General features: G+C 56.6%; 47 protein-coding genes. 21 read left to right on the top strand and 26 right to left on the bottom strand.

The window, feature by feature from the left end; all coding sequences use genetic code 11:
- Positions 1–216: 216 nt before the first annotated feature.
- Positions 217–1,254 (bottom strand): AraC family transcriptional regulator, encoded by a 1,038-nt coding sequence (locus CR159_RS19220; protein ID WP_233208411.1) that lies wholly within the window; start codon positions 1,252–1,254, stop codon positions 217–219.
- Between the two features lie 123 nt (positions 1,255–1,377).
- Here CR159_RS19220 and CR159_RS19225 point away from each other — a divergent pair, with 123 nt between their 5' ends.
- From CR159_RS19225 to CR159_RS19235, 3 genes are read left to right on the top strand one after another with little or no spacing between them, the layout of a single operon-like run.
- Positions 1,378–2,982 (top strand): long-chain-fatty-acid--CoA ligase, encoded by a 1,605-nt coding sequence (locus CR159_RS19225; RefSeq protein ID WP_102075568.1) that lies wholly within the window; start codon positions 1,378–1,380, stop codon positions 2,980–2,982.
- Positions 2,983–3,023: 41 nt separating this feature from the next.
- A complete protein-coding gene (locus tag CR159_RS19230; RefSeq protein WP_102075569.1) occupies positions 3,024–3,815 on the top strand; it encodes a crotonase/enoyl-CoA hydratase family protein in 792 nt (263 codons plus the stop codon).
- 36 nt (positions 3,816–3,851) lie between these two features.
- Complete coding sequence (locus CR159_RS19235) at positions 3,852–5,123, top strand: ABC transporter substrate-binding protein (RefSeq protein ID WP_233208412.1); 1,272 nt, start codon at positions 3,852–3,854, stop codon at positions 5,121–5,123.
- Positions 5,124–5,180: 57 nt separating this feature from the next.
- Here CR159_RS19235 and CR159_RS19240 read toward each other — a convergent pair whose 3' ends face one another.
- A complete protein-coding gene (locus tag CR159_RS19240) occupies positions 5,181–5,717 on the bottom strand; it encodes a DUF2058 domain-containing protein (RefSeq protein ID WP_102075571.1) in 537 nt (178 codons plus the stop codon).
- A gap of 194 nt (positions 5,718–5,911) precedes the next feature.
- Here CR159_RS19240 and CR159_RS19245 point away from each other — a divergent pair, with 194 nt between their 5' ends.
- Complete coding sequence (locus CR159_RS19245) at positions 5,912–6,091, top strand: hypothetical protein (protein ID WP_143705485.1); 180 nt, start codon at positions 5,912–5,914, stop codon at positions 6,089–6,091.
- 51 nt (positions 6,092–6,142) lie between these two features.
- Here CR159_RS19245 and CR159_RS19250 read toward each other — a convergent pair whose 3' ends face one another.
- The 4 genes from CR159_RS19250 to nirK form a co-directional block, all read right to left on the bottom strand.
- Complete coding sequence (locus CR159_RS19250; RefSeq protein ID WP_102075573.1) at positions 6,143–7,063, bottom strand: DNA/RNA non-specific endonuclease; 921 nt, start codon at positions 7,061–7,063, stop codon at positions 6,143–6,145.
- A 41-nt stretch (positions 7,064–7,104) separates the two neighbouring features.
- Positions 7,105–7,566: a hypothetical protein gene (locus tag CR159_RS19255; RefSeq protein ID WP_102075574.1), complete on the bottom strand. Its 462-nt coding sequence runs from the start codon at positions 7,564–7,566 to the stop codon at positions 7,105–7,107.
- Between the two features lie 85 nt (positions 7,567–7,651).
- A complete protein-coding gene (locus tag CR159_RS19260; protein ID WP_102075575.1) occupies positions 7,652–8,182 on the bottom strand; it encodes a hypothetical protein in 531 nt (176 codons plus the stop codon).
- 124 nt (positions 8,183–8,306) lie between these two features.
- On the bottom strand, positions 8,307–9,695 hold the full coding sequence (gene nirK / locus CR159_RS19265) for a copper-containing nitrite reductase (protein ID WP_199173371.1): 1,389 nt from the start codon (positions 9,693–9,695) through the stop codon (positions 8,307–8,309).
- A 151-nt stretch (positions 9,696–9,846) separates the two neighbouring features.
- On the opposite strand from nirK, the gene CR159_RS19270 reads away from it, so the two are divergent.
- From CR159_RS19270 to CR159_RS19290, 6 genes are all read left to right on the top strand, one after another.
- Complete coding sequence (locus CR159_RS19270) at positions 9,847–11,850, top strand: OPT family oligopeptide transporter (RefSeq protein WP_102075576.1); 2,004 nt, start codon at positions 9,847–9,849, stop codon at positions 11,848–11,850.
- A gap of 173 nt (positions 11,851–12,023) precedes the next feature.
- Positions 12,024–12,149, top strand: coding sequence for a hypothetical protein (locus tag CR159_RS22135; protein ID WP_255398978.1), 126 nt, complete (start codon positions 12,024–12,026; stop codon positions 12,147–12,149).
- Positions 12,150–12,161: 12 nt separating this feature from the next.
- A complete protein-coding gene (locus CR159_RS19275; protein WP_102075577.1) occupies positions 12,162–13,031 on the top strand; it encodes a c-type cytochrome in 870 nt (289 codons plus the stop codon).
- Between the two features lie 45 nt (positions 13,032–13,076).
- A complete protein-coding gene (locus CR159_RS19280; RefSeq protein ID WP_102075578.1) occupies positions 13,077–14,459 on the top strand; it encodes a cbb3-type cytochrome c oxidase subunit I in 1,383 nt (460 codons plus the stop codon).
- A gap of 150 nt (positions 14,460–14,609) precedes the next feature.
- Positions 14,610–15,368: a CbbQ/NirQ/NorQ/GpvN family protein gene (locus CR159_RS19285; RefSeq protein ID WP_102075579.1), complete on the top strand. Its 759-nt coding sequence runs from the start codon at positions 14,610–14,612 to the stop codon at positions 15,366–15,368.
- A 21-nt stretch (positions 15,369–15,389) separates the two neighbouring features.
- Positions 15,390–17,423, top strand: coding sequence for a nitric oxide reductase activation protein NorD (locus tag CR159_RS19290; RefSeq protein WP_102075580.1), 2,034 nt, complete (start codon positions 15,390–15,392; stop codon positions 17,421–17,423).
- Positions 17,424–17,457: 34 nt separating this feature from the next.
- Here the strand turns inward: CR159_RS19290 and CR159_RS19295 are convergent, their stop codons facing one another.
- Positions 17,458–18,372, bottom strand: coding sequence for a LysR substrate-binding domain-containing protein (locus CR159_RS19295; RefSeq protein WP_102075581.1), 915 nt, complete (start codon positions 18,370–18,372; stop codon positions 17,458–17,460).
- Positions 18,373–18,493: 121 nt separating this feature from the next.
- Between CR159_RS19295 and CR159_RS19300 the strand changes: the two genes are divergently transcribed.
- Together CR159_RS19300 and dbpA are read left to right on the top strand one after the other, a co-directional pair.
- Positions 18,494–19,144: an FMN-dependent NADH-azoreductase gene (locus tag CR159_RS19300; RefSeq protein ID WP_102075582.1), complete on the top strand. Its 651-nt coding sequence runs from the start codon at positions 18,494–18,496 to the stop codon at positions 19,142–19,144.
- 143 nt (positions 19,145–19,287) lie between these two features.
- On the top strand, positions 19,288–20,676 hold the full coding sequence (dbpA, locus tag CR159_RS19305; RefSeq protein WP_102075611.1) for an ATP-dependent RNA helicase DbpA: 1,389 nt from the start codon (positions 19,288–19,290) through the stop codon (positions 20,674–20,676).
- Between the two features lie 22 nt (positions 20,677–20,698).
- On the opposite strand, the gene ribA is transcribed toward dbpA, so the two are convergent.
- Positions 20,699–21,373 carry a GTP cyclohydrolase II gene (gene ribA / locus CR159_RS19310; RefSeq protein ID WP_102075583.1) on the bottom strand — a complete coding sequence of 225 codons (675 nt, stop codon included), beginning with the start codon at positions 21,371–21,373 and terminating at the stop codon, positions 20,699–20,701.
- Positions 21,374–21,704: 331 nt separating this feature from the next.
- Here ribA and CR159_RS19315 point away from each other — a divergent pair, with 331 nt between their 5' ends.
- The 4 genes from CR159_RS19315 (at position 21,705) to CR159_RS19330 (ending at position 23,418) form a co-directional block, all read left to right on the top strand.
- Positions 21,705–22,070 (top strand): hypothetical protein, encoded by a 366-nt coding sequence (locus CR159_RS19315; protein ID WP_102075584.1) that lies wholly within the window; start codon positions 21,705–21,707, stop codon positions 22,068–22,070.
- Positions 22,071–22,116: 46 nt separating this feature from the next.
- Positions 22,117–22,458 (top strand): hypothetical protein, encoded by a 342-nt coding sequence (locus CR159_RS19320; RefSeq protein ID WP_102075585.1) that lies wholly within the window; start codon positions 22,117–22,119, stop codon positions 22,456–22,458.
- A gap of 33 nt (positions 22,459–22,491) precedes the next feature.
- Positions 22,492–22,692: a hypothetical protein gene (locus CR159_RS19325; protein ID WP_102075586.1), complete on the top strand. Its 201-nt coding sequence runs from the start codon at positions 22,492–22,494 to the stop codon at positions 22,690–22,692.
- Between the two features lie 216 nt (positions 22,693–22,908).
- Complete coding sequence (locus tag CR159_RS19330) at positions 22,909–23,418, top strand: hypothetical protein (RefSeq protein ID WP_102075587.1); 510 nt, start codon at positions 22,909–22,911, stop codon at positions 23,416–23,418.
- Positions 23,419–23,463: 45 nt separating this feature from the next.
- Here the strand turns inward: CR159_RS19330 and CR159_RS19335 are convergent, their stop codons facing one another.
- The 3 genes from CR159_RS19335 to CR159_RS19345 form a co-directional block, all read right to left on the bottom strand.
- Positions 23,464–24,759 (bottom strand): TRAP transporter large permease, encoded by a 1,296-nt coding sequence (locus tag CR159_RS19335; RefSeq protein WP_102075588.1) that lies wholly within the window; start codon positions 24,757–24,759, stop codon positions 23,464–23,466.
- Positions 24,756–25,217, bottom strand: a complete 462-nt coding sequence (locus tag CR159_RS19340; RefSeq protein WP_158238568.1) for a TRAP transporter small permease — start codon at positions 25,215–25,217, stop codon at positions 24,756–24,758. Before CR159_RS19340 ends, CR159_RS19335 begins: the two co-directional genes overlap by 4 nt.
- Positions 25,218–25,323: 106 nt before the next feature.
- A complete protein-coding gene (locus CR159_RS19345; RefSeq protein ID WP_102075590.1) occupies positions 25,324–26,325 on the bottom strand; it encodes a TRAP transporter substrate-binding protein in 1,002 nt (333 codons plus the stop codon).
- Positions 26,326–26,539: 214 nt separating this feature from the next.
- Here CR159_RS19345 and CR159_RS19350 point away from each other — a divergent pair, with 214 nt between their 5' ends.
- Genes CR159_RS19350 through CR159_RS19360 form a run of 3 tightly spaced genes read left to right on the top strand, consistent with a single transcriptional unit; the run spans position 26,540 to position 29,477 of the window.
- Complete coding sequence (locus CR159_RS19350; protein ID WP_102075591.1) at positions 26,540–27,619, top strand: LacI family DNA-binding transcriptional regulator; 1,080 nt, start codon at positions 26,540–26,542, stop codon at positions 27,617–27,619.
- Positions 27,619–28,602 carry a hydroxyacid dehydrogenase gene (locus CR159_RS19355; protein WP_102075592.1) on the top strand — a complete coding sequence of 328 codons (984 nt, stop codon included), beginning with the start codon at positions 27,619–27,621 and terminating at the stop codon, positions 28,600–28,602. Before CR159_RS19350 ends, CR159_RS19355 begins: the two co-directional genes overlap by 1 nt.
- Positions 28,603–28,646: 44 nt before the next feature.
- Positions 28,647–29,477: an amidohydrolase family protein gene (locus CR159_RS19360; RefSeq protein ID WP_102075593.1), complete on the top strand. Its 831-nt coding sequence runs from the start codon at positions 28,647–28,649 to the stop codon at positions 29,475–29,477.
- Between the two features lie 108 nt (positions 29,478–29,585).
- Here the strand turns inward: CR159_RS19360 and CR159_RS19365 are convergent, their stop codons facing one another.
- Positions 29,586–31,361 (bottom strand): YbhB/YbcL family Raf kinase inhibitor-like protein, encoded by a 1,776-nt coding sequence (locus tag CR159_RS19365; RefSeq protein ID WP_102075594.1) that lies wholly within the window; start codon positions 31,359–31,361, stop codon positions 29,586–29,588.
- 244 nt (positions 31,362–31,605) lie between these two features.
- Between CR159_RS19365 and CR159_RS19370 the strand changes: the two genes are divergently transcribed.
- Both CR159_RS19370 and CR159_RS19375 read left to right on the top strand, forming a co-directional pair.
- Positions 31,606–32,214 (top strand): exopolysaccharide biosynthesis protein, encoded by a 609-nt coding sequence (locus CR159_RS19370; RefSeq protein ID WP_102075595.1) that lies wholly within the window; start codon positions 31,606–31,608, stop codon positions 32,212–32,214.
- Positions 32,215–32,270: 56 nt separating this feature from the next.
- The gene (locus tag CR159_RS19375) at positions 32,271–33,254 is read left to right on the top strand and encodes an SDR family oxidoreductase (RefSeq protein WP_102075596.1); all 984 of its coding nucleotides are present in this window, start codon (positions 32,271–32,273) and stop codon (positions 33,252–33,254) included.
- Here CR159_RS19375 and CR159_RS19380 read toward each other — a convergent pair.
- From CR159_RS19380 to CR159_RS19445, 14 genes are all read right to left on the bottom strand, one after another.
- Positions 33,251–36,100 carry an adenosylcobalamin-dependent ribonucleoside-diphosphate reductase gene (locus CR159_RS19380; protein WP_102075597.1) on the bottom strand — a complete coding sequence of 950 codons (2,850 nt, stop codon included), beginning with the start codon at positions 36,098–36,100 and terminating at the stop codon, positions 33,251–33,253. The genes CR159_RS19375 and CR159_RS19380 overlap by 4 nt on opposite strands.
- A gap of 117 nt (positions 36,101–36,217) precedes the next feature.
- Positions 36,218–36,376, bottom strand: a complete 159-nt coding sequence (locus CR159_RS19385) for a DUF2474 family protein (protein WP_102075598.1) — start codon at positions 36,374–36,376, stop codon at positions 36,218–36,220.
- Positions 36,376–37,383, bottom strand: a complete 1,008-nt coding sequence (cydB, locus tag CR159_RS19390) for a cytochrome d ubiquinol oxidase subunit II (protein ID WP_102075599.1) — start codon at positions 37,381–37,383, stop codon at positions 36,376–36,378. Before cydB ends, CR159_RS19385 begins: the two co-directional genes overlap by 1 nt.
- Before the next feature lie 4 nt (positions 37,384–37,387).
- Positions 37,388–38,824 carry a cytochrome ubiquinol oxidase subunit I gene (locus tag CR159_RS19395; RefSeq protein ID WP_102075600.1) on the bottom strand — a complete coding sequence of 479 codons (1,437 nt, stop codon included), beginning with the start codon at positions 38,822–38,824 and terminating at the stop codon, positions 37,388–37,390.
- Positions 38,825–38,949: 125 nt separating this feature from the next.
- Positions 38,950–40,734, bottom strand: coding sequence for an IlvD/Edd family dehydratase (locus CR159_RS19400; RefSeq protein ID WP_102075601.1), 1,785 nt, complete (start codon positions 40,732–40,734; stop codon positions 38,950–38,952).
- Between the two features lie 43 nt (positions 40,735–40,777).
- Complete coding sequence (locus CR159_RS19405; RefSeq protein WP_439650583.1) at positions 40,778–41,815, bottom strand: TRAP transporter substrate-binding protein; 1,038 nt, start codon at positions 41,813–41,815, stop codon at positions 40,778–40,780.
- A 27-nt stretch (positions 41,816–41,842) separates the two neighbouring features.
- Complete coding sequence (locus CR159_RS19410) at positions 41,843–43,123, bottom strand: TRAP transporter large permease subunit (RefSeq protein ID WP_102075602.1); 1,281 nt, start codon at positions 43,121–43,123, stop codon at positions 41,843–41,845.
- A gap of 51 nt (positions 43,124–43,174) precedes the next feature.
- Positions 43,175–43,732 carry a TRAP transporter small permease gene (locus CR159_RS19415; protein WP_233208413.1) on the bottom strand — a complete coding sequence of 186 codons (558 nt, stop codon included), beginning with the start codon at positions 43,730–43,732 and terminating at the stop codon, positions 43,175–43,177.
- A gap of 88 nt (positions 43,733–43,820) precedes the next feature.
- Positions 43,821–44,576, bottom strand: a complete 756-nt coding sequence (locus CR159_RS19420; RefSeq protein WP_102075603.1) for an SDR family NAD(P)-dependent oxidoreductase — start codon at positions 44,574–44,576, stop codon at positions 43,821–43,823.
- Positions 44,569–46,080: a tripartite tricarboxylate transporter permease gene (locus CR159_RS19425; protein WP_102075604.1), complete on the bottom strand. Its 1,512-nt coding sequence runs from the start codon at positions 46,078–46,080 to the stop codon at positions 44,569–44,571. The genes CR159_RS19420 and CR159_RS19425 overlap by 8 nt, the downstream gene beginning before the upstream one ends.
- Positions 46,081–46,084: 4 nt before the next feature.
- Positions 46,085–46,558: a tripartite tricarboxylate transporter TctB family protein gene (locus CR159_RS19430; protein ID WP_102075605.1), complete on the bottom strand. Its 474-nt coding sequence runs from the start codon at positions 46,556–46,558 to the stop codon at positions 46,085–46,087.
- A gap of 77 nt (positions 46,559–46,635) precedes the next feature.
- The gene (locus tag CR159_RS19435) at positions 46,636–47,616 is read right to left on the bottom strand and encodes a tripartite tricarboxylate transporter substrate binding protein (RefSeq protein ID WP_102075606.1); all 981 of its coding nucleotides are present in this window, start codon (positions 47,614–47,616) and stop codon (positions 46,636–46,638) included.
- Between the two features lie 197 nt (positions 47,617–47,813).
- Positions 47,814–48,671, bottom strand: a complete 858-nt coding sequence (locus CR159_RS19440; protein WP_102075607.1) for a fumarylacetoacetate hydrolase family protein — start codon at positions 48,669–48,671, stop codon at positions 47,814–47,816.
- A 25-nt stretch (positions 48,672–48,696) separates the two neighbouring features.
- A complete protein-coding gene (locus CR159_RS19445) occupies positions 48,697–49,443 on the bottom strand; it encodes an SDR family oxidoreductase (protein ID WP_102075608.1) in 747 nt (248 codons plus the stop codon).
- Between the last annotated feature and the right edge of the window lie 508 nt (positions 49,444–49,951).

Raw genomic sequence — 49,951 nt, forward strand, 5'->3', positions numbered from 1 at the left:
AGATGTTCAGTGGTACGATTTGGCATAGGCAATCCCGTTTGGTTGTGGCGTCGAATACCAGTAACCATAAGCCTTTGGCACGGGATTGCCTACCCGTTTCTACAACAATAATGAAATTTCCGGGCTAAGCGACCCCATCCAGCCCAGAGGCGATGAACCGACAAATACCTGATGGTCCTGGATCAATGACGGATCTCATCATGGCGTAGCCGCTATTTAGTTAAAATTCCGGTACGCGCCCGGCGTACTGCCCGTCGAGATCTTGAATGCCCGGTGGAAGACGGACACCGACTTGAAACCCAAGCCATGGGCAATGTCATCCAAGCTTTTGTTGCTGATGGTGAGGTCCAGAATGGCCAAGTCGCGACGCAAGCCGTCTTTTATGTTCTGGAAAGACGTGTTTTCGGCAGCCAGCCTGCGAATCAGTGTGCGCGTCGACATATGCAATGAGTCCGCCACTTCCGTCAAGGAATGGTGCAGCCGCCCCCCACTATGTAGATACTCGCGCACCTTCAACTGAAAAGAGTGCTCTTTATATGTGGTGAAGATCCAATCCCTGGGCGCCCTCTGCAAAAACGGCAGCAATTCGGCATAAGACCGCCTGAACCCTAGTTTTCCGATGCCTTCCGGAAAAGAAATTGACGAACAGGACGCGTTAAACGTAACAGCAACAGGAAATAGAATCCGATAATCCTCTGCGTACACGGGACAATCGAACCCCAGCGTAATCCTATGCAGCGGAAGTTCGCGCCCCACCAGCCAGGATGCCACGCCATGAATCAATTTCAACATCAACGCGTGTCCGAATCGATTCAGTGCCACGTCAGGCCGGCGTGGCCGTACGGCAATGCAAGGGTAGGTATCTTTATCGCTGAAAACCAGTTCATAGTCGTCCAACAATAAATTCCAGAATTGGGTAAACCGATACATGGCGACCGACACAGAACTGGCGTCGAGCAGACCTTTGCAAAGCAGCTTGAGAGCCCCGCTTCGAATGCTGCGCGACCAGAGCCCCATCATTTCGTCTCCGGTACCGACCGCCGCCGCCTGATACAAGCGCACCAGCTGATTATGCGTGACGCGGGCATTGTCCTGCTTTGTCAATGCAGCGGGAATGCCGGCCTGGTTCAAAAACTCGTTGAACTGCCCTTGTGCGCAAATACCCTCAAGGCTGGACAACAAGTCTTGTAAAAAGCCGATGGATACCGTGAAAGCGACAACGCGCTCGGTTGTCTCCTTTCCCGCCAGCATCATCCCAGCTCCTGCAAATTGGCACTATTTGTGAGTCTGTCGTCACTAAGCGTCATAGCCACGCCCCAAGGGGTTCCATAAAATAAATCCATAAGATCAAGCATCGACCGCACACAGGAGACAACGATGACGACACTGGGCAACATGATGAGTCTCCCGCTACTCATATCATCAATACTCACGCATGCTGTAAATAACAACCCGAACCAGCAGATCGTGACGGCCCTGGACGACGGAACCACGCACGAATATACCTACACAAACTTCGCCGCCCGAACGAGAAAACTGGCAACTGCATTAAATACCAGAAATATCCAGCCCGGCGACCGGGTCGGAACACTTGCCTGGAACACCTACCGACATCTCGAGATTTATTACGCGACATCCGGGATAGGAGCCATATGCCACACCATCAATCCGCGGCTACATCTTGATCAAATAGCCTTCATCATCAACGATGCCCAGGACTCGATATTATTTTTCGATCATCACTTTACCGCGTTGGTCGAGAAGCTGGCTACCTTATGCCCAAGCGTCAGGGAATGGATACTATTGAATGAAGGCGAACACAATAGCCGGCAAAGCGACTCATGGTCATCTTATTCCGACTGGCTGACCACAAGCGACACCGACTTTGCCTGGCCCGTCTTTGACGAAAACACGGCTAGCGGCCTTTGCTACACCTCGGGCACGACAGGAAACCCGAAAGGCGCACTGTATTCGCATCGATCCACTGTCCTGCACGCCTATGCATCGTGCCACCCGGACGCCGTGGGCATTTCTTGCCGGGATGCGGTCATGCCGCTGGTCCCGATGTTTCATGTCAATGCATGGGGCCTGCCCTACTCCAGCCTTCTATCAGGTGCGAAAATCGTCATGCCGGGAGCCAACCTGAAAGGCGATGCCCTTTACCGCTTGTGCGAATCCGAAGGTGTCAGCATATCGGCGGGTGTTCCATCGGTATGGCAAGGCCTCCTGGACCATACGCAAGCAAATGGTCTTGTCTTCAGTACGCTGCGGCGCGCCGTTATTGGCGGCGCGGCCTGCTCGGCACATATGATCGTGGCGTTTGCCCGCATCAACGTTGCCGTCAGGCACGCCTGGGGCATGACCGAGGTTTCTCCGTTGGGTACAGTGTGCACGCTGACCTCCGAGCACCAAAATTTGTCGGCGCAGGAACAACAAACGGTCCTGTCCTCGCAAGGACGCCCCTTGTTCGGCGCCGAGTTCAAAATCATTAATGAAAACGGACAAAGGCTGCCCCACGATGGCGCAAGCACCGGCAACCTGATGGTCAAGGGTAACTGGGTCATAGATACGTATTACCGGGATACGAAATCGGCACTGATGGACGGCTGGTTTCATACCGGCGATGTGGCCACCATCGATAAGCTGGGCTACTTGCGGATCACCGACCGAAGCAAGGATGTCATCAAGTCCGGCGGAGAATGGATCTCTTCCATCGATATTGAAAATATCGCCATGGAGCACCCCGATGTGCTCGTTGCCGCCTGCATAGCCCAGAAACACGAGAAGTGGGGCGAAAGACCTTTGCTGGTCGTGGTAAAGAAACCGTCGGCCACGGTGGGTGCAGCCGACATCCTGAATATGTTCATCAACCGCATCACGAAATGGTCAATTCCCGATGAGGTGAAATTCATCGACGACATGCCAATGACAGCGACGGGAAAGCTGCAAAAAAACGCATTGCGAAACTTATTTGAAAACTGAATTCAACAAGCTTGTCTTAAGAAAAGCCATCTGGAGTTTATATGTCAACGCCGTACCTTAAAACACATGAAATCGACCAAATAGGCGTTGTAACGCTTAACAGGGAAAGCAAGCGCAATGCCCTGGATGAAAGCGCGATTGCAGAAATCGACCAATATTTTTCCACTATCCCGTCGCATATCCGGGTCATCGTCATGGCAGCGAAAGGCGACCATTTCTGTGCCGGGCTTGATCTGAAGGAACACCACGACCAGGAGCGCAGCGCCGTGGACTTTATGCGCGTCTGCCAAAGCTGGCACCGTGCCTTCGATAAGATCCAGCACGGTGGTATTCCGGTCATCGCTTGCCTTCAGGGTGCGGTGGTGGGCGGCGGGCTGGAACTGGCAAGCGCCGCCCATATACGGGTTGCCGACATAAGCACCTATTTTTCCTTGCCGGAAGGAACGCGGGGCATCTTTACCGGCGGAGGTGCCACGGTCAGGACAGCCAAAATCATCACCCCGAACCGGATGGTGGAAATGATGCTGACCGGACGGGTAATGGATATCCAGGAAGGCTTGCGTTTGGGCCTGGCCCATTACGTATGCAACAGTCCGGAAAACCCCGTATCCGCTTACGATTTCGCCTTGTCGTTGGCGGAAAAAATAGCGGGCAATGCCCCCCTTTCAAACTATGCGATTGTCAGTTCAATCAACAAAATATCCGACATGTCGGCGACAGACGGTTTATTTGCAGAGGGATTAATGGCAGCAGTGGTACAGACCGGCAACGATGTCCAGAGCCGGCTTAATGATTTCGTCAACAAAAGGGCTCACAAAGTAAAACCAGGCTGATAGTCGGCAACCCTAACACCCGCAGGAGACATGAACATGAATAGAAAAAATCATTCAACAATACCCTTGAGCGGCGCGGCCGTGGATACTCGCATGGCACGTATCGTCACGTTATTGCTGGGATGCACCTTGGCACTATCAATGTCGTCCGCACAGGCTGAGACAAGCCTCAAGCCTCGGATCGGCGTGTTGACCGACATGTCCGGGACGTATTCCGATATCTCCGGAAAAGGGTCTGTTGTTGCCGCCCAGATGGCAGTCGAGGATTTTGCCGCCCAACACCCTGAGGTCAAGGCTGATGTTGTCTCTGCCGACCATCAAAATAAAACGGACGTTGGCCTGTCCATCGCGCGCGGCTGGCTCGACAACGAGCATGTGGACGTCATTGCCGAACTGACCACATCATCGGTCGCACTGGCGACACAACGATTGGTCACGGAAAAGAACAAGCTTATGCTGATTACCGGCGCCGGGTCGTCGGACATGACAGGCAAAGGTTGTACGCCAAACAGCATCAGCTGGGTGTACGACACCTACGGAATGGCAAATGGTACCGGGCGCGCCTTGGTGCGGGAAGGCGGCAAAAGCTGGTTCATGATTACCGTTGATTATGCGTTTGGCGAGGCGCTGGAACGCGATGCGGTCAAGTCGGTAATTGCGGAAGGCGGCACCATCGTTGGATCGGCACGCCACCCCCTCAGTTCGCCGGACCTGTCCTCACAAATTTTCGCGGCCATTTCGTCCAAGGCGCAGATAGTGGGCCTGGCCCATGCGGGCGGCGACCTTATCACCACGATCAAACAGGCTAAAGAATTTGGCTTGACGAAAGGTTCGCAGAACCTTGCCGCCCTGCTTATCTACATTTCCGATGTGCACGCCATAGGCCTGGAAGCGGCACAGGGCTTGTATCTGACGACAGCGTTCTATTGGGATCGCAATGACGAATCGCGGGAATGGTCCAAAAGATACTTCGAGCGCACGCAAAAAATGCCGACCATGGCCCAGGCAGGCGTTTATTCATCAGTCATGCACTATCTGAAGGCCGTACAGGAGACCAAGACAACCGACACGGCGACGGTCCGTAAAAAAATGGGTGAGACTCCAGTGAACGATATGTTCACGACCAATGGTGTCATTCGCGCAGACGGACGCATGATGAACGATCTTTATCTTGCCCAGGTAAAAACGCCGGAAGAGTCCAAGTATCCCTGGGACTATTACAAGATCGTGGGAACCATCGCAGCCAAAGACGCATTTCGTTCCGTAGCGGATAGCGAATGTGCATTACTGCGCAAAGACGGCGCCTGATCCCTTGGCCGCCAGACTCAGGCGGCCTCCCTCGGCATCAGTACGTACTCCACCGCCTTACCACATCAAGTCGTCCGGGACCTGGAAGGCGGCATACGGATCATCCTCATCGACCTCGGTGCTGGTCTTTTTCACCCGCACGACGAGCGAAGGATCACGCTCGGCGACTTTATCCGCGACTATCCTGGGCACCAGCTCGGTCGCGCTGCCTAGGCGGATGATTACAAGGCGCCCGGCTATCAAATGTGCCTGGACTGCCGCCGACACATACAGCCGTTCAATCGTCTTGCCGTGGGTAAAATTGTAGGCGATGTCGCCGGCGCCCTTGCTCTGGCGACTCTGCTGCACCATCTGGGCAATTTGCGCCGCAATCGCCTTTTGGTTGGCGGCTGCGACGCGCTGGGCATTGAGTTCGCGGGTCCGCTCGAGATTCTTGTGTTGCGCTTCAAGCGCGGCCAGCCTTGCCTCATCAACGCTTTGCGTGCCGGTTCGGCGCTCGACCTTCTTCTGCTTGCTCTTATCCTGGTTGGCGCGTTTGGCTTTGTTTTTGTCGACCAGCCCCGCTTTCAAAAGCTGCTCTTGCAGCGAGACCATATGTGTTACTCCGTAGATAGTATTCGAGGATGAGCGCTGCTTCCGATCTATCGCGACCGCTGCGCATTCAATGATGTTACAGGTTCAGATTGTATAGGTTGCGGCCCTTTCTTGTTATGGCTTTCGGGCATATTGATTGCTTTTACTTCGTGCTGGTGCAGCACCATTGGACTGGAATTCTTGAAGGAAGCACCATGAACACCGATAAGGCTGGCGACACGAGCCCCGAAGTGAAAGGCGACATCAAGGAAGCCGCCGGTATTACAAGCGGTCAGGACAGGGACCCGGGAGGCAAGGCAGAAAAAGGCCAACGGCCTTCGCCGCATAAGGACGAAGATAGTGAGGATGACATCGTCGATATGCCGGAAGAGTAGCCCCCTCACCGAACCCTGCCCTCCTTCTCCGGAGGGCACTTTTTTCAACGGTCAACGCCCGACTGTCGGCAATACTTGCAGCCCGGTGCGCCTGACAAACTCTTCGTAGCTGATGGGCAGCCCAGCCTTCGCGCTCGCCTTGTTTGCCTGCCAATGCACCCATGATCGTCCGGTCGTCGCATCGTGGACGACCTTGTACAAATAGCTCGGCACGGCCACCCGCCCGGCGCCAACAGTCTCCGGACGGTCGTCGTAAACAGGGCCGGTGAATACATAGACATCGCCGGCGGCGCGCATCACGTATTTGCGCGTGTCCTGCTCAATGTGGCTCCACGCCCCCCCATTCTGCGTTTGATTCTGCGGGACCATGTTGGCGAGCGAGAAGCTTTGTGCCATGGCCTGGGGATTATGCATGTCGCCAGCCGGCGCCATATGCCCCCGCGAATACCCCGATTCTCGATAATCATCCAGCTCCGCACGTTCGCCCTTCGGCAGCCGGGCCTCTGCGTAGAATCTGTCGCCACGCTCTATGCTTCTGGCATGCAATAGCATCTGACGGTTCAGGCGCTGGGCGACGAATACAGGCGTCCTGGTCCTGCCGCTATGCAGGATGGCAAATGATGAAAAACACAGCTCGCGGAGTGCCGGCCCACCGGGAACGATCGGAGGCTGGCCATTCGGAAAGAACTCTGGGCACTGTACAAAACTCGTGCGGACCTGCGTTCCAACAGGAGCCGTCTGCGAAGCGAGCTCATCCTGGCCTGGCAGGCCGAGTTCGCGCAGAAGCGGCTCAATCGGAATCTGCTCGCGCAACTGTGGGTTAAGTACACAGCTCGCAATGCTGAACGCGGCGATGGTGGAAGCGCTAAGCGCCTTGAAGAAGCGGAGGAGGCGGCCGGCGGGCGCCTTGCTTGATTTTGAGTTTGTAGAGTAGCGTCTTTTACGGGGAACTGGCTTTTTCTTGCTCGTCATTCAGCTGGAGATGGAATATCGCGGGTTGTTGCTCGATCGAGCTAGCGCTCCATTGTAGGCGAACGATCAACCATGTATTTCCCGCCACTCTTGAAGTTGGCGTCCTGCATTTCGGCAGTACAGCGGGAGTTGCCGTAGAACACGACCTTGCCGTCATGGGCCATGATGACCGCCGCCTCGGTAGCGGAATAGACCGCTGCATACTCGTAACAGGTAAAGCCATAGGTGTTGCCGGATTTCTCTTTGGGCGGCTCGCCCATCGCTTCGAGTATCGGCTTCAGATCCTGTCCAATATCGACCGAATACAAGACGGCTTGCAGCTTTTTCTGGCGTTCCTCGGCAACTGCCGTCGCCGCGTCGGAACCGCCCAGCGTTGTCTTCGCGACGTTGTAGCCGGCTTCCGCCATTTGCCCCGCCATCATCGGGGTACAGCCGGGCAAGGCGCCGAAACCGGTTGCCGCCGCGGCGATGAGTAATGTAATGGACCTGGTTATAGTTTGCATGTGTGCCCTCTCGCACCGACCTGGCATAGTTTGTCGCCTTCCATAGTAACGCTGCATCCTGCCTGGCACCAATCGCTCGATCGAATCACACCGTGCGTGCTACGTCAGCCCCCGACGCCGTCAATTTCTCCATGACGGCATCGCACTCGCGAGCATCCCGGGGATGCACGATCAGCGACCAGCGCCCCTCTTCAGTGGCGGTTTTCACGCGCTGGATGACCAGTTGGTGATCCGGGCGCGATGTGATCAAACCACCGAGCAGCAAGCCGGCTATGGTGCATAGAAAGATGATCGCCATGGCACTCAGGCCGGGGGAAGTGAGAATAGCGGGAAGGTCGGCGGCGTAGAGCGCGAACCAGACGAGAATGCCGGCGACCAGGCCGGCCAGTCCGAGCATTGCGTGGGCGCGTATCGCCGTTCGGGCTATACCCTGCGGTTCAGGCTCCAGCTTTTTTGCATAATCGCTTTCGTTCGGTTCCACGAGCAGGACTTGCGTACTCTGCAGGCCAACCGTGGATTTTAGGACGTCGGCGGTTGAAAGCGCCACCGACTCTGAATCAAACACCGCAGCGATCTTGGTCGTAGCCTTTTCACCAAATAATTTTTGCCAATTCATATGGGTTCCTGGACCGACCGGTCTTTGTAATGATAATGATCGGTCCAAGCAAGCAGCGTTCCCGGGCTTGGTGCCGGGAACGCTGCCTCGTCGCTACGACTTAAGGAGGCGCAACGCCTTACCCTTAATGTCCGGACGAATGATCGATCTTTTCAGTCGAGTGAAAGATCGTGTAGTCTTCCTTGCCGGTGACGCTAAGAATGCCCGACAAGCCTTTTTCAACCCGCGACAAGGCATGGTCCACAAGGATGTAGTTGCCCGGGACATCAACCTTGAATTCAACCATGGTGGCACCACCGGGTGGAACGAGCGTGGTCTGTACGTCGGTCAATGGAGGGCTGGTCAGCGATGCCTGATCGTAAACCTTGTCGAACACTTCGCCGATGACGTGAAAGCTGGACGTCAGGTTGGGACCGCCCACGCCAAAGAAGATACGCACTGTTTCGCCTACCGTGGCTTCCAGCTTGTACTTGGTGCTCAAGGCGTCCATGGAACCATTGAACATCAGGTGATCGGGATTTTCGTCCAGCAACTTCTCGAGAGAGAATTCCTGCAGGCCTTGTGATCCATGCTTCTGCGCGGTGTACAGCTCGCCCTGCATCACGTAGAACTCCCGGTCGACCTTGGACAAGCCACCCTCTGGTTCGACAAGAATCATGCCGTACATGCCGTTGGTAATATGCTGGGCCACCATAGGCGTGGCGCAATGGTAGACGAACAAGCCAGGATGCATTGCCTTGAAGGTAAAGCTCTTGGTTTGGCCGGGAGCCACTTGTGTAACTGCGGCACCACCGCCTGGGCCCGTAACAGCATGGAAATCCACAGAGTGAATGTGGGTGGCTTCCTTGGCATTGGTCACATTTACCGTCACGGTATCGCCCACCCGAATGCGGACAAACGGGCCTGGCACCTTGTTATTGAATGTCCAGTACTTGTAGGTGCTGCCGGTTGCCAGGCGCCCCTCTACCTCGGTTGTTTCCAGATCCAGCGTAATTTTCTTGGGTGCGCGTTTGCCGACTGGCTCGCCGACCGCTGTGGGGTCCTGGGAGATGTCCAATGCAGTGCTTTCGACCGGCTCTTGTGGTTCGCCCACGATCAGCTTGCCGAACATGCCTGCGGCCTTATGGCCCGGCAAGGTGCACAGATATTCGAATGTGCCGCTTTTGGTCGCCCGGAAAACAATCGCCGTGGACGCACCCTTGCCTATGATCTGATCCGATTGCGCGCCGAATGCCGGCACCGCTATATCGTGAATGGCACCGTCATCGTTGATGACGTTGATTTGCACAACGGCATTTTCAGGCACCTTCAGATCAGGATTGATCTGGCCCGCAATAGCGCCCGTGTCGCCAATGAACACCAGCTTGCCGTCGGCAATACTGGTTCGGAACGTGAAGGTGATATCTGGCGTGTACGTTACGTTGCCGCGCGTGGGCGCGGCTTCGGCAGCACCGGAAGGCGCCGCCCATCCCACTGAAAGGACAAAAGCCAAAAATGCATAGAATATTTTCATGAAACCCCCTTAATAAAGAAAATCAACCGTTCACTGAAGCCCGGCGTTTGTCAGCTGCGCTTACAATTCGCGATCGATGAAATATACCTCGTTATCCCTTATAGGGGGGGTATTGAGAGATTTCTTTCTTAAACCGCTTTATCCAGCCCACATGTCTACTTCCGAGCCTTCACTAAAAGAACTCACCCTGCGCGGGGTCATACTTGGCGCCATCATCACCCTGATCTTTACGGCGTCGAATGTCTATCTGGGGCTTAAGGTTGGATTGACTTTCGCTTCGTCCATTCCGGCTGCGGTCATTTCCATGGCATTACTGCGCGCATTCAAGGATTCAAATATCCTGGAAAACAATATCGTGCAGACCCAGGCGTCCGCCGCGGGGACTCTGTCCGCCATCATCTTCGTACTCCCCGCTCTGCTGATGCTGGGTTACTGGCAGGGTTTTCCCATGCTCCAGACTGCGATGATTTGTGCATCGGGAGGCATACTGGGAGTTATCTTTACGGTTCCCCTGCGCCACGTGCTGGTTGTCAAAAGTAATCTGCCCTATCCGGAAGGTGTCGCCGCGGCCGAAATCCTGCGCGCCGGCAATAAAGAAGGCGGCGGCCAAGGCCTCAGGGATATCCTTGCAGGCGCAACGATTGCAGGAGGCTTTAGCCTGCTGACCAACGGATTCAAACTTGCCGCCGAAAGCGCCAGCTATTGGTTCAGTGCAGGACGTGCCATTTTTCAATTGCCCATGGGATTTTCATTTGCCCTGGTTGGCGCCGGTTACCTGGTGGGCACCGTCGGTGGCGCCGCCATGCTGTTTGGCGTGTTCCTCTCGTGGGGCGTGGCCGTGCCTTGGCTCACCGCCATCACTCCTATGCAGGAAGGCGTGACAATCGCCGACTTTGCAGTAAGTCTGTGGGTTTCGAAGGTTCGCCTGGTGGGCGCGGGAATGATCGGTATCGCAGCCATCTGGACGTTGCTTACGCTGATCAAGCCCATGTACGAAGGAATGAAGATTTCCTTCTCAGTACTCAGGGGCGGATCAGGATCACAAACTCTGGCTCGCACCGATACGGACCTGGCACCCAAGACGCTGCTTCGCATTACCTTGCTCATGCTGGTCCTGCTGGCCGGTACGTTTTACTCGTTTGTTTCCTCGTCCGGCTTATCCACGGGCATGGCCTGGACCCTGGTCGTGGTGGGTACGCTGCTGTCGTTTTTGCTGGGCTTTCTGGTGGCTGCAGCTTGCGGCTATATGGCTGGCCTCGTCGGCTCATCGGCCAGCCCTATTTCGGGCATCGCCATTATCTCGATCATTGCGGTTTCCGTAATTTTCATGGGCATAGGCCAGTCTCAAGAACTCTTGGCCGACGCAGCTAATATCCAGTTCTTTACCGCCTTGGCCATTTTCTGCACTTCCGTGGTCGTTGCGGTCGCCGCCATTTCGAACGACAACCTGCAAGACTTGAAAACCGGCTGGCTCGTCCACGCAACACCTTGGCGCCAACAAGTGGCGTTGATTATCGGCGTTGTCGTGGGATCGCTGGCTATTCCGCCAGTACTTGAACTGTTGTACAACGCCTACGGCTTTATCGGCACCCTGCCCCGCGGCGACATGGATCCGGCGCAGGCTCTCGCCGCGCCCCAGGCGACGCTGATGATCACAATAGCCACCGGCCTTTTCGCCCATACCCTGGACTGGACTTATATACTGATCGGCATCGCCGCGGGGATCGCGATAATCATCATCGACGTACTGCTGGGCCGTCACACCTCCCGCTATCGGCTTCCTTCCTTGGCCGTCGCCATGGGCCTGTATCTGCCACCCACTATCGTAATGGCGCTATTCGTCGGGTCGCTTCTTTCATGGTTTGTGCAGCGGCGCATACGAACTGTGGCAAATAGCCGACATACTGACGCGGGGCCACTGCTTAAAAACGCAGAGCGCAAAGGCACGCTATTTGCCTCCGGCCTGATCGTCGGTGAAAGCCTGGTAGGCGTGGTGCTGGCCATGCTCATCGTGGTTTCCGTGGGGTCGGGCGGAAGCGACGCCCCGCTGGCACTGGTAGGAGAAGACTTTGCGTTGCAAGCCAAAATGATTGGCCTGGCGGCCTTCGTTGCAATGTGCCTGATATTCGTTCGTCGTGCGTTGAAAGATAAATAATGTGGCTTATACGATGCGTTTCCCGCATGAAAACTCGCAACAAGACATCATATCCGTATAAATTGGTTACCTCATCACGATTGAAGAAAGGGTAGTGTAGCGATAAGCATCAGAAAAAAAGCCGATTCGGGAAGTTTTGCCACGCGTGGCAGACAACAGGGGAGCGCTTCATCATGCAAGATTCGGGGTTATATCGAATACTCAAGATTGTGAGCTATGTTGTTCTGGGACTGGGAGGGGCGGCAATCTGCTATGCCGCCGTCATTGCCGGGATGTATTGGTCCGGCATCGGCGTCTAGGTGGAGACGGATATGAATAAAAAACAGACTCGTCTATTTGCGGTGGCATCCACCGGTATTGCCGCCCTGGTTCTTCTAGTGCTGACGCTGGACACCCACCGCCAGTTTCCCAAACTGACAAATTCCCACAACATCACAGATAGCGTTATCCGTGGGCAAAACGTCTGGCATGCCAACAACTGTATCAACTGCCACACGATGCTTGGTGAAGGCGCTTACTACGCCCCCGACCTCACCAAGATCACGCAGCATCGCGGCGCGCCGTACCTCACGGCATTTCTCAAAGATCCTTCCCAGTTCTACGACGAACAAAAACATCGCCGGCTGATGCCCAAGCAGGACCTCACCGACCAGGATATCGCAGACCTGATCGCGTTCATGGACTGGGTGAGCAAAGTCGACAATCAAGGCTGGCCTCCACGCCCTATCCTCGTAACCGGCGGCTCCATACCCGGCACCGACCTTTCTGTCGCACAACAGGCAGGTCGTTCCGAACCCGGTGGCTCCGGCGAATTGCCGCCGGGAGCACGGCCGGTCACTAGCGGCAATGATCCAATCGCAATAGGTGAAGCGCTCTTCAGTTCGGTGACGCCCACCTGTAACGCCTGTCACTCCACCGCGCCCGGGGTGAACCTGGCTGGCCCCACGCTGGCTGGTCTTGCGACCCGGGCTCAGGAAACGATGGCATCGCCCGATTACAAGGGAAAGGCCAAGACCGTCGAAGAATTCATTCACGAGTCCATCGTGGAACCTAGCGCCTATCTGCACCCTGGCGCCATGTATTCGGCCAACGGTACATCGTTCATGCCGACCACCTATGCAAAAGACCTGACACCGGAGCAGATTGCCCAATTAGTGGCTTACCTGGCAAGTTTCAAGTAGCACGCCAGCAAATCGGAATCGATATAAAAAAGATGAGGAGTCGCCATGCGCTATAAATCGCAATCTGTTGCCTACTGGTATTTTGCACTTGCCCTGATCCTGTTCGGCCTGCAAATCGTATTCGGCCTTTTGTCGGCGACCAAGTACCTGGGACCCGATCCGCTTCTGAACATCATGCCGTTCGATGTCACGAAAACGATACATACCAATCTGCTGATTGTGTGGCTGCTCACCGGCTTCATGGGTGCCACTTACTGGATGGTCAGCGACGAATCGCGCAGCGAAATCTATAGTGTGAAGCTGGCCTATATTCAACTGGGACTATGGGCCGTAATGGGTGTATCGGCCGTAGTCGGCTATTTCTTTCGCTATGGCACCGGCAACAAGTTTCTTGAACAGCCGCTGCCGCACAAGATAGTCATCGTAATCGTGATGCTCATGTTCCTGTACAACGTGGCCATGACCATAAAGCGATCCGGGCGCTTCACCACCACAGAAGGCGTGCTGTTATTGGGGCTGGGCAGTTCCGCCGTACTCTATCTGCCTGCGCTCCTGCACTACGAAAATTACATCGTATCCATTTACTATCGCTGGTGGACCATACACCTTTGGGTGGAAGGCGTTTGGGAGATGATACAAGCGGCTTTTCTCGCCTACTTGCTGATTCGCCTGTCTGGCGCCGACCGGGAGGTCATGGAAAAATGGCTTTATGTGATTGTCGGGCTGGTGTTCATAGCCGGCATACTGGGCACCGCTCACCACTACTACTGGATAGGCGTACCTACTTACTGGCTCCCACTGGGTGGCTTTTTCAGTGCACTCGAGCCCTTGGCACTGTTGGGCATGGCCATGTATGCCTATTCCGCCATGCGGCGATCCGGCGTCAAGCACCCCAACAACCTGGCCTTGCACTGGACCCTGGGCAGCGCCATATTCGGATTGTTCGGCGCTGGGTTGCTGGGCCTGGCCCATACTTTTCCTGACATCAACAAATGGACTCACGGCACGCTGATTACTGCGATGCACGGGCATGCGGCTTTCTATGGCGCCTACGCGATGATCGTGCTGGCCATGATTTCCTATGCCATGCCGTCCATGACACGCACTCCCCATGAAAGAGGAACCAGCGTCGGCTATTGGGCATTCTGGCTGCAGATCAGCGGCATGTTCGGCATGACTTTGTCGTTCGCCACTGCCGGAATCGGACAAGTGTACCTCGAACGCGTACTGGGCATCGGCTATCTTGACGTACAGCTCAAGATCCAGATCCACTTCGTCATGCTGGTCGCCTGCGGATCGTTGTTCGCCACCGGTGTGGGCCTGTTCATCTATGACTTTTTCCGACATATCCCCGGTTCGCGAACGTCGGATGCGGCGACAGGGGCTCCGTTCGCGGCATCACCGGCCACCAGCACGAGGGTAGGCTAGGTGAATGAAGCAGGTCGCCGCAACAAATTGGTCGAGCTCGGTGCTTCCGTCTTCCCGGATCGCGCGGAGCCATCCAGGAAGCCTTCCGGCGACCCGTTGCCGGAACCGTTAACGGAGCCGTCGCCGGAGCCGTTAACGGAGCCGTTCTACATGCCGTCCGGCAATGAAATTGCCGTATTCGAACAATGCCACGCCAATCAATTGGCGGTGATGCTGAAGGGGCCTACCGGCTGCGGCAAAACGCGCTTTGTGGAGCATATGGCCTGGCGCCTGGGCCGGCCCTTGATCACCGTGTCTTGCCATGACGACCTGACTGCCAGCGACCTCGTTGGCCGTTTTCTTATTCATCACGACCACATGGCATGGCAAGATGGGCCCCTTGCCAGCGCCGCGCGCCAGGGCGCCATCTGCTATCTGGACGAGGTGATCGAGGCACGCCAGGACACCGTCGTTGTCCTGCACTCGCTGACAGATCACCGGCGCACCTTATCCGTGGAAAAAACGGGGGAACTCATTCAGGCCGATCCTGGGTTCCAGCTGGTGGTGTCCTATAACCCCGGCTACCAACGCATGTTGAAAGACATGAAGCCCAGTACCCGGCAGAGGTTCGTCGCGCTGGATTTCGACTTTCCGCCGACCGAACGCGAGATTGCCATCGTGCTGCGCGAAGGCGGGACCGACGCCGCCACGGCGCAAGCGCTGGTCACGCTGGCCCATAAGCTGCGCGGACTGCATGACCGGGGATTGGCCGAGGTTCCCAGCACACGGCTCCTGGTAGCGACCGCCAAACTTATCGCCGGAGGCATTCCTGTGCGACAGGCCTGCTACGTGGGGCTGGTCGCGCCCTTGTCGGACGATTTGTCGCTGGCTGGTGCCATGCGCGACCTGGTGGACCTGACCTTTGTCTGAACCAGCCACGGAGAGCCATTTATGGCGGAAGCCGAAGATGTCATCACCGATGCGGCGCGCCATGCGACGATCTTTGCGCGGCAATTGTGGAAACGCCATCAGGGCGCGTCCAACATGCCGAGAATCATACAGCTTGCCGAGGTCGCCGACCGCCTGGATTTGCTGATCGGTGCTGTCTTTGGCACTCACTATCCATTGCGCACTGCGCAAGCGCCCGCTGCACGAACTTTGCTCGCGAGGCTGTTCCGACGCAATGACCTGCCTTCCCCCGCCCAAGCAGTGCCATCGACCGATGGACGCTCTTTATGGCTGCCAGCAGACCTTCAGAGCGCTGATTTTGATTTAAGCCTGGACCAGTTTAGAACGATGGCCCTGCAACAGGCCATGCGTGCATTCCGCGGTAACGCGCGAAAGATTGCAAGCCTGCCCTCGCCCATGGAGCGCGATACATGCCTGATCGTTGAGGCCTGCGCCAGCGATCAGGCCTTGATCGCCATGCTGCCTGGCCTGGAACCCGCCATTCATGCGCTGCGCCAACAGGCACTCGGCGCCCGTCCGCCCCTACCTACGATTTCGCCTCTTCACCACCCGCTTGAACGGCTGTTGCGCGCTATCCTGGCCAGCCCCGGCGCATCACCGCCCCCCGAGCTGGCCGGATGCATGGCACCTGCCACATTAGTGGCGCAAGGTCGCAAGCTGGCGCTACGACTTGCCCCTATAGACCTCGCATCGTCGAAATGGGGCAAGACTGCCGTGTACAAAGACCGCTGGACGGGCGATGTCCAGTTGGCCGATCCCCTTGCCGCCGGCTTCAACGCCACCGGCGCCCCGGGCGACACCGACGGCACGCAAAAGCCCCGCAGCGCCACGTTGACGCGCCGCCCCAAGGTTCGCGACGCCATCGAAGACGAAGACGACGACGAACAAGGCGTATGGATGATCCAGCCATCCCAGCCGAACGAGCACGCGGAAGACCCCATGGGGATGCAACGCCCCACCGATCAGGACGACGAGACCCCTCCGGAGGAGTTTGCCGACTCGCTATCGGAGCTGGCCGAAGCACGGCTCGTATCGACACCAGGAAGTCCCAAGGACATCCTCTTGTCGGACGATCCACCCCAAGCTCATGCAGGACACCAAGACGACAGCGTCGCAGACGCCGGCTCATCGCAACTGCGTTACCCGGAATGGGACTGCCGGATCAGCGCTTACCGCGATCCGGGAGCAACCGTGCACTTATTGAAGCCTGGGCTAGGTCCCATCGAATGGGTCAAGGAAACGCTGGAAAAACATCAAAGCATGCTCGGCGTCATACGGCGGCGCTTCGAGATGCTGCGGCCGGAACGCATCCGCTTGCGCAAGCAACTGGAAGGCGACGGCATTGATTTGGCCGCCTATACCGAAGCACTTGCAGACCGGCGCGCCGGGCTGGCCATGCCTCAGGGCCTCTACGAAAGCCAGCGTCCAGGCAAGCGGGATATGGCCATCATGCTGTTGATCGACATCAGCGGATCCACCGACTCGTGGCTGTCATCCGTACAACGCGTCATCGATGTAGAGCGCGAAGCCCTGTTGCTGGTATGCACTGCGCTGGAAGGCTTGAACGAGCCCTATTCCGTCCAGGCATTCTCCGGCGAGGGTCCACAGGGCGTTACCGTGAGCGCCATCAAGGATTTTGACGAGCGCTACGATATACAGGTCGCACAGCGCATCGCCGCATTGGAACCGGACCGCTATACGCGTACGGGCGCGGCCCTGCGCCATGCGAGCATGCTGCTCATGAAACAGCCGGCGCAACACCGTCTTTTGATGCTGCTGTCGGACGGAAAGCCCAATGATGCCGATGAATACGACGGTCGCTACGGCGTAGAGGACATGCGACAGGCCGTCAACGAAGCCAAGCTGCAGGGCATCTTCCCCTTCTGCCTGACTATCGACAGACAAGCGGCGAGCTACCTGCCCGCTGTATTCGGGCCGCGCCAGTATGCATTGCTGCCCAAACCGGAAATGCTTCCCACTGTGTTGCTAGACTGGATGCGCCGCCTGCTTGCATGACGACATAGCGTCCGCTGACATCTTGGGCCTCGCCTCAGGAAGCCAACGACCAAGGGTGCTGGGCAAGGCGATCCCCGAGGAAATCCAGGAACGAACGTACCGCCGGCACGAGTCCCCGGCGTGATGCGAATACAGCGTGGACAATGCCAGGCTGTGGCGCCCACTGCGGCAAGACATGAACCAGCCGGCCGTCTGCAATTTCCTCGCGGCACATATAGTCGGGCAACACCCCCATGCCGACGCCGCCAAGCACCGCAAATTTCAACGTCAGGAGATCGTCCGCGACAAATCCCGGCTTATGCGACACGGCGTACTGTGCGCCATGAGGACCGAATAATTGCCAAGTGGCACGTCCATCATTGACGGACATTGACACCGAATCAAGCAATGAAAGATCGCTGGGATCGGCAGGCGTGATCTGGCGCTCAAGCTGCCTTGGACTGGCAACAAGGAAAGTATGGCTAAGCCCCAGGTGCTTGATGACGGCGCTACCACTGTCGGCCAGTGTTGCGCGAACCCGCAGCGCCACATCGACGCCCTCTTCGATCAAGTCCACAACATGATTGCTGACGCGCATATGCACCTGGACCTGCGGATACATCAAGAGATAGTCGGACAAAATGGGCCCCACCGCATTCTGCGCAAGCGTGACCGGGCACACCACCCGGATGAGACCTCGCGGCTCTGACTGTACCTGGGCAACGGCGGCCTCGGCAGCCAGCGCTTCCTCACGCATTGAGGCGCAATGGCGGTAATACAGCTGTCCGACCGTGGTGAGGGAAATCTTTCGCGTCGTTCGCTGAAGCAGCCTGACTCCCAAATGGGCTTCGAGAGCGGCCACGCGGCGCGACAGGCGCGACTTGGGTACGCCCAGCGTGCGGCCCGCGGCGGCAAAACCACCCTGATTCACGACTTCGGCGAAGTACATCATGTCGTTCAGATCTTGCATCGCTTATCCATTGGGTTTGTTTTCAGGACAATCTATCGCAGTTTTACAGTCTTATCAATAAACAAGTGCTAATGCAAAATGGGAACCATGCACTGTTGCTGTAAACAAATCTGGAGCACATATGAAACTTCTACACGTCGACTCAAGCATTAATGGCGCCAACTCCGTCTCGCGCAAACTCACCAAAGACATCGTTTCCCAATGGATGGCTGATCACTCCAACACCCAGGTCGAATACCTGGATCTGGCGGCCGATACGCCCAGCCATTTTTCCCAAGACGCCATGGGCTTCCGGCTTCCGCCATCAAGCGTCGCACTGACCGAAGCCCAGCGCCGCGAAAATGACCTGTCGGAAAAGCTGGTATCGCAGTTCCTGGCCGCCGATGTGATTGTGGTGGGCTCGCCTTTGTATAATTTTTCGATCTCCAGCCAACTCAAGTCCTGGATCGATCGCCTGGCCCAGGCAGGACGTACATTCACCTACACGGCAAACGGTCCCGAAGGATTGGCAAAGGGCAAGATCGTCATTGCCGCGCTCAGCCGTGGCGGCATCTACTCAACCAGCGAAGCTGGGCAGGCCATGGAACACCAGGAAAGCTACCTGAAAACGATATTCGGCTTCTTTGGCATTACCGACGTGCGCGTAGTGCGAGCTGAAGGTACTGATATGGGCGCCGAAAGCCGCACAAAGGCGCTGCAGACCGCTGATGAATGCATCAAGGTCCTGGCCACAAACTCGTTTGACCCAAGCACGGCTGAAGTCGCAGCCTGACGGTCAATAGCGCTCGAGACTGTCCGCTTGCGTTGCGAAGCGGCTACAGTCCGACGCTAATCAGGGGCTACAATCAGGCCAGACATCTCGACCCCGATCCAATCCTGGCGCGGGGCCGGGACGAACTGAAACGCTTGCCTATTGTGACCCCCCTCTCTTTCTCTTCCCTGCCGCTCTCGCGCGCCATACTCGACAATCTTGATAACCTTGGTTATCAAGCCATGACCCCTATCCAGGCGCAAGGCCTGCCACTCATCGTCGAAGGCCGCGATCTCATCGCCCAGGCCAAGACGGGTAGCGGCAAGACAGCAGCATTCGGCCTCGGCATTGTCCACTCACTGAACGTTGCCTTGTCGTCGACCCAGGCGCTGGTCCTCTGCCCCACGCGGGAACTTGCAGAGCAGGTCGCCAACGAACTGCGGCGCTTGGCGCGTGCATTGGGCAATACCAAGATCATTACGCTATGCGGCGGAACACCCATACGCCCGCAAGTCGAATCCCTCAAGTTTGGTGCCCACATCATTGTTGCCACGCCCGGCAGGCTAATGGACCACATCGACCGCAATACGGTGGACCTGTCCCGAATCAAGACGCTGGTGCTGGATGAAGCCGATCGCATGCTTGACATGGGCTTCTACGACGATGTCAATCACATCGTCAACGCCTGCCCCGCTCAACGCCAGACCCTGCTGTTTTCGGCCACTTATGCCGACGACATCCGCAAGGCCAGTGCGCGTTTTCTCAAAAAACCGGCGGAAGTCAAAGTCGAATCCGTCCACGACGCCAGCCATATAGAACAGTTTTTCTACGAAATCGAAGCCGATCGCCGGCTCGCCGTCGTGGGGCAGTTGCTCGAGCATTTTCGGCCTGTGTCCACGCTGGCCTTTTGCAATACCAAGGCGCAATGCCGCGAGCTGGTCAAGTATCTCGAGTCGCGAGGTTTCAGCGCCCTGTCCCTGCATGGAGACCTCGAACAACGCGAGCGTGAAGACGTGCTGGTTCAGTTTTCCAATCGAAGCTGTTCGGTGCTGGTGGCCACTGACGTCGCTGCGCGCGGCCTGGATATCCAGACACTGGATGCCGTCATCAACGTCGACGTAACGCCGGACCCGGAAGTTCATATTCACCGCATCGGTCGTAGCGGTCGGGGCGGAGCCAAGGGCCTGGCGCTCAGCCTGTGTTCGCCCGATGAAATGCGATGGGCGACCCAGATTGAGAAGTACCAAAACCAGCCTTTGGTATGGGTGAACCCCAAGACACTCAAGCCTGCGCCAGGCGGCCGCCTTAATCCCCCGATGATCACGCTATGCGTGCAAGGTGGGAAAAAAGACAAGCTGCGGCCGGGCGACTTGCTGGGCGCCCTGACCAAGGACGCCGGCTTCGCCGCCGACCAGATCGGAAAGATCAACATCCTGGAATTCGTAAGCTTCGTCGCCCTGGACAGGCATATCGCCAAAGATGCCTACGACAAGCTGAGCAACGGCAATATAAAAGGCCGTCGCTTCAGGATGCGCTTTATGTCGGAAATCTGACGCCCACACCCTGCCCTATGGGTCAAAGGTGCTCTTTAAGCCAATGACCCAGCTTGGCCGCCTTGGTGCTGAGGTAGTTTTCGTTGAAGGGATTGCGATTTACCTGAATAGGTATGCGCTCGACTACAGGCACGCCAAGGCTTTCAAGGGTATTCACCTTGCGTGGATTATTCGTCATGAGCCTCAACGACGTAATGCCGAAGTGATCCAGCATGGGCTTGCACAGGTCGTATCGTCGCATGTCGGCCGGAAAACCCAACTGTTCGTTGGCCTCGACGGTGTCGGCGCCGGCATCTTGCAACTGATAGGCACGTATCTTGTTTACCAAGCCGATGCCGCGTCCTTCCTGCCGCATATACAGCAAAGCGCCGCGCCCTTCGGCAGCGATGGCCCTGAGTGCGGTTTCAAGTTGAGCACCGCAATCACAACGCTGGCTGAACAGAGCATCGCCCGTCAAGCATTCCGAGTGTACGCGAGCCATTACGGGCTCGCCATTGTTGACGTCGCCTAAGGTAAGCATGACATGCTCTTTACCAGTGGCGGCTTCGACGAACACATGGATGCCGAACGTGGCCCACGGAGTCGGCAATTCGCTTGATGCGACGTAGTCGAGTACCTGGACCGCGGGTTTGGGCGGTTCATTTCCTGATTTTTCGAATTCCAATACGCCAGCGTCAGCGCCATACAAGGGCTGCATAAATAAACCTCGAAACAGAAGTACACCGGAGATTAACATTCTTCAATCGGCTTATGTCGCGACGCAGCATGCCTCGCGGCCTATGCGCCGAGTTTCCACAAGCGGTCTCCGGGCCGCGAGCCTGACCATCATGATACTTCTACGCTGACAACAGCAATAGTGGCGGCAACAGCTTTCACTGTCTCGCACAGAGGACAATCTGCCGGGATACCCTATTGCGACCGGCCCGTTTAATACGCGTCGGCGAAAACCCAGATAAAATGGAGAAGTCCAGCAAGTCGGTGAACGCCATCGGGCGCACTGACGGCTTTAATTTTGAAGACTTGTAAATTTGAATACTACACCGATCGAATCCTGGGGCTTTCTACATCCCGAATGCCACGGTTCCAAGGCCCTGATGTTTTTCAGTTGGGACCTGGCCAAGACCATTGAACAGCAGTTCACCTTGCACGCTCAGTCGTCTTTGGCCATACAACTGTACGAGGCGCAAAAAGCGGTCGACCGTCTGCTTAATCAATATGTACAGATACAAGCCAACCCCGATGCGTTCGAAGGTCAAAGCATCGAGTTGCACCTTGAGAGCGACGAGGCCGACCCTGACACCGCCCCAGTTCTTGCGCTCCACACTTCACCTCACCTCGAACAGCTGATCATCGAATCGCAGGCCCAGCAACAGGCATCGCGCGCCATCAACTAGAACGACGCATATCCAGTCGTATGCGCGGTCCATCAACGGAGTCCACATGACTACAAAGCAATGGGGCTATGAACGCGCCGATTGTCGCGGAAGCTTCGCGCTAAGCCTGTTCCTGGACGACATGGATCGTCTTATCGAGCACTACACCGCACAGGCCGCAGTACAACCCGACGCCGTACTGTTTCAAGCCCAGGCCGCCGCCAATAAACTGGTGCAGGCCTATGGAAAGAACGCGCGCAACACGACAGCCTTTAGCAACCAGTTCATCGAGATCAAGTCTGTGGTCGATGACAAGGGCATGCTGGTGCTTGTTCCGATCTTTTCAAGTGGACTGAAGCAAAAGCTTGTCGAACTGCTTAATCGGAGCAACGGGACCAGCGTCCATTAGATCGTACGCGCTCATGTCACCTGGAATGCGTGTATGAAAATCACCATTATTCTGCTAAGCATTCTTGCCGCCACGGCAATGTGGTGGTGGACGGTACGATCCCACCGAAACGCCGGAAAGCCTGGATTCGCCCAGCGGTTCAAGAATCTCTTTAAATGCCTGGCTGCCGGAGCCGTCGTTTACTTCGTCCTGATGGCTTGCGCCCTCGCTTACTTAATGGTTACGACGCCATAACGACGAATACGAATGGCCACATCCATACACGAAGCGAATAAGACTTGCAAGATCGCTCAAAATGAAATGTAATAGGCCTTACAAAACGTGGTATTCCTCTGCGCAAATGTAACTCGCGTCATGAACCATTTCTTTTGATGCAGCATGAATGCCACAGTCGTCATAATCAGGGGCCCTGCAAAAGGGCGTCCACGTTTTTTCACTATGAGTCCCATCATGCCTGCTATTGCCCATAAAATTCTGGCCGGCGTGCTGTTCGTATTAGCCGGCCACGTTGCCGTTGCCGCCCCCACGCAATGGCCGACCAGCCCGTCGCGAACTCAACTGCCGACGCCTTACGGAAACCTGCACGTTGCCAACAATGAATATGTATACGAGTCCCGCCTGCAGATCGACGATGCCGATATCGATCCCATGGTGCAGGGCATCCTGAACATTACCTACGCGTTCAGTACACCTAATTCCCATACAGCGCTCGTATCGATTAATACAGGGAATAACGCCTGCCCGTACACGTACCGATGGGTCGTCCTTGAAAAATCCGGCTACAGGGTTTCACCCGAGTTCGGGTCGTGCAACGATCAAATCAAGGTGACGGTGAAGGGGCGCAAGCTAACGATGCTTACCCCGAGCGCTCATACACCCAACAAGGTAGACATGTACGTCTACGACGGCAAGACGCTGAAGCACCGCAGTGCGCAAAGCGTTGCCGATAAAGGGCGCTAACAGCGGCACATGTGGGGGCGAGCTGCGGCGCAATGTTTTCCCGCATCAGGGTTTCATCACCTGATAGGGCAGCCATGTTGCTATCGACGGCACAAGCATTACCAGCAGCAGTGCCAATAGCATTACACCCAGGAAGGGCCAAATGGCTCGTACACCTTCCGAGAACGGTATTTTTGCGATGCTGGACGTGATGAATAGCAGAAGAGCAACAGGCGGGGTCAGACCACCGATCTGGGTGATCATCACCATAATGATGCCAAGCTGAAGCTGGTCAATTTGAAACACCGTGCCGATATAAACGATAGTCGGCACCATCACCACGATTACAGCCAAACCATCGAGCATCATGGTCAAGACCAGCATGACGGCAGTCAGCAAAAGCAGCATCAAGAGTCGGCTTTCGGTGACACCTCTCAGCGCATTCAAAACCTCATCATTGAAGTTCAGATAGCTCAGCAACCATCCCAGCACGCCTGCCATCGCGACAATTCCTGCGACCATTGCAGTTGTGATTGCCGCATCGACGAGCACACTGGGCAGATCACGCCAGCGCATAATGCGATACCACACCATGCTTACCACCAGGCTATATACACAGGCGACGACACCAGCCTCTGTCGCGGTGAACACGCCTCCCAGGATACCGCCCATGATGACGACCGGCGCCAACAAGGCAGGCCATACTTTGACCGTGGCGCGGGCGATCTGCTTCAAGCTGGCACGCGGCAATGTATGGCGCAACTCAGGATAAGCTGGTAGATACGACATGCCGTAGATTAGCGTCATCAGGAGCACGGCTATCATGAGCCCAGGCATGACGCCCGCCATAAACAAGCCGCCGATCGATACACCTGTTATCGAGCCGTAGATAATCATCGTCATGCTGGGAGGGATGATTGGTCCTATGGTTGAAGCTGCTGCTACCACGGCCGCCGCATAGCCCGGGCGATAGCCGCTGTCTTTCATAGGTGGAATAATTACAGAGCCGACAGCGGCCGCTTCGGCTGCGGAGGATCCGGAAATGTTTGCCATGGCGGTGCACGACAGGATGGCGGTATGTCCGAGACTTCCGCGGATATGGCCAACGACCGTTTGCGAAAACTGAATTAATCCGGCGCTCAGACCGCCACGCGTCATGATGGCGCCCGCCAAAATGAAGTACGGCAGTGCCAGCAAGCTGAAGGAGTCGAGCATCGCAAAAGCCTTTTGCGGCATGAGCGCTGGGACCAAGCCCGGAATTACCATAATACTGGTCAGACTTACCGACGCGATGGCAAGCAGAATGGGTACGCCCAAAAAAATAAGCGTGAGCATGCAGATAAAAATAATGACCAGTGTCATGAGGGCTCTCCCGCTGCACGGCTGGAGGCCAATCGTGCGACAACGCTAAGAACCAGGTACGCGCCACCGACCAGCATGCCGCAGTAAACCCAAGCCATGCTGACCCCTAAGCCAGGACTTTCCTGGAACTGTGTCACCTTCATAATTCGCCATGTCAGCATCACTAGCGCACCGCCCAGAAGCAGCCACAAGACATCAGAGAACAATCCCAGGAAACGCTGTAATGCAAGCGGAAAAAGGCCAACCAGCGAGTCCACACGAAGATGAGCCATGCGATTGTAGGCAAGCGGAATCGCAATGAACACCAGCCAGATAAACGCGTATTTCTGAAATTCCTCGCTCCAGCTTAACGAAATATTGAAGAAAAAACGGTTGAAAACCTGGAGTGCGCCTATCGCAACCATGGCAGCAAATAAGATGGTCACCATGATTTCGGCAAGCCCATTGACGTAACGCATGGGGTGTCCTTTAGATATGAACTTCGATTGGAACATCTCGCGAGCAAGCGCGCGTGATGGCTCCTGACCGACCGCCGACCAGTCAGGAAGCCGTAGGGTTTATCTATTAAAGCGCCCGGATCTGTTTCAGCAAATCCTCAGCGCCGCGGTCGGCCGCGAACTTATCCTGAGATGCGATGGCATTAGCACGAAAGGTAGTGGTATCGACCTCTGTGATATCCATTCCTTTGGCTCGCAGGAAGTCGAACGCTTCTTTTTCGCGCAAAGGGGCCAGCGAGCGATTGACGTCGCTGGCAAGCCGCCCTGCCTCTAATACAACCGCCTTTTCTTTGTCGCTGAATTGGTTCCACTCGCTCATTGAGCACGCAAGCACCACCGGCCCCAGGAAGTGACGGGTCAGTGCAATATGCTTGGCGACCTCATAGAATTTTTGGGTGACGACAATGGCCGAACCGTGCTCGAATCCGTCCAGAACACCTGTTTGCATAGAGGTATACACCTCGCCGAACGACATTGGGGTCGCGTTCGCCCCCATGGCGTTAAGCGCATCAATGTAGACAGGGCTTTGGATGGTACGAATCTTCAGGCCTTTGAGGTCTGCCGGGGATTTTATCGATTGATTGGCAGTGACAACATTGCGCGCACCCCAGTTAGTCATCCAGGCGACTGCCTTAAAGCCGACCTTTTCCAGGTCAGCGCTCAATGCCACACCAACCTTGCCATCGAGCGCCGCACTCATATGATCGTAATCACGCCACAAAAAGGGTAAATCAATAACACCAACGCGTTTAGAAAAGTTGTTGAGAATTGCCGTGCCTGTAACAGCGCAAGAAGCGCCGGCGCCCAGCTGCATGGCCTCGTACACAGCACGCTCTTCGCCTAAGGCGTTATTGGGGTAGATGCGTACAGTCAGGGTGTCGGAGTTATCTTTAATGTAATTGCCAAACACCCAGGCAGCCGTGTGCAGCTCGGACGACATCACGCCCTGCGCAGAGTGGGATATCTTGATCTCGCGTTTCGTTTGCGCGTGAACGCTGAACGTAGCCGAGAAAACGGCAGCCGCAATTAGCGCGGCGGAAAGGCTCTTTTTCTGGAAACGAATTTTCATGATTTTGTCCCGTAAGTTTTAGTTTATCGTTTTAGTAAACCGATTTACTAATAACGTAGCATGTATCTTTTATCGATACAATAAATCCATAATTGGCATTTACCCTAGGTACAGTTGTTCGTGATTCCACGTCGTGATACATTGAAATATCGGTTTAGTAAATCGGTACACCATATCAATACATATTCACGACAGTGGTGAAGCAAGGATTTGAATGACGACAATTCAAGATGTCGCTAGATTGGCCAATGTTTCGGTAAGCTCGGTTTCAAACGTACTAAACGGCAGGGTCGACCGGATGCGCAAAGACACGTTCATTCGTGTCGAAGAAGCCATCAGTAAACTGAACTACCGCCCCAGCCATGCGGCGCGTCAATTAAAAACAGGACGTATACCGATCCTTGGCTTGCTGGTTCCCACTGCTGCGAATCCCTCTTTCGGCCAGCTTGCAGTCGCCATGGAGAACTTCGCGCAGGAACGCTACGGCTATCGAGTGCTTTTATGCAATACCTATCGGGACAAACAGCTGGAGTCCCGTATGCTGGATGACCTGATCGACTTCGGCGTACGCGCCGTCGTAGTCGTCTCGTCACTAAGCGACGAGCGCCACATTGAAGCAGCGATAGACCGCGGGCTGGCAGTGATAAGCTTTGACCTTCCTGTCGAACCAGACGCTCTTATTCGGAACGACCACGTTCTCGCCGACAATCGGCTGGCGGGTCGCCTGGCCGCTCAACATCTAATCGAACATGGCCACAAACGGCTGGCATTTCTTACGCCCCGGGGCCAGACCATGAGCCGCCGCCACAAGGTGGAAGGATTCTTAGCTGCCGTCAATGATGCCGGCGCAGGGGTTTCGGCGCAAGTTATAGAAAGCAAAACCGCGTCAAAATTCGGCGACTCTGAGCTCGGCGCACTAGGCTTTGAATCCGCAGAGCAGATACTGCTGATGAAGAACAGACCCACAGGCGTCGCCACAGTCAATGACATGACCGCTATTGGCCTAATGGCGGGCATACGCCATCTAGGACTTTCCGTTCCAGACGACGTCTCCATCGTCGGTATCGACGATCTTTCGATCTCCGCCTACATCTGGCCCCCACTCACGTCGGTTTCAATGCCCGTTACCGAAATGGCGCAAAAAATGGTCGATCGTGCCATTCAACATATAAACACCCCTGGCCTGGCGGCCAAAGAAATCATCTTTGCCCCGCAGCTGGTCAACCGACAGTCCGTCGCTATCCCACCCGCTACAAGCAAGCCTATCCAAGGTACTGACATACCACGCAGCTAATGGCCAAAATTTTCCTCACACATAGCCGACACTCACTGGCGAACTATTACGGCAAGAACGCACTGGCGCAGCTTAGGACATTGGGGGAAGTTATTCTGAATGAAGGCGCTGAAGAGCCTGATGAACAGCAATTGATTACCGCAGCCCGGGAGTGCGACATAATCGTAAGCTTTCGCGTGCCGGCCATCACAGCATCCGTGTTCGACCGACTTCCCAAATTGATCGCCGTTTGCCGAGTTGCTGTCGATGTGCGCAATATCGATATTGCTGCGGCAAGCGGCAATGGCATCCTAGTGACCCAAGCGTCCCCGGGCTTCGGTGCATCCGTGGCTGAATGGGTCATCGGCGTGATGATCAACATTAGTCGAAACATCAGCATTACCAGCGCGGCGTACTGGTCGGGGCTCCCAGCGCCGGTGCTCATGGGCCAAGAGCTGCGAGGCGCGACTTTAGGCGTAATCGGCTATGGCACGATCGGACAGTACCTATGTCGTCTTGCGTCGGCTTTCGGGATGAATGTAAAGGTATACGATCCCTACACCCAGGCACAGGAAAATGGCATAGCCAATGTTTCCTTCGACGAGGTGTTGACGACTGCCGATTACCTGGTCTGCCTTGCGCCCGCAACGCCAGAAACAGCGAAACTGATCAATAAGCGGGCATTCCAAAAAATGAAGCGCTCTGCTTTTTTTATCAACGCTTCCCGCGGAGAACTGGTGGACGAGAGCGATTTACTGCAGGCATTGAACGACGAAGCCATAGCCGGATGCGGACTTGATGTCGGCAGCGATGGCGATCAGAAACCTGCACTATCAATAGCCAGCCATCCCCGCGTCGTGGCAAGCCCGCATATCGCGGGCCTTACTCCACAGGCTGCTGAACACCAGGCCATGGACACCGTGTCCCAGGTTCGGGACATTTTGGCAGGGAAAATTCCGGCCGGCTCGCTAAACGCCCAACATGCCTGGCGCTGGGCCAAATAGGCACACGAAGCAAATAACGTCGCCTCAACCCTTTCGAGAATGCCATGAATAGCCGACTTTCCACCACGACAGTGACTGCTTGCGACTGCCACATCCATGTCTACGATCTCGAACGCTACCCTATCGCCCAGGCTTCGCCGGTTTCGCCACCTGCAGCGTCCTGGCAGACTTACTTGAGCCAGCGCAATGCCCTGGGCATATCGCACAGCATTATTGTTCAGGCAATGGGATACGGCTTTGACAATCGGTGCACATTGGAAGCTTTGGCGGCGTCAGAAGGCACAGCAAAAGCTGTCATTGCCATGCGACCCGACGCACCCGAACAGGAGCTTGCCGAACTGGATGCTGCCGGGGTCGTGGGCGTACGTTTCATGATGGTTCCCAATAACGGCAACATCATGACGTGGGACATGCTGAACCCCGTGGCAGCCCGCATCAGCGACTTTGGCTGGAACATCAATTTGCAAGTGGATGGGCGAAATCTACTTGAATACGAGTCGTTGCTGCTGGCCCAACCCTGCACGATCGTCATCGATCACATTGGCAAATTCCTGGAGCCCGTCCCAACTTGTCACCCCGGCTTCCAGAGCCTGTGCCGCCTGCTCGATACCGGCCGCGTCTGGGTCAAACTATCTGCCGCTTACGAAACTTCCAAAGTTGGCTCGCCGAACTATGAAGATGTGGGCGTATTAGCCTCGGCCCTGGCTCATAACTACCCTGACCGTTGTCTGTGGGCCAGCAATTGGCCACACCCCGGTCAAACCCTGCGCCCCGATGACGTCGGGCTGGTCAGATTGCTGGATCGGTGGGCGCCGTCGGTCGAGGTGCGCAATAGAATCCTAAGCGCCAACCCGACTGAACTCTACCGCTTTTAGTTTTTGTGGCGGGACCCATAAAGGGAAACCTTAAGTCCTCTTTGCGTAATGATCGCATGATGAAGCCCGTTAAGTTGATATTGGGCCCCCGCACAGCCTGTTTCCACATCACTTCCTGGGCGGCTGTGCTTGTTGATAACGGCCCATAAGGTTGCCATATCCGACCACATGCCCTTTAGCTGCGCTCAGTACTTCGTCGCGCGTGGCACCGGGCAACAGGTCTAGCGTGGTATCGAGCGCGAGCAGCTGGAAATAATAGCGATGGGCCCGATCGCCTACGGGCGGCCGAGGGCCGAAGTAGCCAATGGACCCACGCGTATTCTGGCCTTGCAGCATACCCTCGGGCTCAGTGAGCCGTTCAGTCTTTTGCAGTCCCTCCGGCAGGCGTGTGGTGTTCGCCGGAATGTTGTAGGCCACCCAGTGCACGAACGGGGTCATGGGCTTGGCATCCGGGTCCTCGACAATCAGCACGTAAGATTTCGCCCCTTCCACTGCGGGCCACTCCAGCTGTACCGATAATCCTTCGCGGTAATCGCTGTGTTTGCCCGGTATGTCGCCTTCTAGCGAGAAGCTGGAGGACTGGAGATGCACGGATTTTCCAGTCTGATATCCGTCACGGTCTTTTAGCAGAGGAACACCGGAGCCCCGGTTGATTTGCTCCAGTATGGGCTGCTTGGGCGGCTCGTCCGGCATGACACTGCCGGCTTTCCCGGCGGTGTCACGCTCACCCGTGTAGGCAATGCGGAAAAGCGTGCCCTGATCATCGTCGGGCATCATGGCCAAGCCTATGGGCCGCGCAGTCTGGGTTTTGCCGTCTTCAGAAAGAAAACCGGTAACAAAGGGTTCAAATGCTACCGGCTTGCCGTCCTCGAAACGTAGCCGCACGACCTCATACCCGGACGGCTGGGCACGGTTCCATGAACCGCGCATCGTCACGAACGCATCGCCCCGATACGTCGCGGGGAACTGGTCGCCGGTATAAAACACCATCTGCATCGCGGATGCATGGGCTGTGTAGCCCAGCACCATGGGCGTACTCATGGCCTGCCACTGTGCCCTGGCGATTTCCCCTGGCACTTCGCCCATCGGATTGATTCCGTCCTTACCCCAGGCATAAGGCCAACCGTATCGCTCACCCCGTTCGAGCAGGTTAAGTTCCTCTGGCTGCTGGTCGTTCCCCAGGTGATCGAGGCCTTGGTCCATGCCCCAGAACTGGCCTGTGCCTGGATGGAAGGCGAAGCCGATCGTATTACGCAAGCCCGACGCAAAAATCGTGCGCTGCTTGCCATCAGGACTGACCCGCAACATGGCAGCGTGTTCGGGATTGGTCTCATTGCAGGCATTGCAGCTGGAACCGATGCTGAGGTAGATCATGCCGTCCGGCCCGAAGACCATGCTGCGGTTAGGATGCTGGCCGCCGTCGGGCAGGTCGTCCACAAGCAGTTCAAGTTCACCCAAGGTGCCGTCTTCCTTGATTTCGGCTACATAGAGTTCCTTGACCGTGGCCATGTAGAGCTTTCCGTCATGCGTTGCCAGGCCGTGCATTTGCGGTCGATGCGCGACGGGCAGGGGCGTGTTCTTGTCCTTGCCCAACGGGTCGCGCAACAAGAGCACGTCACCTTCCTCCCGCCGGCTGATATAGATGTCGCCGTTTTCTGACACCGCTATGAGGCGCGCGTTCTTCAGCCCCGACGCAATCACGGAAATATCAAAGCCTTTCGGCAACTGCAGCTGCTTCAGTCGTTCTTCCGTCAAGGGCGCTGCAGCGGGCATGACGACACTCGTCAGGCTTTTCGCCGGTGCGCCCTCGTTCTGTTGCGCCATGGTGGGCATGGCAATCGCCAGACAGAGGGTGCCTAGCCAGGAATAAGATGTCCGTTTCATCGATCCGTACCTCGCGCAATAAGAAGAATTTCCGGTACGGATCGACGTCCCCCAAGTGAACCCAGGAAAGAACGCTTCCGTATACAGCCGGCATCGCGCCATCCGAAGAAGGATCAAATTAATGCGATAGCTGCCGGCGGTGCTCACCAGCAACTTATATTCCCCATTCTCCCGGCACAGGAACTGCAACGGCGCCAGATCGAACAATTCGCAGGAATCAACCGACAACCGAGAACCACAGACGATGAACAAACCCCACAAGCGAAAAGAAGCTGGTCACGATAATCCGCTGGAACATGTCATCGACTCGATCGTTGAACTGGGAAAGAAACAAGAAGCGGTGTCCGTGGCGGATATCCAGGAGAATGTGGGACAGCGCAGCTTTGGACCTTTCCTGTTCATACCCGCCATTTTCGAGATGAGTCCGTTGGGAGCCGTACCCGGCGTGCCCACGCTGCTCGGTTTGATCGTGTTCATGACGGCCGGGCAAATGCTGTTTGGACGGCGTCACTTCTGGCTCCCCGGTTTTATATCAAAGCGTTCCATCAAGGGTGAGCGCATCGGGCCAGCCATGCAGAAGATTCGGCCTGTGGTCCAGCTCATAGACAAGGGACTTCGGCCCCGACTCCAGCGCATCACGAAGAAGCCCTGGAATCGCGCCATGGCAGGCGTATGCGTGCTCTGCGCACTTACTGTGCCGCCATTGGAAGTGGTTCCATTCGGCAGCTCCGGGCCGTTTGCCGCCATCGCGCTCATCGGGCTGGGCCTGATGGGGCACGACGGGGCGTTTGTATGGCTGGGCGTCATAACGGCGGCCGTCGCGTTCTACTTGCTGAGCTTTACTTTATTCTAATACCGGGCACAGATCTTGCAGAGGCTGGCAATACTGTCAAATCCGGAATCGTCACCATGCAAAGTCTCGCTCGTTCCTGCATTGTTCTGACCGGCGCATCCAGCGGCATCGGCTTGGCCACAGCGCTGGGCTTCGCGCGCGAGGGGGCCCACTTGGTTCTTGCCGCCCGCGATCCACGTTCGCTTGCGTCCGTTGCCGCAGCATGCGAGCGGCTTGGCGGCCAGGCCCTGGCCGTGCCTACTGATGTAACCGACCCCGCTGCCGTGCAGGAATTGGCCCAGACGGCGATTCGACACTTTGGACGCATCGATATCTGGATCAACAATGTCGGCACCGGAGCAGTTGGCCGTTTCGAAGCTGTACCTATGGAATCGCACCGCCGAGTCATTGAGGCCACCCTGCTTGGCCATCTCCATGGCGCGCATGCGGTGCTGCCGCATTTTCGGGCGCGCGGTCGCGGTACGCTGATCAACATGATTTCAATAGGTGGATGGGTGCCCTCGCCGTACGGAGCATCCTACGCCGCCAGTAAGTTCGGACTGCGAGGCTTTTCCGAGTCGCTGCGCGCGGAGGTATCGGATGCGCCGGGAATCCATGTGTGCGACGTGTATCCGACCTTTGTCGATACCCCCGGCATGTCGCATGGCGCCAATTACACTGGAAAAAGCATAAAGCCCGTCCCGCCGATGCTTGACCCACGGGAAGTGGCAGCCAGAATTGTAGCGTTGGCCAAAGCGCCACGCGCGTCAATTTCTATCGGAAGCGTGGCATGGCCGGCGCGTATTGCGCATGCGATCGCCCCTGATCTCAACGGGCGCATGACGCGTCGGCTGATCGACCAGGCGTTCAAGCATGCGAACCCGGCAGCGATCTCGGACGGCAACTTGTTCGATCCATCAGAGGGCCATGCCATTGATGGCGGCTTCCGAAAAGACATGAAGCCGCCGATCTCAGCGCCGATTGCCGTGGCGGCAGGTATTGCTACCCTCGGTCTATGGTTGGCATACCGGCTGAAGGATCATCGCCGGCGCATTGACTAGCCGCAGCTTCCGATCGCGCCGCAAGCCGTGCAGAAGTCGCAACCGTCTTTCTTGATGACCGTATGGTTGCCGCACTCGTTGCATGGCGCGCCGATCATTGCTGTATTCGACGACGAGCGCTGGGCCGGTTCGTCGGCCACAACACCCATGGCGTTGATGGGCATGCCCTCTTCCGTCAGAATGCCAAGCATGGCATAGCGATGGATAACCAATTGCGCCACGTAGGCCACCGTCGACGGATAATTCGCCTGCCGTTCGCTACCGGGGACGCGCGCCAGGAAGTCACCGCGCGGCTCGGCGTAATTCAGGAGCTTGCGCAGCTTCATGCCTATCCAGGCAGGATCCACCACGCGCATATCCAGGCTTAGCAGCTTGCATAAACCGTCGAGTGCGCGAGGATGGGCGCCGGTCAGCCACATGCTGTATGGACGCCGGCTGCCATCCGGCATTTGAAGTTCCTTCAACATCAGGACAAAGTCATCTTGCGTGGAAGGATTGCGTACATCGGCGACCCACGCCAATGTACCGTCAGTGCCGGTTTTTGGCTCGTGCGGAGCAAAAAGTGCGTTCAATACCGGTGTGGGATCGTTCTCCTGGACGGCAAGCGCCCCCAAGCTGTTGTAGCGCCATTCCACGAGCCTGGCGAGGGCCGCCGTGGCGCTGGGCACCTGCACCAGTTCGCCGCTGGGCGGCATGGGCATTTGGAAGCCGTCGCCATAAGCACTGGACAACACGGACAATTTCTTGCGCAACCAGCCCCTGTCGTTGGCACGCATATCGGTGGAAAGCGTCTTGGCAATGGCGTCAAGGCCGCGCGGCGGCTGCCCACCCAGCACCCATACTTCGAAGGGCACATTGGCCTGATCGGCCACCACCACGGCAAATTCGCCCTGCGGCGTGTGTATGGTCTCGCTGACCCATCCGGAAGCACCCGCCGGCAGTCCCGGGCGGGACGGCCAGCGCAAGGACGCCAATGGCGGGGACATGGCGACTTCGGTCAGTACCAGGCGCTTGTCCTGCTCTGACAGAGTAATGGGTTGGGGATTGCTCGTTTCAGCCGCCGAGCCGACGGACAGCACAGCGCCAAGAATACTGTTGGGCCGGTACGTAGTGATGCCTTTCAGGCCACGGTGCCAGGCCTCGAGGTAGAGGCTCTTGAATTCGTCGTAGGGGTACTCGGCCGGCACATTGACCGTCTTTGAAATGGCGGCGTCGACGTAAGGCGCAACAGCAGCAACCATAAGCATATGATCGATAGCGGAAATATCCAGCGCCGAAACGAAGGCCTCTGGAAGCTTGGTGACATCGCCGCCCTGGGCTCGATAGATGCGGTAGGCGTGATCTTCGACGGTATAGTCTTTCTTGCTGCCGTCGGCCATACGCTTCATGCGGTTGTAGAACCACGAAAAAGCAGGCTCGATGCCATTGGATGCGTTATCGGCGAAAGCCAGGGAAATGGTGCCGGTGGGGGCAATCGAGGTAAGGTGGGAATTGCGTATGCCATGCACGCGGATGGCATCCTGGATATCCGCCGGCAGGCGCGACGCAAAGCCGCCTTGTAGATACTTCTCGGCGTCCAGCAAAGGAAACGCGCCCCGCTCTTTGGCCAGATCAATGGATGATTCGTAGGCGGCGTCGCGCATTTCGCGCGCCATGTCGGCGGCCAGTTCGCGCCCCTGCTCAGTGTCGTAGCGCACGCCCAGCATGATAAGCGTGTCGCCCAAGCCCGTGAACCCTAGGCCGAGGCGTCGCTTGGCATCGGCCTCGCGCTTTTGCTCGTCGAGCGGCCATTTGGTGGCAATGAGCACATTGTCGAGCATGCGTACGGCGAGCTTGGTCGCCTTGCGCATTTGCTTGAAGTCAAACGCGGCATTGGCCGTAAATGGCGCCGTCACATAAGCCGTAAGATTCAGGCTGCCCAGGCAGCAGCAGCCATAATCGGGCAAGGGTTGCTCGCCGCAAGGATTGGTGGCCTCGATGGTCTCGCAGTAGGAAAGGTTGTTTTCAGCATTGATGCGATCGAGGTACAGCACGCCCGGCTCGGCTGCCGCGTAAGTGCTTTGCATGATCAGGTCCCACACTTCGCGTGCCCGTACCTTGCGGTAGACCCATAGTCCGTCGTCGCGCAGGTAGGCCCCGCTGCTCTTCAGGTCGGCGTTGGGTTCGTTGGCATGAGTCAGTTCGAACGATGCGTTGGCTTCGACCGCCTGCATGAAGGCATCGGTGACGCCGACCGAAACGTTGAAATTATTCAATTGGCCACGCTCTTGCTTGGCCGTGATGAATTCCATGACATCGGGATGCGTCACATTGATGACCGCCATTTGGGCGCCACGACGGGCGCCGGCGGATTCGACGGTTTCGCATGACCGGTCGAAGACCCTCATGTAGGAAATCGGGCCGGAAGCGCTGCTGCCGGTTCCCTTGACCATGGCACCACGAGGCCGGATGGCGGAAAAGTTGTAGCCCACGCCACCGCCCCGCCGCATGGTTTCAGCGGCCTGGGCCAATGCCGTATAGATGCCCGGCTTGCCATCGACCCGTTCGGTGATGGAGTCGCCTACCGGCTGCACAAAACAATTGATCAAGGTGCTTTGCAGGTCGGTGCCGGCGGCGCTATTGACCCGCCCTGCCGGAATAAAACCGTGCTGCATCGCCCATAGGAACTCTTCCGCGTACTTTTTGCGCTGCTTCGGTTCTTCGACCTGGGCCAGCGCATTGGCCACACGGCTACGCACTTCGGTAATGCTGTTTTCACCGCCTTTGGCGTACTTTTCGATAAGAACCTCGGTAGAGATATCTTGCGGTTGCGCCAGTGCAATAGCGGTGTTTTCCATTTGTTGCATGCTTTTGATCCTTGGTGTCCGCGCCAGGCTCGTAGACAGCATGGCCGGCGGCGGTGGTAATAAAGAGCTGGTGGCCCGAACGGTACCATATAGATTGATACCTTCCAATGATGCGGGTCAAGGGTTGCCGGCTGTCATCCCGGCAAGATCCATCACGATGCGCAGCAGGTAGGCGGCGATAGCCAGGGCAGCGATACTCGCGCCCCAAATACCTACGAGCCACGCGATGCGTTTAGGCCAGGACGGGCGTGGAGTTTTGCTGTTGTTTTCTGCCATCAGTGATAGCCATCCTGTGCCGTCACCTTGCCCCGGAATACGTAATAGGACCACGCGGTATACATCAGTATAAGCGGCACGATGAGCAAGGCGCCTACCAGCGTGAAGCCCTGGCTCTGCGGCGGGCCGGAGGCATCCCAAATGGTTATATCGGGCGGAATGATATTCGGCCATACGCTGATCCCCAGGCCGCTATACCCCAGGAATACCAGGGCCAGTGTCAGCAGAAAGGGGGCTGCGTGAGGACGGTTGTTCAAGGACCGCAAAAGAAAGTAGACCGCCAGCAGCACCAGCAAAGGCACGGGTGCAAACCAGAACAGGTTGGGCAGGCTGAACCAGCGCTCGGCGATGTCACTGTGTGTCAAGGGCGTCCAGATGCTCAACACCACTATCACCGCCAGCAATACCAGTGTCAACGGCCTAGCGAGCTGCCGCATCCGGTCCTGCAAGGGTCCCTGCGTCTTGAGGATAAGCCAGGTGCACCCCAACAAGGCGTATGCCGCGATCAGGCCCAGACCCGTAAAAATCGAAAAAGAATTCAGCCAGTCGAGCGCGCCGCCCGCATAAGAGCGATTCACGACGTTGATTCCATGGATATAGGCGCCCAGCGTCACTCCCTGGAAGAACGTAGCCGCGACGGAGCCGCCGATGAACGCCTTGTCCCAAAGGTGGCGCCGATGCGCCGGCGCCTTGAAGCGAAACTCGAAGGCGACGCCCCGAAATATGAGCCCGAGCAGCATGAATATGAGCGGCAGCATGAAGGCGCTGAGGATTACCGAGTACGCCAACGGGAAAGCCGCCAGCAAGCCGGCGCCACCCAGCACGAGCCAGGTTTCGTTGCCATCCCACACTGGAGCGACGGTGTTCATCATGACGTCGCGATCTTCTTTGCCCGTGACGAACAAATACAGTATGCCGATACCGAGGTCGAAGCCGTCCATGACGACATACATCAGGATGCCGAACAGAATGATAATTGCCCATATCAGGGCCAGATCAATACCCATGATTCTATCCTCGGTTTATGCTGACTTGTTCATGGGACTCATCGCTGTCCGGCGCCGCCGACAGAGGCCGGCTTGGCGTGTTGGGTTCACCGGGGCCGCCTTCAGGAGGGCCATCCATCGCCATCAGGACAGGCCCCTTGCGGATCAAGGCCAGAATGTAGAGCGTGCCCGCGCCGAACAAGACGAAGTACACGACGACAAAAAGCGCCAGCGTGATTCCGACTTCAAGTGCTCCATGCGGCGTGACCGCGTCGGCCGTGCGCATTACGTTGTAGACGATCCAGGGCTGGCGCCCTATCTCGGTGGTAAACCAGCCTGCCAGTATGGCGACAAGGCCGCTGGACCCCATATATAAGGAGAACCGCCACAAGCCCCTGGATTCGAACAGTCGGCCACGCATGCGCGCCACAAACGCCCATAGGGCCAGCGCAATCATCAATATGCCGAGTCCGACCATGATGCGGAATGTCCAGAACACGACCAGTGCATTGGGCCGATCCTCCCTGGAGAACTCTTTAAGGCCGGCAAACTGCCCGGTCCAGCTATGGGTGAGTATCAAGCTGCCCAGGTGCGGGATCTCAAGGGCAAAATGATTTTTCTCTTCCTCCATATCGGGCCAGCCGAATAAGGTAAGCGGAACGCCCTCTTCGCTGGGACCATTTTCCCAATGCCCTTCTATTGCGGCTATCTTGGCGGGCTGGTGCTTGAGCGTGTTCAGGCCGTGAAAGTCGCCGATCACCGCTTGCAGCGGCGCCACGGCGAGTATCATCCACATGGCCATGGAGAGCATTTTGCGAATGGCCTGGTTATCGTTCTTGCGCAATAGATGCCAACTGGCCGAAGCGCCTACCATCAAGGCTGTGGCCAGGAAGGCGGCCACGCCCATGTGCGCGAGCCGATAAGGAAACGAAGGATTGAAAATAACTGCCAGCCAGTCGACCGGCACCACCCGTCCGTTGATGATCTCGTATCCGGCGGGCGTATGCATCCAGCTGTTGGAAGCCAGGATCCATGTCGCGGATATCAGCGTGCCCAGCGCAACCATGATGGTGGACAGGAAATGCAAGCCAGGGCCGACACGAGACCAGCCGAACAGCATCACACCCAGGAACCCTGCTTCCAGGAAAAACGCAGTCAGCACTTCGTAAGCAAGCAACGGGCCGGTCACGCCTCCGGCGAAATCCGAAAAATAGCTCCAGTTGGTACCGAATTGGTAGGCCATGACCAGCCCCGAAACCACGCCCATGCCGAAGTTCACGGCGAAAATCTTGATCCAAAAATGGTAGAGGTCACGGTATACGGTATTTTGGGTCTTGAGCCAGCAACCTTCCAGGACTGCCAGGTAGCTGGCAAGACCTATCGTTATGGCTGGAAAAAGGATGTGGAACGAGATCGTAAAGCCAAACTGGATCCGGGCCAGCAATAGCGCGTTGACATCCATATAGAACTCCTCGTGGGCGCGCGTTGCGCAGAACGTTCAAAACTGTTCGTTCCGGAGTCTGAAATAGTACACCTATCTTAGGCAGGTCTGGCAGCGAGCCTGGCAGCCAGGCTCGCTTCGGCGCATCAATGATTGTTTCTTGACTCACCACGTTTCTGGATGACATCCAGGTATGCCGTTGCCGGCTCCAGGCAGGCGCCAGTGGCGTGCTGCCCGACCATGCCTCGATATATTTCTTCCCAAGGCGTCTGATTCACCAGTTGCGGTTTCACCCACGCTGCCTTTCTTTGTGCCAGCTCTTCGTCGGAAACCAGTAAATCCACCCGACAATTGTTCAAGTCGATACGTATCATGTCCCCGGTGTTGAGCAGGGCCAGACCGCCTCCGATTGCCGCCTCGGGTGTTACGTTGAGGATGGACGGACTGGCCGACGTGCCGCTTTGCCGACCGTCACCCATTGTGGGCAAGGTTTCAATACCCCTGGAAATCAATGAGGCCGGAGGTTGCATGTTTACCACTTCAGCCCCTCCCGGGTAGCCGACCGGCCCGCAATTGCGGATAACCAGCAACGTCATCTCGTCAACGCCAAGGTCCGGATTCTCGATCCGGTCATGATAGTCTTCAGGGCCCTCAAAGACGACCGCCTTCAAATCGACAACGTTCGGATGAGCGGGGTCCGATAAGAAGCGCGCCCGGAACTCGGCATCGATGACGCTGATCTTGATCACGGCGCTATCGAAAAGGTTGCCGCTAAGCACGATATAGCCGGCGTCGTCCAGCAAGGGACTTTGGTATTTACGAATGACATCACGGTCGGGCTCCTGAACGCCCTCCAGGTTCTCCTGAATGGATTTTCCCGTTACCGTCATGGCGCCGCCATTAAGCTTGCCTGCCAAAAGCAGTTCTCTCATGACGGCCGGAACGCCGCCGGCGCGGTGAAAGGACTCGCCCAGGTAACGGCCTGCCGGCTGGCAATCGACAAGCAAAGGAATTTTCGGGCCCAGGCGCTGCCAATCGTCCAGCGTATGGTCAACGCCCATGTGGCGCGCGATGGCGATCATGTGGATGGGACAATTGGACGATGCGCCAAGCGCCGCCGCCGCGACCACAGCATTTTCGAATGCTTCTTGGGTCATGATGTCCGAAGGACGGAGATTTTCGTGCACCATGCCGACGATGCGCCGGCCGGTTTCATAGGACATCCAGCCACGCTCGCGGTATGGTCCGGGTATTGCGGCGCAGCCCGGCAAGGACATGCCCAGGGCTTCAGCCAGCGAATTCATCGACAAGGCCGTGCCCATCGTATTGCAATGACCCACAGAAGGGGCGGACGAGGCGACGTTATTCATGAATTCGTCATAATCGATTTCACCGGCCGAGAAGCGCTTGCGGGCATCCCAGACGACCGTTCCGGAGCCGGCTAGCTTCCCTTTCCACCAGCCGTCCAGCATCGGTCCACCCGACAGCACGATAGCAGGAATATTGACCGTGGCCGCCGCCATCAGGCAGGCGGGCGTCGTCTTATCACAGCCGGTCGTAAGCACGACACCGTCCAGTGGATAACCATGCAGGACTTCCACCAAGCCCAGGTAGGCCAAGTTTCTGTCCAGCGCCGCGGTCGGACGCTTGCCGGTTTCCTGGATGGGGTGCACAGGAAATTCAAGAGGGATACCGCCCATGTCGCGTATGCCGTCCCGCACCCGGGATGCCAGCTCTATATGGTGTCGATTGCACGGAGAGAGGTCGGAACCGGTTTGCGCAATCCCGATAATGGGCTTGCCCGACTGCAGTTCTTCCCGGGTGATTCCGTAATTCATATAGCGTTCGAGGTACAGGGCGGTCATCCCGGGATCCGACGGATTATCGAACCACCGGCGACTACGCAGCCGAGCACTGTCAGGTGTTGCCATGACAACATTCCCCTTGAATAGATTTAAAAATAGTCGATAAAAATTACAGCGCTTGCGCCTTCTTGGCTTCCGCCATGACGGCGTCCACGGTCGGCTCGCCAATCTTGACCTTCAGGTCAGCAAGAATCGGAGCCAGGTCCTTGCGGATTTTTTCCTTTTCATCCGAGGAGAATTCAGACACTTTCACGCCCTTGCCCTTCAAGTAAGTCAGGGCCTCGATGGCCGCTTCACGGCTCACCTTGCGTTGAAACGCCTGGGATTCCTTGGCCGCCTGGCGAAGCACGTTGTGCTCATCGGCCGACAGGCCGTCCCACCATTTCTTGGAAGCCAGCAGCACGAATGGCGTATAGACGTGGTTGGAGATCGTCAGGTAAGGCTGGACTTCGTAGAACTTGCTGGTCTGGATGGTGCTCAACGGATTTTCCTGGCCATCGACCGTCTTGGTTTCAAGCGCGGTGAACAACTCCGTAAATGGCATGGGGATGGCGTTGGCGCCCAGTCCCTTGAACACGCTGAGTGCGACCTGGTTCTGCATGACGCGCAGCTTGATGCCGTCAAGGTCCTGCGCCTTGTTTATGGCAAGGCGCGAGTTGGTGATATTGCGGAAACCGTTTTCCCAGTACAGCAAGCCGATCAGTCCCTTGTCGGTCAGTTTGTCGAGCAGCTTCTTGCCTTCCGGACCATCCAGGACCTGGTCGGCCACCTTTTCGTTATCGAACAGGAAGGGCAAGTCGAACACGCCGAATTCCTTGACCATGCCCGCCAAAGGAGCCGTCGACACGAATGTCATCTCCTGGGAACCGCCGATCAGGGCATTCTGCATCTGCTCGTCCGAGCCCAATGCGCCATTTCCGTAAGTCTTGACGTTCATCTTTCCGCCGCTCAGGCGACCCACCTGTTCGGAAAAATGGCGCGTGGCCTGGCCCGCCGGGCTGTCATCGGCCAGACCATAGCCGAAACGGATGATGCGGGTCTTGATGTCTTGCGCCATGACCGATTGCGTCGAGAGGCCCACGGCGGCAATCGCCGTAAAGCCCACAACCATATTCCTGATACTGAACGTCTTTTTCAACAACAACATAGTTTCCACCCTTTAATTGATTTAGTACTAATAAAACCAGCGCAACGGAGCCAATACGATTTCTGGAAAAATCACCAGCAGCGCGATCAGACCCGTATACGCCAACACATATGGCCACACACCTTTGATGATGTCTTCCATTCTGATCTTGGCGACGCCGCACACCACGTTCAGGACAGTACCCACCGGCGGCGTCAATAAGCCGGTACATCCCACCATTATGAAAATCACACCAAAATAAGTAGGGTCGATTCCCGCTTTCTTGATCACCGGCATCAACACCGGCGCCAGGATCAGGATGGTCGGCGTCAAATCCATGGCTGTCCCGATCAGTACAAGCAGGATGACAATGCAGAACATCAGCAACATGGGAGAATCAATCAGAGGCCCGAGCATACCGATCAGCGCCTGTGGCAGGTCGGCCAGTGTGATCATGTACGAGGTGACCAATGCGGCAGCCACCAGGAACATGACAATGGCCGTGGTCATGGCCGCATTGACCAGCAAGGGATACAGGCTCTTGATGGTGATTTCCTTGTAGACCACCATCCCGACAAACAACGCGTAGACCGCGGCGACAGCGGCCGCTTCGGTTGGCGTAAAAATGCCGAAACGCAAACCGCCAATAATGATGACCGGCAGGAACAAGGCCCAACCCGCATCCTTGAACGTCTTGGTGCGCAAGGACCAAGGTTCTTTCGGCGAGGACAACATGGTTTTCGAACGCGACGAAATAAACGCCCACACCATTACCAGGGTAAGACCCATCAGCAAACCGGGAACAATGCCGGCAATAAACAGCTTGGTTACCGACACATTGGCCGCGACACCAAAGATAATGAATGAGATGGATGGCGGAATAATAGGAGCGATAATGCCGCCGGCGGCGATCAGGCCCGTAGCCTGGTTCATGTCGTAGCCACGGCTGCGCAGCATGGGTACCAGCATGGCCGCCAGTGCCGCCGCGTCGGCGACCGCCGAGCCGGACAGCGCCGCGAGCAGGATGCTGGCCATGATGGCGACATAGCCCAGTCCGCCCTTGATGTGTCCGACGAACGCGCTTGCCAGCGCCACCATGCGGCGCGACATGCCGCCGGCGTTCATCGCCTCGCCCGCCAGCATGAAAAGAGGCACCGCCATCAAGGCAAAACTGTCGGCCCCCGTAAGCATATTCTGCGCCAGTATCTGGGCGTCGAAAAAGGACAAATGAAACATCAGGGCGATGGCGCTGAGCAATAGCGCGAAGGCAATGGGCACGCCGAACGCCATAAAGCCGAGCAAGGTGCCCACAAAGATAAATACGGTCATAACAACTCTATTGGATGTTGATGGATGCGAACTCGAGGCGCCGGCGCGGTGTCAGACGTCTTCAACGTAGTCGTAGGAAGTCAGGAACTTGCTTGCATTCCCGGGTATGGCTGGCGCCCTGATGGCGACATAGAGATCGGCGAGGATCATCAAGGCCATCGCGGTAGCGCAAAACCAGACGGCTCCGCTAAAGATGGCAATGGGCACACCGGCTACGGGCGTCACGGTGCTGAGGCCAATCACGGTTTGCGCCCATCCCCCGTCTATCAACAACCAGAGAACGGCCAGTATCAGCAGCTGGCGCACTATGTGGATGACCTTCTGTTGCTTCACGGGCAGTCGTACCACCAGCATATTGACCGCCAGATGCTGCTTGGCGCGAAAGGCCAGGACAGAGCCGATGAAGATCAGCCATACGAAGGTCATGCGCGCCACTTCTTCGGAAATCATGATGCCGGAATTGAAAACATACCGCATGACAACATTGCCGAAGACGAGAATCAGCATCAATAACAAACTGAATGCCATGACGGCCGCAAGCACGCCGTGCAAGACGTCCCCGGCTTTCTTTGCGAATACTGCTGCCCTGCTCTTATCATCCACCAACATCAAAACTCCCGAAACGTGTCAACAGGCCAATACGGCCTGTAAGAACTGCCTGCGCACCAGACACAAGCGTGTCTTGTGCTTTACTGGGTCAAGGCATGTACTGCCCGCCGTTTACTTCAATGATCTGGCCCGTCACATACGCCGACATCTCGTTCGACGCGAGGTAAAGAAACGCCCCCACGCACTCCTGGGCGGTGCCGAATCGACCCATTGGTATGGACGAGCGCATGCCTTCCAATTGCTCGGCGGTGGTGAACTTTTCGTGAAAGGGAGTGGTGATCACACCCGGCGCGACCGCATTGACCCGGATGCGGCGCGGAATAAGCTCTTTGGCCAGGCCTTTGGTGATCGTGCTGACGAAGCCCTTGGATCCGGCATACAAACTGGATCCCGGCCCGCCGCCGTTGCGCGCGGCCACGCTGGTCAGATTGACGATGGATGAGCCTTCCGGCATGTGCGGCACCGCATAGCGGGTACACATGAGCACCGAACGTACATTCAGGTTGACCACATCATCGAATACCCCATCGTTCATCTCGGTGATTGGCACGCGTTTGACCAAGGCACCGGCGTTATTGATGAGTACGTCGATACGGCCAAATTTCGCGACAGCTTCGGAAATCAAGTTCTCGCAGTCGGCCGTGTGATGCAGATCGCCCTGCACGGTCATTGCACGTTGACCGGTGGCGTCGATTTCGTCAGCCACCGCCTTTGCGGCTTGTGGTGAAGAAAAGTAATGGACGACCACGCTGGCACCGAGGCGTCCGAATTCCTGGGCGACTGCTGCACCGATACCCGTGGACGCACCCGTCACGACAATGACTTTGTTCTTCAGGTCATTCATACTGCACCTTCCTTGCACCGTAAAATGATTTATAAAATTTGATGAATACGGGCATGATCCAAATCAAGATAGCGAAAATGCCCAGCGCGCATGCAATAGGCCGACTGAAAAACATCAGGAAATCGCCATCGGCCTTGATCATGGAAAACACGAAGTTCTCTTCCAGCATGCCACCCAGCACGACACCCAGCACCGCCGGCGCGATGGGGAAGTCGTTTTCTTCCATGAAGTAGGCGAGCAGGCCCACGCACAGCATGACGATGACTTCGAAAATGCTGTTATTGATGGCGAAAACACCTACGATGCAGAAGATCAGAATCAAAGGCATCAAAATATTCCGGGGAACATTCAGCACTGTCTTCGCCGCCTTGACGGCCAGGTATCCCAGCGGAAGCATGATGATGTTCGCCATGATGAACACGATGAATACCGAATACATTTCAACCGGGCTGTTGGTGAATATCATCGGGCCGGGCGCCATATTCTTCATGTACAACACGCCAATGACGATGGCGGTGATGGAATCCCCCGGAATTCCAAATACCAATGCGGGAATCCATGCTCCGGCCAACGCAGAATTATTCGCTGCGCCCGCCTCGACGATGCCTTCCACATGTCCGGTACCAAATTTTTTCGGCTCTTTGGAAAAACGCTTGCTCACGCCATAAGACATCCATGCTGCGATGTCGGCCCCTGCCCCGGGCAAGGCACCTACCGCCGTGCCCAGTGTGCAGCCTCGGACGATGGACATGGGGTATTTTTTGGTCAGTCCCCACATGCCGGTAAAAATATTGCCCACACTCGCCTTGATTTCCACCCGCTTCTGCTCTGAGTTCGTGGCATAGCGCAAGACTTCAGAGATGGCGAACATGCCCACCATCATGGGAAGCAACGTGACGCCGTTCAGCAGATCTTCATTGCCAAACGTGAATCGTGGAAATGCCGCAGGATTGTTCATGCCCACGCACGCCAGCAGCAAGCCTATGAAGAGCGACACGAAGCCCTTCAGTGTGCTGGCCGGCGAGATGAAGATGGCACACGACAGGCCGAGCACCACCAGCCAGAAAAACTCGTAGGAGGAAAAATTCAGCGCAAAATCGGCCAGCGCGGGCGCGGCAGCAATCAGCACAATGGTGCCGAACAAGCCGCCGACGAACGAAAACACAATGCTCGCGCCCAACGCGGTATCGGCCTGCCCCTTTTTTGTCATCGAGAAGGCTTCGTCGGTATAGGCCGCTGATGAAGGGGTGCCAGGAATGCGTAGCAGGCATCCGGGGATATCACCCGATGTAATGGCCATCGCCGTTGCCGTCACCATCATCGCCACAGCAGGCACAGGGTCCATGAAAAAGGTGATGGGAACCAGCAGCGCCACGGCCATCGTCGCGCTCAAGCCTGGCACCGCCCCCACAAACAAGCCGAATACGGCGGCAATTAGGATCACGCCCAATACGAAAGGGTCGGTGACCTGGTGGAATGCGGCAAGAAGATTCGTGAAGTCCATGACGTCACCACGCAATTGTTTCAAGCAGTCCCCAAGGCAAGGGCACCATGAGGACGCTATAGAACATAAAGTGGATAACGAAAGAGCCGATGGCCGCCACGGCAATGGCGAGCGGCCATCGCACCTTGAAGGCAAGGAAAAGCACCAGCAACACCAGGCCCGACGTGATGAGAAAGCCCAGGTATTCCGCCACGGCGAAATAGAAAAAGAGCGATCCAGGTATCAACAAAAACCGTAAGACCGACGCCTTGTCCCGCAACCAGGCGGGCATCATCGTGGGCGAATCAGTCTTCCGGTTTCTTAGGCCCTGGACTATCAACAATATGGAACATGCCAGCATCCCGATGGCAATAGCGCGCGGAAACAGTCCCGCACCGAAGTTCTGGCCGGGGATTGCCGGAAAGGAAAGAGCCATCAAGAAAACGGCAATCGAAAAAATGCCGAGCACCACGCCGACGAGGGCATCATTGATCTTCATTGTCGCTCACAGGAAAAGGGAGGTGCCGGACAAGCCATACTTGCCTTGCCGGCCCTTCTTTGGAGGTTGCTACAGGATCATTTTGCGGGTTCGCGGGCCATGCCGATGGCAGCAATGACTTCGCCGAATTCAGCTTCCGACTTCTGCATGAAGACGCCGTAATCGGCCCCGCCGGCATAGCCCACCCCGAAGCCGCGCGACTTCATGAAATCGGTGAACTCTTTGCTTTGGTTTATGTTCTTCAACGCGGCAACCATCTTTTGCGTTACGTCCTCGGGCAAGCCCTTGGGGCCGGCAATTCCACGCCAGACTCCTGTCGTCCAGTCGCTGCCTATCGATTCTTTCAAGGTCGGCACGTCGGGATACAAGGGCTCGCGCTTGTCGGCCATGACGGCAAGAGGCCTGGCCTTGCCCGCATCGATCATGGATCTCGCCTCGGGCAATGAAGTAGGCACAATGTCTATACCGCCGGCGGCCAGTTCAAGCATGGCGGGCGCCGCACCGTTGGAAGGAACAAACGGTGCGGCCAGGGGATCGATATTGAGATTCTTGAGCAGGCCCGCCAAGGCAATGTGCCAGATGCCGCCTTGGCCTGTTCCCGAAGCCTTCAACTTGCCCGGATTGGCCTTGATGGCGTCGATGAGCTCGGCCATCGTCTTGTAGGGCGACGAAGCGCTGACCGACACCGCCGCCGGATCTACATTCATCAGGGCGAGAGGGGTGTAGTCGGCAGGGGAAAGCGTGGTCAGGCCCTGCTTCTTCATCATCGCTATCTCGACGGTCAACATGCCCAGAGTGTAGCCATCGGGCTTGGCCTTTGCGATGGCCGAGTGACCCACGACACCGTTACCGCCGGTACGATTGACGACGTTCACCGGTTGTCCGAGTTCTTTTTCCAGCTGAGCGGCAATAATGCGAGCGGTGGCATCCGTGCCGCCGCCAGCCCCCCAAGGCACAATCATGGTGATGGGTCTTTCGGGCCAGGCCGCATGGGCCGTGCTGACCACCAGTCCGGCAACAAGAGTCATGGCCGATTTAAACAAGAACCTTTTTTTCATTTGTCTCTCTCCAGTCTTTTATAAAAATAGTGACATGTTTTCTGAAGCGCATGCATATTGCTTACCGCTACCTGCCCATTTCCTCCTTGTATAGCGTTGAAAAAGCCATCGTGGCGCCGGACGTTTTTAGTGCATGGTAATGCCGCTCGCACGTCCGATGACAAGATAATTGACTCGGTACTTTCCCGAATGCGCGCCTAATCCAGCAATGCGGCATCCCAAGCATGTACCTTCTGTTCCTGCTCGCCCAAACCCTCTATGCCCAAACGCATGACGTCACCCGCTTTCAGGTACAAAGGTGGCTTCTGTCCGAGCCCGACACCGGGCGGGGTGCCCGTTGAAATCAGATCACCGGGATACAGCGTGGTGAACTGGCTGATGTAATGAATGAGATAAGCCACATCGAAAATCATGGTTTTGGTGCTGCCATTCTGGAAGCGCTTGCCATTGACGTCGAGCCACATGGCAAGGTCTTGCGGATCGGCGATCTCATCAGCGGTAACCAGCCACGGACCAATGGGACCGAAGGTGTCGCATCCCTTGCCCTTGTCCCAAGTGCCGCCACGCTCGATCTGGTATTCGCGCTCGGACACGTCATTGACCACGCAGTATCCCGCGACATGCTTGAGCGCATCGGCCAGGCTGACATAACGCGCCTTGGAACCTATCACCACACCCAGCTCGACTTCCCAATCGGTCTTGACGGAACCCTGTGGAATAACAACGGCGTCATTGGGGCCAGTGGGCCGAGACCACTTATTGAACAGAATGGGTTCCTTGGGCACTTCGGCGCCAGTCTCGGCAGCATGATCGCTATAGTTCAACCCCACGCAAATAAACTTGCCCATACCTGAATAAGGCGTGCCGATGCGTCCGGGATGCTCGATGAGCGGCAGGCTGCTAACGTCGATAGCCTGCAAGGTTTTCAGCTGTTCCGGGCTCAGGCTTTCTGCGGTAATGTCGGATACCTTTCTCGACAGGTCACGGACCTTGCCCTGGGCATCCAGGCATCCGGGCTTTTCGTTTCCAACAGGTCCATATCGCAATAGCTTCATGATTTTTTCCTTTTAAATTCGTGGACTAGTTGGACCAGCCACCATCAATAATATGTGTCGTACCGGTCGTAAAAGACGATTCGTCCGAGGCCAGATATACCGCCAGGGCGGCGATCTCTTGCGCCTTGCCGACTCGCCCTATGGGCTGGCGTGACACGAATGCCGCGTGTATTTCCTGCTCGGTCTTGCCGTACTTGCTGGCCTGGGATGCGATACGCCCCCTGAGCGATGGGGACTCCACTGTGCCCGGGCAAATGGCATTGCAGCGTATGCCTTGCGAAACGAAGTCGGCCGCTACCGCCTTGGTCAGGCCGATGACAGCAGCCTTGGTGGTTCCATAGACGAAGCGATTAGGCACGCCTTTTATGCTGGAAGCTGCAGACGACATATTGATGATCGAGGCCTGGGGGCGCTGCAACATGCCGGGCAAGAATGCCCGGATCATGTGATACATGGCCGTGACGTTCAAATCGAATGAAAAATTCCAGGCATCCAGATCACAATCAAGAATGGTTCCATCGTCGACGTAGCCGGCGCAATTGAACAAGACATCGATGCCGCCAAGCTCGGCGGACAAGGCCTTTACTTGATCAGGCTTGGTGACGTCGAGGCGATGCACCTGGCAACCCGCCAGGTCGGCAAGCAAGCCTTCATTGATATCGGTGGCAATAACCCGGGCCCCCTCCGCCGCAAACAGCTCGGCGGTTGCCCGCCCTATCCCCTGCCCCGCTGCTGTCACCACTGCGGTCTTCCCAGCCAAACGACCTGCCATTCTTTGCTCCATTATTTTCCAGCACTCAGGACGCGCGCTTCGAAAGAATGGCGTCTTGTATTTTATTTATGAAATAGCATTTCCGATTACAGCGCTTATCCTAAGCCAGACATTGCGCTCGATCAATCAAATACTGTGCGATCCGCACTAGGGATTTCCCGCTGAATAGGCGTATTCCCTAAAATACCCTCAAAACCTGAACAAAAATGTCATCAAGGAGTAATTCGTATATAAAATAGAATTTCTCATATAAAATTTGTTGTGTGGTCGGAGCGCTTATGAATAACACCACGTTGGGCGGCACGCCAGACACGGATGAGCCACCTGCAGATAAGGTCACGCGCTACGCGGCGCCGGCGCTGGAGAAAGGGCTCGACATCCTAGCCCGGAAATTTCATTATTGTTGTAGAAACGGGTAGGCAATCCCGTGCCAAAGGCTTATGGTTACTGGTATTCGACGCCACAACCAAACGGGATTGCCTATGCCAAATCGTACCACTGAACATCT

Source organism: Pollutimonas subterranea (assembly GCF_002849655.1).
GTDB lineage: Bacteria > Pseudomonadota > Gammaproteobacteria > Burkholderiales > Burkholderiaceae_B > Pollutimonas > Pollutimonas subterranea.

What these genes read in the sequence shown, in the direction of transcription:
- CR159_RS19260 (WP_102075575.1), bottom strand. Translation starts at nt 8,182, where the DNA reads ATGAATTGGCAAAAATTATTTGGTGAAAAGGCTACGACCAAGATCGCT.
- CR159_RS19245 (WP_143705485.1), top strand. Translation starts at nt 5,912, where the DNA reads ATGAACACCGATAAGGCTGGCGACACGAGCCCCGAAGTGAAAGGCGAC.
- CR159_RS19430 (WP_102075605.1), bottom strand. Translation starts at nt 46,558, where the DNA reads ATGAAGATCAATGATGCCCTCGTCGGCGTGGTGCTCGGCATTTTTTCG.
- CR159_RS19330 (WP_102075587.1), top strand. Translation starts at nt 22,909, where the DNA reads ATGCCTGCTATTGCCCATAAAATTCTGGCCGGCGTGCTGTTCGTATTA.
- CR159_RS19300 (WP_102075582.1), top strand. Translation starts at nt 18,494, where the DNA reads ATGAAACTTCTACACGTCGACTCAAGCATTAATGGCGCCAACTCCGTC.
- CR159_RS19350 (WP_102075591.1), top strand. Translation starts at nt 26,540, where the DNA reads ATGACGACAATTCAAGATGTCGCTAGATTGGCCAATGTTTCGGTAAGC.
- CR159_RS19365 (WP_102075594.1), bottom strand. Translation starts at nt 31,361, where the DNA reads ATGAAACGGACATCTTATTCCTGGCTAGGCACCCTCTGTCTGGCGATT.
- CR159_RS19370 (WP_102075595.1), top strand. Translation starts at nt 31,606, where the DNA reads ATGAACAAACCCCACAAGCGAAAAGAAGCTGGTCACGATAATCCGCTG.
- CR159_RS19425 (WP_102075604.1), bottom strand. Translation starts at nt 46,080, where the DNA reads ATGGACTTCACGAATCTTCTTGCCGCATTCCACCAGGTCACCGACCCT.
- CR159_RS19285 (WP_102075579.1), top strand. Translation starts at nt 14,610, where the DNA reads ATGCCGTCCGGCAATGAAATTGCCGTATTCGAACAATGCCACGCCAAT.
- CR159_RS19345 (WP_102075590.1), bottom strand. Translation starts at nt 26,325, where the DNA reads ATGAAAATTCGTTTCCAGAAAAAGAGCCTTTCCGCCGCGCTAATTGCG.
- CR159_RS19270 (WP_102075576.1), top strand. Translation starts at nt 9,847, where the DNA reads ATGTCTACTTCCGAGCCTTCACTAAAAGAACTCACCCTGCGCGGGGTC.
- CR159_RS19235 (WP_233208412.1), top strand. Translation starts at nt 3,852, where the DNA reads ATGAATAGAAAAAATCATTCAACAATACCCTTGAGCGGCGCGGCCGTG.
- CR159_RS19320 (WP_102075585.1), top strand. Translation starts at nt 22,117, where the DNA reads ATGACTACAAAGCAATGGGGCTATGAACGCGCCGATTGTCGCGGAAGC.
- CR159_RS19225 (WP_102075568.1), top strand. Translation starts at nt 1,378, where the DNA reads ATGACGACACTGGGCAACATGATGAGTCTCCCGCTACTCATATCATCA.
- CR159_RS22135 (WP_255398978.1), top strand. Translation starts at nt 12,024, where the DNA reads ATGCAAGATTCGGGGTTATATCGAATACTCAAGATTGTGAGCTATGTT.
- CR159_RS19280 (WP_102075578.1), top strand. Translation starts at nt 13,077, where the DNA reads ATGCGCTATAAATCGCAATCTGTTGCCTACTGGTATTTTGCACTTGCC.
- CR159_RS19410 (WP_102075602.1), bottom strand. Translation starts at nt 43,123, where the DNA reads ATGACCGTATTTATCTTTGTGGGCACCTTGCTCGGCTTTATGGCGTTC.
- CR159_RS19445 (WP_102075608.1), bottom strand. Translation starts at nt 49,443, where the DNA reads ATGGCAGGTCGTTTGGCTGGGAAGACCGCAGTGGTGACAGCAGCGGGG.
- CR159_RS19385 (WP_102075598.1), bottom strand. Translation starts at nt 36,376, where the DNA reads ATGGCAGAAAACAACAGCAAAACTCCACGCCCGTCCTGGCCTAAACGC.
- CR159_RS19220 (WP_233208411.1), bottom strand. Translation starts at nt 1,254, where the DNA reads ATGATGCTGGCGGGAAAGGAGACAACCGAGCGCGTTGTCGCTTTCACG.
- CR159_RS19375 (WP_102075596.1), top strand. Translation starts at nt 32,271, where the DNA reads ATGCAAAGTCTCGCTCGTTCCTGCATTGTTCTGACCGGCGCATCCAGC.
- CR159_RS19395 (WP_102075600.1), bottom strand. Translation starts at nt 38,824, where the DNA reads ATGGATGTCAACGCGCTATTGCTGGCCCGGATCCAGTTTGGCTTTACG.
- CR159_RS19255 (WP_102075574.1), bottom strand. Translation starts at nt 7,566, where the DNA reads ATGCAAACTATAACCAGGTCCATTACATTACTCATCGCCGCGGCGGCA.
- CR159_RS19240 (WP_102075571.1), bottom strand. Translation starts at nt 5,717, where the DNA reads ATGGTCTCGCTGCAAGAGCAGCTTTTGAAAGCGGGGCTGGTCGACAAA.
- CR159_RS19440 (WP_102075607.1), bottom strand. Translation starts at nt 48,671, where the DNA reads ATGAAGCTATTGCGATATGGACCTGTTGGAAACGAAAAGCCCGGATGC.
- CR159_RS19435 (WP_102075606.1), bottom strand. Translation starts at nt 47,616, where the DNA reads ATGAAAAAAAGGTTCTTGTTTAAATCGGCCATGACTCTTGTTGCCGGA.
- CR159_RS19380 (WP_102075597.1), bottom strand. Translation starts at nt 36,100, where the DNA reads ATGCAACAAATGGAAAACACCGCTATTGCACTGGCGCAACCGCAAGAT.
- CR159_RS19355 (WP_102075592.1), top strand. Translation starts at nt 27,619, where the DNA reads ATGGCCAAAATTTTCCTCACACATAGCCGACACTCACTGGCGAACTAT.
- CR159_RS19250 (WP_102075573.1), bottom strand. Translation starts at nt 7,063, where the DNA reads ATGACGAGCAAGAAAAAGCCAGTTCCCCGTAAAAGACGCTACTCTACA.
- CR159_RS19295 (WP_102075581.1), bottom strand. Translation starts at nt 18,372, where the DNA reads ATGCAAGATCTGAACGACATGATGTACTTCGCCGAAGTCGTGAATCAG.
- CR159_RS19415 (WP_233208413.1), bottom strand. Translation starts at nt 43,732, where the DNA reads ATGTTGGTGGATGATAAGAGCAGGGCAGCAGTATTCGCAAAGAAAGCC.
- CR159_RS19405 (WP_439650583.1), bottom strand. Translation starts at nt 41,815, where the DNA reads ATGTTGTTGTTGAAAAAGACGTTCAGTATCAGGAATATGGTTGTGGGC.
- CR159_RS19400 (WP_102075601.1), bottom strand. Translation starts at nt 40,734, where the DNA reads ATGGCAACACCTGACAGTGCTCGGCTGCGTAGTCGCCGGTGGTTCGAT.
- CR159_RS19360 (WP_102075593.1), top strand. Translation starts at nt 28,647, where the DNA reads ATGAATAGCCGACTTTCCACCACGACAGTGACTGCTTGCGACTGCCAC.
- CR159_RS19290 (WP_102075580.1), top strand. Translation starts at nt 15,390, where the DNA reads ATGGCGGAAGCCGAAGATGTCATCACCGATGCGGCGCGCCATGCGACG.
- CR159_RS19230 (WP_102075569.1), top strand. Translation starts at nt 3,024, where the DNA reads ATGTCAACGCCGTACCTTAAAACACATGAAATCGACCAAATAGGCGTT.
- ribA (WP_102075583.1), bottom strand. Translation starts at nt 21,373, where the DNA reads ATGCAGCCCTTGTATGGCGCTGACGCTGGCGTATTGGAATTCGAAAAA.
- CR159_RS19420 (WP_102075603.1), bottom strand. Translation starts at nt 44,576, where the DNA reads ATGAATGACCTGAAGAACAAAGTCATTGTCGTGACGGGTGCGTCCACG.
- CR159_RS19325 (WP_102075586.1), top strand. Translation starts at nt 22,492, where the DNA reads ATGAAAATCACCATTATTCTGCTAAGCATTCTTGCCGCCACGGCAATG.
- nirK (WP_199173371.1), bottom strand. Translation starts at nt 9,695, where the DNA reads ATGAAAATATTCTATGCATTTTTGGCTTTTGTCCTTTCAGTGGGATGG.
- cydB (WP_102075599.1), bottom strand. Translation starts at nt 37,383, where the DNA reads ATGGGTATTGATCTGGCCCTGATATGGGCAATTATCATTCTGTTCGGC.
- CR159_RS19275 (WP_102075577.1), top strand. Translation starts at nt 12,162, where the DNA reads ATGAATAAAAAACAGACTCGTCTATTTGCGGTGGCATCCACCGGTATT.
- CR159_RS19340 (WP_158238568.1), bottom strand. Translation starts at nt 25,217, where the DNA reads ATGCGTTACGTCAATGGGCTTGCCGAAATCATGGTGACCATCTTATTT.
- CR159_RS19335 (WP_102075588.1), bottom strand. Translation starts at nt 24,759, where the DNA reads ATGACACTGGTCATTATTTTTATCTGCATGCTCACGCTTATTTTTTTG.